Origin of the sequence: Streptococcus infantis (assembly GCF_047464415.1) — a bacterium.
In the GTDB taxonomy this organism is placed as follows: domain Bacteria; phylum Bacillota; class Bacilli; order Lactobacillales; family Streptococcaceae; genus Streptococcus; species Streptococcus infantis_AE.
The window spans coordinates 1-57671 of sequence record NZ_JASHBX010000008.1; the positions used below are offsets into that span (position 1 = coordinate 1).

A 57671-nucleotide genomic window follows, 5' to 3' on the forward strand; every position below is an offset into this window, starting at 1 on the left:
TTGGCTTGAACACCTTTATTGTATCGCGTTTGGAGTTTTTTTGGTATAACCTTCGACGCGCACCCGCATAGCGGGTGGTTTATTTGTCTCGCACCTAACGGAGCGAGACGGACTGAAAGTCACATAACAAAAAAAGCAACGGCGCCGTTGCTTTTTTTCTGTGTTACCCTTGCCTTCAAATATAGAACATTGATACTAAAGAAAGAAAAATAACTCCAAGACCGATAATTAAAAAGGAAGCTAAATGGACACTCGGTAGAAAGGTCATTAACCCTTTCGCAATCGGCATAAAGAGAATCGCTAGTGTAAAAATGGTACTCAATACCCTCCCCAGATAGTCTCCGTCAACCTTGGTCTGTACTTGTGTAAAGAAGTGAATATTAAAAATTGTCATAAATAATTCACAAACTAGGTTTCCTGAAAAAGTGAGAAAATTAGGCAGTGGCAGTCCCATCATGAAAACTCCTACTCCTGTGAGGATCAATAAGAACAAAAGTGTATTCATACTGGATTTAAATTTATTTGCAATCAATGCTCCGATGATTGAGCCAATTGCACCCATGGTTAAGATAGTTGCATAGGCTCCGTCTACACCATAAAGTTTATTTGAAAAAGGGAGCAAAAACTCAAAAGCTGCAAAAAAGAAATTCACACTGGAAGCCACTAACAAGAGAAAGAAAATTTCTTTTTGATGCCAGATATAGTGTAAACCATCTTTGATATCTGCAAAAATATCTTTCCCTGTAAAACTCTTCTGCTCTTGAACCTTTGGTTCTTCTTTGGGAAGTAAAGCGACTAGGGCAAAAGCGATGAAAAAAGTCAAAGCATCTAATAAGAGCGTCAGATGGAGACTAGCAAATTGTAAAACAAGGAAAGAAAGCACCGGAGAACTGACTCCTACAACCTGTAAAACTAACTCCAAGCGAGAGTTATAGGTCACTATCTCGTCCTTTGCTACCACCTCTGTGATAATAGCTTTATTGGCAGGCCGAGAAAAAGCAAAGGCAATGGCCTGGACAATATTAGCAAAGATCAAAGCTCCAATCATCCAGTTATCATTTCTGATAAAAGAAATGACCAGACAGAGAATCCCACAAACCAAGTCTGTTGTCATCAAAATCTTGCGACGGGAAAAACGGTCTGAAATCACGCCTCCAAATGGATTAGCTAGTATAGCTGTCACCAACTCAGAAATCTGATAAATCCCTAGAACGGTTTGCCCAATCGTTCCCATCGATGCCAACCAAACACTATTCCCATAATCATAGAGCATATTTCCTAGTTTGTTAATAGCTCCACGACTAATCAACTGTACTGCATATCGATTCATAAAAACTCCTCTCAAATTTTGAAACTATTGTATCAAAACTTGAAGGAGTTTCTCATTTTTCCCTTATTTGGGAAATTAATTTTTTACAAATTTATCGTAATGTTCCTGATAGTAAGCTACCTGCTCCGGAAGACCTAGCACATCAAAAATATGCATTGCTTCCTGCATTTGTTTACAACCTTCTTCTTTTTGCCCCTTCTGATAAAGAGAGAATCCTTTAAGATAGTGGAAAACATTACGCTCATAGAGTTTGATGCTCTTACCTATGATCTTCACTATATAAGCTTCAAAGTAGCTGGCATTTTCAAAAGCAAGATGTTCTAAACAATGCTGGTAACAATTAAGAGCTAAAATCAAGACCAGTTTTCGATGGCGACCAATTTCTTGATAAAATTCTTCCCTCTCCATCACTTCTCTACCAAGTCGAGAAACATAGTCAACATCATAGAAGCTATAGAGATTACCAAATAGAATCAACTCATACATGGTCCATTCATCCGTTTGGAAAAGATAATCTGCCACCTTATCCAGATCACCTTGCTTCATAGTGAAGCTAGCATCTCTTTGACAAATCAGACCTTGTAACAAAATCCAGTTCAGCTCAAAATAGAGGGGATTTGTTGAACTCTTAGCCTTTTCAAGTTGTTCTTCTTGAAGTTTTTGAAAACCTGCAATATCATTTGAGTAGTAAAGTGGAATAATCTGAGCCATCAAGCCAACATGCTCATGATGTTGAAAATTTCTAGTCTTATCCATAAAATTCTCAATCGTCACATGAATATTATCTAATATTTCAAAGAAACGAGATGCAGTCAGATCCGACTCCCCCAATTCAAAGCGAGATAATTGGGAGGTTGAACAGGCCTCTCCTGCAGCTTCTTTTAGAGAGTAATTTTTACTGATTCGAAATGCACGAAAAACTTTTCCAAGATTTTCCATCTTACACCTGCTCCGATAATTCTTCCCACTCTAGCATTGCTTCTTCTTGACGATGGCTAATTTTATCCAGTTCTGCTTGTAATTGCATGAGTTCATCTGCATCATTGGTGGTATGCATTTGTTCAGAGATAGCTTGGGCTTGAGTTTCCAGTTCTTCGATTTCTGTCTCAAGATTTTCAATTTGTCTCATTAACTTACGAAGTTCTTTTTGACTTTCCTTTTGGGCTTGGTAGTCATTAACTGGAGAAGCCTCTTTTTCTTGGCTAACAGCTGCCGCTTCTTCTGCTTGGCTAGCTGCTAGCTCTGCTTTTTTATCAACATAATAGTCATAATCACCTAGATAAAGAGTTGAGCCATTTTCAGATAATTCTAGAACATGAGTGGCTACACGATTAATAAAGTAACGGTCATGGCTGACAAATAGAAGAGTCCCATCAAAGTCAATCAGGGCATTTTCCAAGACTTCCTTGCTATCGATGTCTAAGTGGTTTGTCGGCTCATCGAGGATCAAGAAGTTATTGTTTTCCATGGAAAGTTTAGCCAGAAGCAAACGCGCTCGTTCACCACCTGACAGCATTCCAACTGATTTCTTAACATCGTCACCAGAAAAAAGGAAGGCACCTAGGCGATTACGGATTTCAACTTCAGGGGTTAATTTAAAATCATTCCAGAGTTCGTCTAAGACCGTATTGCTCGGTGTCAACTTGCTCTGAGTCTGGTCATAGTAACCAACCTCAACATTAGCACCAAAGCGCTTTTCACCCTTGATAAAGGGAATCTGGTCCACAATAGACTTAATAAAGGTTGACTTACCAATGCCGTTTGGACCAACAATGGCAATAGCGTTCATCTTACGAAGATCAAGGCTGATGGGTTCTGATAAGATTTCACCATCATAGCCGATAGCAGCATTTTCAACTGTCAAAACGACATTACCAGATACTCTATCAGAATGGAAGGTCATATTAGCTGATTTCTTGCCAGCTTCAGGCTTGTCCAAGCGCTCCATTTTCTCCAGTTGCTTGCGTCGGGATTGCGCTCGTTTGGTTGTCGATGCTCGAACAAGATTTCGATTGACAAAGTCTTCTAAGGCAGCAATTTCCTTCTGTTGTTTTTCATAGTTCTTAGCTTCAGTTGCGAGTTTTTGCTCCTTCTGCTCCACAAAGCTCGAGTAGTTTCCTACATATCTGTCCAAAGAATGCTTGGTTAAGTCAAGTGTTATGGTTGCAACCTTATCGAGGAAATAACGGTCATGACTGACGATAATGAGGGCACCACTATAATTTACTAAATAGTTTTCTAACCAGGCAATGGTTTCAATATCTAGGTGGTTAGTCGGCTCATCCAAGACCAAGAGATTAGGTTTTTCAAGAAGCATTTTGGCTAGCGCTAGACGAGTATTTTGACCACCAGATAACTCTGCAATTTTCATCTGCCACATAGACTCGTCAAACTTGAAGCCATTTAAGATAGCACGAATATCGGCTTCATAGGTAAATCCTCCAGCCTGACGAAAATTTTCTGATAGGCGATCATAGTCAGACATGAGTTTATCTAGTTCTGCTCCAGTCTTTTCCCCCATCTCCAACTCCATCTGGCGAAGTTGTCTTTCAGTACGACGCAAGTCATCAAATACATGTAGCATTTCATCGTAAATGGTGTTCTCAGACTCAAAACGGCTATCCTGTGCTAGATATGAGAGGGAAATATCTTTTTTCTTATTGATTTCACCAGTGGTTGGCTCCTCTTCTCCAACCAATATCTTGAGCAAAGTAGACTTCCCAGCACCATTTTTCCCAACGAGGGCAATACGGTCTCTTTCATCTACTTGTAGGTTTATATTATCAAAAAGAACCTCTCCTGCAAAAGAACGTTCAATTTTATTAGCTTGTAAAATAATCATACAGTTAGTATAGCATGTTTCGGTAAGCCATTCAAGACTTGTTGTTTAGCTCTATTCATAACTTTTCAGAAACTCACGCTAACGTTTTACTAAAACTTCAAATCGTGGTATAATGTAAGCGATTAGATTATATATTAAAGGAGATTTCCTATGGCTTATCAAGAAAACTACCAAAAATGGCTTGATTTCGCAGAACTTCCAGATTACCTTCGTCAAGATTTGGAAAACATGGACGAGAAAACTAAAGAAGACGCATTCTATACCAATCTTGAATTTGGTACTGCTGGTATGCGTGGACTGATTGGTGCTGGTACTAACCGCATTAATATCTACGTTGTTCGTCAAGCAACCGAAGGTTTGGCTCGTTTGATTGAGTCAAAAGGTGGAAACGAAAAAGAACGTGGTGTAGCCATCGCTTATGATAGCCGTCACTTCTCTCCAGAATTTGCCTTTGAATCTGCAGCAGTTCTTGCTAAACACGGTATTAAATCTTATGTTTTTGAAAGTCTCCGTCCAACACCAGAACTTTCATTTGCTGTTCGTCACCTCAACTGCTTCGCAGGTATCATGATTACTGCTAGCCACAACCCTGCTCCTTTTAATGGTTACAAGGTTTACGGAGAAGACGGTGGTCAAATGCCTCCACACGATGCTGATGCTTTGACAACTTACATCCGTGCTATCGAAAATCCATTTGCTGTTGAAGTTGCTGATGTAGAAGCTGAAAAAGCATCTGGTTTGATTGAAGTTATTGGCGAAGCAGTCGATACCGAATACCTCAAAGAAGTTAAAGATGTGAACATCAACCCAGCTTTGATTGAAGAGTTTGGTAAGGACATGAAGATTGTCTACACTCCTCTTCACGGTACTGGTGAAATGTTGGCTCGTCGTGCTCTTGCTCAAGCAGGATTTGACTCTGTTCAAGTAGTTGAAGCTCAAGCAACTCCAGACCCAGACTTCTCAACTGTTAAATCTCCAAACCCAGAAAACCAAGCAGCCTTTGCTCTTGCAGAAGAACTTGGTCGCCAAGTAGGGGCTGATGTTCTTGTTGCAACTGACCCTGACGCTGACCGTGTCGGTGTTGAAGTCCTTCAAAAAGACGGAAGCTACCTTAACCTTTCAGGTAACCAAATCGGTGCCATCATGGCTAAGTACATCTTGGAAGCTCACAAAAATGCTGGTACACTTCCAGAAAATGCAGCCCTTTGCAAATCTATCGTATCAACTGACTTGGTAACGAAGATTGCTAAAAGCTACGGCGCAACTATGTTCAACGTCTTGACTGGTTTCAAATTTATCGCTGAAAAAATTCAAGAATTCGAAGAAAAACACAATCACACTTACATGATGGGATTTGAAGAAAGCTTCGGTTACTTGATTAAACCATTCGTGCGTGATAAAGACGCTATCCAAGCTGTTCTTGTTGTTGCTGAACTTGCAGCTTACTACCGTTCACGTGGTTTGACTCTTGCAGATGGTATCGAAGAAATCTACAAAGAGTACGGCTACTATGCTGAAAAGACAATCTCTGTTACCCTCTCTGGTGTTGACGGTGCTGAACAAATCAAAGCAATTATGGCTAAATTCCGCAACAATGCACCAAAAGAATGGAATGCAACAACTATCACTGTCGTTGAAGACTTTAAAGCACAAACATCTACTGCCGCTGATGGAACAGTTACAGCTTTAACTACTCCTCCAAGTGATGTATTGAAATACACACTTGCTGATGGATCATGGATTGCAGTTCGCCCTTCAGGTACTGAACCAAAAATCAAGTTCTACATTGCAGTTGTTGGTGAAAGCAACGAAGATTCACAAGCTAAGATTGCTAACATCGAAGCTGAAATCAATGCCTTTGTAAAATAAAAAACTATTTAAAGGTCGGGAAAAATCCTGACCTTTATTTTTGATGATAAAGTAAAAGCTGACTGTAATTTATGTCTTCTTCTATCTCTTTTGACCAGAACTTTAGTTGCTATTTCTTTAAAGATATAGAAATATAGGACTAGAAAATCAGACTTAGTCTACTGCTTTCTGCACCACCATCTATTCGCGTATCAAAACTGAGCAATTTTAGAAACTTTATGGCATACTAGACATATCAATGAAAGCGAGCTAATCTCATGGAACAATTTTTAGAAAACATCAAAGATCTTGAAGTTACAACTGTAGCGCGTGCTCAAGAAGCACTTGACAAGCAAGAAACTGCAACTTTCTTTATCGGACGCAAAACTTGTCCTTACTGCCGTAAATTTGCTGGTACATTGGCTGGTGTAGTAGCTGAAACCAAAGCGCACATCTACTTCATCAATAGCGAAGAACCAAGTCAACTTGAAGCTTTACAAGACTTCCGCTCACGCTATGAAATCCCTACTGTACCAGGATTCGTCCATGTTGCAAATGGACAAATCAATGTCCGTTGCGACTCTTCAATGTCAGCTCAAGAAATCAAAGAATTTGCTGGCTTGTAAAATAGTCTATAAAAAAGAAGGCTTGTGCCTTCTTTTTTATATCTCCGTCAATGGTGTTGCAGTGTCTGGTGAAGTATCGTAAACTTGAAAGTCTACTCCAACTCCAAGATCTGCTTGAGCTAACTGATTAACCATGGTCATGTGGGCCAGCTCTTTGATATTATTTTCCTTGGACAAATGGCCTAGGTAAATCTTCTTGGTACGATTACCTAGTGTGCGAATCATGGCGTCTGCTCCATCCTCGTTTGAGAGGTGACCAAGGTCAGACAGGATGCGTTGTTTGAGTCGCCATGCGTAAGATCCTGCTCGCAGGATTTCCACATCATGATTTGACTCGATTAGATAGCCATCTGCGTTCTCGACAATGCCAGCCATACGGTCACTAACATAGCCCGTATCCGTCAGCATAACAAAGCTCTTATCATCCTTCATAAAACGATAAAACTGGGGCGCCACTGCATCATGACTCACACCGAAACTCTCGATATCGATGTCGCCAAAGGTTTTAGTTTTTCCCATCTCGAAAATATGCTTTTGCGATGAGTCAACCTTACCAAGATACTTACTATTTTCCATAGCCTGCCAAGTTTTCTCATTGGCATAAAGATCCATGCCGTACTTGCGAGCAAGAATCCCCACACCGTGGATATGATCTGAATGCTCATGGGTTATCAAGATAGCATCCAAATCCTCTGGTTTACGATTGATTTCACTCAAAAGGCTTGTAATTTTTTTGCCAGAAAGTCCCGCATCTACTAAAATTTTCTTTTTTGGTGTTTCCAAGTAAAATGAATTTCCACTGGAACCCGATGCTAAAATACTGTATTTAAAACCGATATCACTCATTCTAGTCTTCTAGTTCATCCTCCCAAATCTCTTCTTTCACGGCATCTTTATCGTATGGAAGTACGATGGTAAAAGTAGAGCCCTTGCCATATTCACTCTTGGCCCAGATAAAGCCCTTATGTTGCTTGATGATTTCCTTGGCGATAGCCAATCCTAGTCCTGTTCCACCCTGAGCACGACTTCTTGCCTTGTCAACACGATAAAAACGGTCAAAAATCTTTGGTAGATCTTCTTTAGGAATCCCAAGCCCTTGGTCCGAAATTGATAAAATCATCTGATCATCTGTAGTCTTCATGCTTACAGTGATTTTTCCACCATCTGGTGAATACTTGATAGCATTATTCAGGATATTGTCAATCACCTGGGTCATCTTATCCGTATCAATCTCAATCCAAACAGAGTTAATCGGATAATCTCTCACCAACTCGTACTTCTTCTCCTCATCCTGACTTTTCATCTTATCAAAACGATTGAGAATAAAAGTGATAAAGGCAGTAAAGTTAATCAACTCAACATCCAAGTGACTGGTCTCATTATCAATCCGTGAGAGGTGCAAGAGGTCCGTCACCATCCGCATCATACGGTTGGTTTCATCCAGAGAAACCTTGATAAAATCTGGAGCAACTGGTTCTGTTAGGGCTCCCTCATCCAAGGCCTCAAGGTAGGATTTTACACTGGTCAAAGGTGTACGCAATTCATGACTAACGTTCGAAACGAAAAGCCTTCTCTCACGCTCTTCTTTCTCTTGTTCAGTCGTATCATGTAAGACTGCTACTAGACCAGAGATAAAGCCAGACTCCCTCCGAATCAAGGCAAAGCGCACGCGCAAACTGATATACTCGCCATTAAGATTCTGCGAATAAATCATCAACTCAGGACTTTGGGTAATGAGGTCTCTCAGTTCATACTCTTCTTCAATTTTGAGTAATTCTAGGATATTTTGATTAAGAGCATCATCACTTTCAATGCCTAGTTGTCTCTTGGCCATATCATTGATCATAGTGATCTGGCCACGACGATTGGTCGCAAGTACTCCGTCAGTCATATAGGACAGGATACTATGCAACCTTTTACTCTCTTGTTCGAGATTTTCCTGAGTCAGACGGATTACTTCAGACAAATCATTAAGATTGTTGGTGATATTGGTAATCTCTGAACTTCCCTGCATATCCAAAACCTGAGAATAATCACCAGCAATCAAATCCTTGACCTTCTGATTTAGCTGTTTTAGGCGAATATTATCGCGACGACTTTCCAGTAAGAGAAAAGTAACCAGCATAATAAAGCCAATTAGGATGAGGATAAAGATAAAGTCACTCGTCAAAATTGTTTGTTTAATTACTTCAATCATTATTTCTCATGTAATATCCTACTCCACGACGAGTTAGGATGTATTCAGGTCTACTTGGTGTATCTTCAATCTTCTCACGCAAGCGTCGAATGGTTACGTCTACTGTACGGACATCCCCAAAGTAGTCATACCCCCAAACAGTCTCAAGGAGGTGCTCACGGGTGATCACTTGACCAATATGTGACGCTAGGTGATACAAGAGCTCAAACTCACGGTGAGTCAACTCTAGCTCCTCTCCATATTTCTTAGCGACATAAGCATCTGGGAGAATCTCCAAGTCACCGATTTGCAGACTTTGAAGTTTCGTTTCAGGCTCTTGGTTATCACCAGAAACTAACTCCGTACGGCGAAGTAAGGCTTTAACACGTGCTTGGAGTTCACGATTTGAAAATGGCTTAGTCACATAGTCATCCGCCCCAAGTTCAAGACCAATAACCTTATCAAACTCACTGTCTTTAGCTGAAAGCATGATAATAGGAACACTACTTGTCTTACGAATGGTTTTAGCAACTTCAAGTCCATCAATCTCAGGAAGCATCAAATCCAAGATAATAATATCTGGTTGCTCAGCTTCAAATTGCTCAAGTGCTTCACGACCATTAAAAGCAGTTACAACTTCATAACCCTCCTTGGTCATATTGAATTTAATAATATCTGAGATGGGTTTTTCATCATCTACAATAAGTATTTTTTTCATTTAGTCACCTTTTTCCTTATCTCATTATACCAAAAAAATGTAAAGAAAACACGAAAGACCGATGCTAGTGGCTTCTTTTCAAATAGGCTTGCCAGATTTTTTGCTGGGGTTTGGCTAGAGGATAATTGATTAATTCTTCTGGACTTAACCAAAGGACTTCTCTATCAGCATATTCCTGTGTCTCAGTAACTTGTCCTGCAATTATCTGGATATGCCATTTACGATGGCTAAAAACATGTTTGATCTCTTCAAATCGTAGGTCATGCCAATCAACTTCTAAATCATAGTCTTGTTCAAAACTTTCCTGTGGAGATGGTCCCAGTTCTAGAATTGGTTCAGAAACCTGACTGAAAAGGTCCAAGTCTTGAGTTTGGTCTGAGAATTCATCAACTTCAATCAAGGGAAAATGCCAAAATCCAGCCAAGAGTTTTTCACTCTCATTCTTTTCCAAAAGGAACTGCCCCTGACTATTTTGCACCACAAGAGCCTTTAGATAAATAGGAATTGGCTTTTTCTTGGGCGCCTTGATAGGATAGCGATCCATAGTCCCGTGCAGATAGGCTGCGCTAAATTCCTTAACTGGACTCTCTTGAGGTCTAGGATTGACAGGAGCCTCAATATCTGAACCTAAATCCATCAAAGCCTGATTGAAATCACCTGGACGATCTGGATCAATCAGAACTTCCATCATGGCTTGAAATATTTTACGATTACTAGGATTTCCAATATCATGATTGACTTCAAATAATCGTGCCAAAACACGCATGACATTGCCATCTACTGCAGGCTGGGGAAGATTAAAAGCAATACTAGAAATTGCACCAGCAGTATAAGGACCAATCCCTTTTAAGCTTGAAATGCCTTCATAAGTTGACGGGAACTTGCCTTCAAATTCACTCATAATCTGTTGAGCGGCTGTTTGCATATTGCGAACACGAGAATAATAGCCAAGTCCTTCCCAGGCTTTTAATAAGCGCTCCTCAGGAGCATTTGCTAAGCTTTCTACGGTCGGAAACCAGTCTAAAAAACGTTCATAATAGGGAATGACGGTATCAACTCGAGTCTGCTGCAACATAATTTCAGATACCCAGATATGATAAGGATTCTTACTCCGTCTCCAAGGTAAATCCCGCTTGTTTTCGTCATACCAAGCTAATAATTTTTGACGGAAAGAGAGAATCTTGTCCTCTTCCCACATGGTCACACCATATTTCTCCAAATCTAACATATTTCTAGTATAGCATAACCTTTTAGGATACTCAAAAAATCAAGATAAGGCCAGATAAAACATTCTCTTAAACTCTATTAGAAAATTAGCAATTTAGCCTTTCCAAACCAGCTGATCCTATCATTTTCCCTTCTTTTTTGATATAATAAATTTAATGATTCTTCAAAGGAGGCATCTATGCGTTTTAATCAATTCAGTTACTATCCTGTAAGCCAGCAAGAAGCTTTACAGGAATTATCCAACCTTGGATTCAAGCTTGACCAATCAAATTCTGATAAAGAACTGTTTGAAGCTTTTGTTAGAACTTGTTTTTTCAATTACAAAAATACGGATTATCCCCTCTCAACTTTAGCGGTTGATAAAGAAACTGATCTGCTCACTTTCTTCAATTCTGATCGTGAATTAACTGCAGAAATTTTCTATACTGTTGCCTTTCAGTTGCTTGGTTTCAGTTACTTGACAGACTTTGAAGATTGTCTTGCTTTTCATAAAGAAACGGCATTCCCTATTGTATACGGAGATTTGATTGACAATCTCTATCAACTCCTTAACACGCGCACTAAAAAGGGAAATACCTTGATCGATCAATTGGTTAGCGATGGTCTTATCCCTGAGGACAATGATTACCACTACTTCAATGGCAAGAGCTTGGCAACCTTCTCTGCAAACAATGTTATTCGTGAAGTTGTTTATGTAGAGAGTCGTATTGATTCTGATAATGATGGCCTACCTGACCTCGTCAAAGTCAACATCATCCGTCCGTCTTACCATGGCAAAATTCCAGCTGTTATGACGGCAAGTCCATACCACCAGGGAACTAATGACAAGGCTAGTGATAAGGCCCTCTACAAAATGGAAGGTGAATTAGCAGTCAAAGAACCTCACGAGATTAGCTTAGAAGAACCAAGTATTAGTTTTGTTGAACCAGTTGGCCAAGCAGAACTCGTTCCAGAAGCCGAAGAAAAACTGACTCATATCAATAGCAGTTACACACTTAACGACTACTTCCTTCCAAGAGGATTTGCAAATATCTACGTATCTGGTCTTGGTACAAAGGATTCTCAAGGTCAGATGACTAATGGTGACTACCGACAAGTTGAAGCCTATAAAAATGTCATTGATTGGCTCAATGGCCGTTGTCGTGCCTTTACAGACCATAGTCGTGAACGTCAAGTCAAGGCTAACTGGTCCAACGGTAAGGTAGCAACTACTGGTCTTTCTTATCTAGGAACAATGTCTAATGGTCTTGCTACTACAGGAGTTGATGGTTTAGAGGTCATCATTGCTGAAGCCGGTATTTCTTCTTGGTACAACTATTACCGAGAAAATGGTCTGGTAACAAGCCCTGGTGGCTATCCAGGGGAAGACTTCGATTCATTAGATGAATTAACTTATTCTCGTAATCTCTTAGCTGGTGACTATATTCGTGGAAACGAGGCTCATAAAGATTCTATAGAAGAACTGAAGAAAAATCTAGACCGTAAAACTGGTGATTATAACCAATTTTGGCATGATAGAAACTACCTTCTTAATGCTGAAAAAGTTAAGGCTGAAGTTGTCTTTACCCACGGTTCGCAAGACTGGAATGTAAAACCACTTCACGTCTATCAAATGTTCAATGCTCTTCCAAGTCATATTAATAAACACCTCTTTTACCATAACGGCGCCCATGTTTATATGAACAACTGGCAGTCTATTGATTTCCGTGAATCCATGAATGCCCTTTTGACACAGAAATTATTGGGTCAAAGCACTGACTACCAACTTCCAAGAGTCGTTTGGCAAGACAATACAGCTCCTCAAACATGGATGACATTAGATGATTTCGGAAATCAAACTGACCAAAAAACTTTCACATTAGGTACTGAAGAAGCTGTCATTCAAAACCACTATCAAGGCTCAGACTTTGAACGATTTGGAAAAACTTACCAAACCTTTAACAATGAACTCTATCAAGGGAAAGTCAATCAAGTTACGATTGACCTGCCAGTGACAGAAGAACTTCATCTTAATGGGCGTGTTAAACTAAATCTTCGTCTCAAGTCAAGCACTAATAAAGGACTACTTTCTGTCCAACTTCTCGAACTTGGTCAAAAGAAATATCTTCAACCGTATCCAGGAGTCTTGTCTGCTCGTACTATTGATAATGGCCGTTACCATATGCTAGAAAACCTTTGCGAGCTACCATTTAGCCCAAACGCTCAACGTGTTATCACCAAAGGCTATCTCAATCTTCAAAACCGTTATGATTTATTGAAAATTGAGGAAGTTAAGCCTGATGAATGGATGGAATTTCAATTTGAACTCCAACCAACTATTTACAAACTAAAAGAAGGCGATACAGTACGTCTCGTTCTTTACACAACAGACTTTGAGATTACTGTACGTGACAATACAGACTATCACTTGACTGTCGACCTTGCACAGTCCAATCTTGAGATACCTTTTCAAAGGGAGGTAACTGTAGATGAACAAAGCCGAGCAAAGACACCAGCTCATCCGAGCCCTAATCACTAAACAAAAAATTCATACCCAAACTGAATTACAAGAACTACTGATTGAAAACGGAGTACAAGTCACACAAGCAACACTTTCAAGAGACATCAATCTGATGAATCTTTCTAAGATTCGTGAAGGTGAACACTCTTATTATTCAATCAACACTGGCTCTACATCCAAGTGGGAAAAACGGCTAGAAGTGTATATGGAGGAAGCCCTCTACATGATGCAACCTGTCCAACACCAGGTTGTCATCAAAACCTATCCAGGATTAGCACAGTCCTTCGGATCCATCTTGGATGCCCTAAACTTCCCTGAAATTGTAGCTACTATCTGTGGAAATGATGTCTGTTTGGTTATCTGCGAGGATAAGGAACAAGCTCAATCTTGCTTTGAGCGCCTCAAACAGTTTGCACCACCTCTATTTTTTGATCGCTAACAAAATCCCGTGATGATAATCATCACGGGTTTATTTTATGATTTGTTATTTTCAGCTTGCTTTTTAGTTCTTGCTAGTCTCAAAGCACGATTTGGATTGAGGCGATTAAATAATTCTTCTAACTTCTTCTCATTCCAGACATCTGCTGCAGAAACAAAATTTCCATCAGCATCTCGGAAAGATATCGGTTTATCTCCCATCGCTATCTCCTAGTCTACAAATTCAAACTCAAACTTACCGATACGAACCAAATCTCCATCCTTGGCACCACGGGCGCGGAGAGCTTCATCGACTCCCATACCTCGCAACTGACGTGCAAATTTCATAACAGACTCATCACGATCAAAGTTAGTCATGTTAAAGAGTTTGATGAGTTTTTCACCTGAAAGTACCCATGTTGCATCATCATCACGACTAATTTCAAATGGTTTTTCTTCTTCATCAAAGCCATAATAAACTTCTTCTTCCATTTCTGACTCATCATAAAGAAGGAATTCTGGAGTCTTATCAAGAAGTTCAGCCGTTGCATCCAATAAAGGTGCTAAACCTTGTTTTGTCAAACCTGATATTGGGAAGATGGCTGGTAAATCCTCGAACTCATCATAGTTAGCCGCCATTTTTTTCTTGAATTCTTCAAGATTTTCTTTGCTTTCTGGCATATCCATCTTATTAGCAACAATAATTTGTGGACGCTCCATCAGACGAAGGTTATAAGATTCCAACTCTTTGTTAATAGCTAGATAATCTTCGTAAGGATCACGTCCTTCACTAGCTGACATATCGATGATGTGAAGGATAACGCGAGTACGCTCAATATGGCGAAGGAACTGAGTTCCCAAACCCACACCTTGACTTGCTCCTTCAATCAAACCAGGAAGGTCCGCCACTGCAAAGGACTCACCTGATTGAGTACGGACCATACCAAGGTTAGGAACGATTGTTGTAAAATGGTAGGCACCAATTTTAGGTTTTGCAGAGGTAATTACGCTGAGCAGAGTTGATTTACCAACTGAAGGGAAGCCAACCAAACCAACATCCGCAAGGATTTTAAGTTCTAACTGTAATTCGCGCTCCTGACCAGGTTCTCCATTCTCAGAGATCTCTGGAGCAGGATTTTTGGGTGTCGCAAAACGGATATTCCCACGGCCACCTCGACCACCGTGAGCAACGATAAACTCTTGGCCGTGCTCAATCAAGTCAGTGATAACTTTTCCAGTTTCTGCATCACGCACAGTTGTACCTTGAGGTACTCGGACAATCAAGTCCTCTGCCCCGCGTCCGTGCATTCCTTTGGTCATCCCTTTTTCACCCGATTGGGCTTTGAAATGACGATTGTAACGGAAGTCCATCAAGGTACGTAAACCTTCATCTACAACAAAGACAACGTTACCACCACGACCTCCATCACCTCCCCATGGACCGCCATTAGGGACGTATTTTTCACGGCGAAAGGCAACCATCCCATCGCCACCATTTCCAGCCTTGACCTTGATCTTGGCTGTATCTAAAAACATACTCATATTCTTTTCTCACTCTAAAAAGGGCTGGGAAATCCCAGTCACCAACTATTACAACTTGCTAGAAAATCTAGCATTTTAAAATCTGCTAAATACACCGATAGCTGTAGCAAAGATACCTGCTAAGGTTACAAATAACATGATTAATACGACAAACATCGTTAGTTTTTCAAAGAAAGTTTTTTTACGTTTCCCATTATCACCAAATGCCATTTTTTCTCCTTTACTATAATACTCTAATCTTAATATTCATCAGATACAGGAGCGATTGCCCACAAAATTAAGTAAGCAATAAGTCCAGCACCATAACAGAAAGCTAGAACTCCCCAAATCACACGTACAATTGTAGGGTCAATATCAAAATAATTAGCTAAACCAGCGCATACACCACCGATTTTTTGATCTCTACCACTTCTCATAAATTTCTTTTTCATATTTTTATTTCCTTTCTTTGATTCGATTAATCGTTCAAATATTTTCTTAAATGACTCAACTGTTTTCTAGAAGCTTTCAACATACGTCTTGAACCCTTGACCGGCATGGAAACTGCTTGTTGCGGTATATAAAATACCGTCTTTAAAATACGTTTCGTAACAGGTTCATCTGCAGTCAATTCTTTTTCAAAATTATTTGAAATAATAACATCTAGATAGAATTCATGCACTCTCTTAGCAAAATTCTCAGCTGAAATTTCATACAATTTTTCAGCCAAAAGTTTCTCATCCATCTTTGGAGTTGCAATTAAAGCTTCTAAAATAGCCCCTGCTAGATCTCTCTCTTCATAATAAAGCGTTCCAAACATTTTATGATTGATGAGGTTATCAAGATAGGGATTTCCATGAGCTATTACCGGAGTCTTACTTGCAAGACTTTCAAGATAGGTCAAGCCTTGAGTTTCACTAGTTGAAGCTGAGATAAAGAAGTCAGCCGCCTTATAATAGAGCGCTGTCTCACTTGGTGCAATCATACCAGTAAAGATAACAGAATCTTGAATCTGTAAATCTGATGCTTGCTCCTTGAGATTTTCCAGATAAGGACCATCTCCAGCTACGACTAATTTAACATTTTGCTCTTCTTTTAGAACATCTGGAAATGCAGCCAGAACAGCTTGAATATTCTTCTCGTAAGAGACACGTGAAAGGCTAAGAAGCATCTTTTCATCTTCCTTAATACCTAGTTTAACCCGTAAGTCTGCGATATGTTCTGGTCCAATCTCAGGTCGTTCAAATTTGGCTAGCTCAATCCCTGTAGGAATAACTCGTTTTTCAACTTTGACCTTATAATCTGATAGAAGGTCTCGCACAATTTCACTTGGACAGATCACTCCATCAACATCATGAAGGAAGCCTCTCACAAGATACTTGACCATACCTGGACGAATCAACATCCCTTTAGCGATATAGTGAACATAATCCTCGTACTGGGTATGATAGGTATGTATAACAGGGATTTTCAACTCACGCGCTATCCAAATCCCTAATAAACCAAGAGAAAATTCAGTCTGTGTATGAATAATATCCAGCTTGTATTGTTTTGCTATCTCAAGAGCTTTCGTAAATCCACGATAGGCGAAACGACGATCTTTAAAGGCAAAGAAAGGAACACTAGGGATACGAATAATCTGCCAGTCTTCATAACGATTAACATCCTTGTCTGTTGTTGTAAAGATAAAGACGGCATGTCCTTGCTTTTCAAGTTCTGTTTTTAAGGTTCGAATACTGGTCGCAACACCCGAGACCTGCGGGAAATAAGTATCTGTAAATAATCCAATTCGCATATACTACCTCATTTTTTTCCTAAAGCTGCTTGCTCCCGATAGAATTTTAGCCAGATTTCAAGAAGATGCTCTTCTGAATATTCTCTTGAAATGGCCTTAGCCTTTTCTTTTAATTCTTTTAGTGCTTCTGGATGCTCGCGATATTCCAAGATAGCCTCTTTCATCTCTTCTACATCACTTGTTGGTCTGTAATTCCCTTCAAGAATGACCTTGTAAAGATCTAGATCACGAAGCATAATGGGTGCTTCACAACTCGCAGCTTCTAGAATAGTCATTGGAAAGAGCTCGTTATAACTTGGAAGCAAGAAAAGATCAGCCAAGGCATAGAGTTCTCTCATCCGTTCTGGATCTACAATCCCTGGGAAAATTAGATTTTCAGGAGGATTATCCATAATCTTTTTATAGCGCTCATAACCATCGGTTATTCCCCCAAAAGAGAATCCACCAGCCCAAATAAAAGTGATATCAGGTAATTCCTCAGCTAGAGTGATAAAATCATCGATTCCTTTACGCTTCTGAACCTGACCTGCACCAACTACTACAAACTGATTCTCATCAATTCCCATATCTTTACGAAGTTGTTCAACTTGCTCTATAGGAAGTGGATGCCATTTTTCTTTGTTGACAAAGTTAGGGATATAGGTCACTTTTTCACGTGGAATTCCAGCAGCAACCAAATCCTCAATGAAGGTCGGATTGACCACAACCAGATGCTCCATACGGTCATAAAAAGAAAATACATAGCGTTTGACAATCCCCTTTAAGAAGAATGGAATCTTCAAACTACCTTCCAAGGTATCCGGTAAGAAGTGAACATAGCCAATCTTACGTCCAGAACGTTTTTTCTGAAAGGTCGAGAGGTAATAAGGAAAATCAATCGTATGAAAATGAGTAACGTCCGCTTCGATTGGAAGATTTTCTGTTACGATCAGTTGGTCTTTCGCATCTCGTTTTAAAAGCTGCACCAGTTCACGATAAGCGCCAGACACACCTTGGCCTGCCACTTTTTCACTTGAACTTAGCATGTTGATGCGTAATTTCTCTTTTTCCATAGTAACCATTATACCATTTTCTTCAAATAAAATCAGCAAATAAAAAGAGAGATAGCATAAAAGCTGGGAATTCCTGGCGTCTACACTATTTCTCTTTTCATAATATACTTACTTGATACCTAAAGCGATACGAGCGTAACGACTCATTTTCTCAACTGTCCAAGCTGGATACCATACTAATTTGACTTCAACGTTAGTAACTTCTGGAACATCTGTCATAGCATCATAGATTTGGTCAGTTAAAAGATCTGCCAAGGGACAACCCATGGTTGTCAAGGTCATATCAATTTCAGTCTCACCTGTATCGCCATCAAAACGAATCTCGTAGATCAAGCCTAGATTGACAATATCAATCCCCAATTCTGGGTCAATCACTTCTTCTAGTGCTGTCAAAATACGTGTTTTGATATTTTCAATTTGCTCTTCTGTATAAGCCATCTTCACTCTCCCTCAACTTAATCTTCAATGAAATCACGAAGTGGTTTGCTTCGACTTGGCTGGCGAAGTTTTCTCAAAGCTTTTGCTTCAATCTGACGGATACGCTCACGAGTCACGTTGAAGACTTTACCAACATCTTCCAAGGTACGCATTTTCCCATCATCAAGACCAAAACGGAGACGCAAGACATTTTCTTCACGGTCAGTCAATGTGTCTAACACTTCATCCAACTGTTCACGCAAAACGATACGAGTTGTGTAGTCCACTGGATTTTCAATCACTTCATCCTCGATAAAATCACCAAGGTGGCTGTCGTCCTCTTCACCGATAGGTGTTTCTAGAGAAACTGGCTCTTGGGCAATCTTGAGAATTTCACGGACCTTGTCTGGTGTCATATCCATGCGTTCGGCGATTTGTTCAGGAGTTGGATCTTGTCCCAACTCTTGAAGAAGATTACGTTGTTCACGAACAAGCTTGTTAATGGTTTCCACCATGTGAACTGGGATACGGATGGTACGAGCTTGGTCAGCAATAGCACGTGTGATAGCTTGACGAATCCACCATGTCGCATAAGTTGAGAATTTGAATCCTTTAGAATAGTCAAACTTATCAACGGCCTTCATCAAGCCCATGTTTCCTTCTTGGATCAAGTCAAGGAACTGCATTCCACGTCCGACATAACGTTTAGCGATAGATACGACCAAACGAAGGTTAGCTTCTGCAAGGCGTTGTTTAGCTTCGATATCACCCGCTTCAACAGCAAGAGCCAATTCTTTTTCCTCTTCATTTGTAAGCAGAGGAACAACCCCGATTTCTTTCAAATACATACGGACTGGGTCATTGACCTTAGCTGAGGTTGAACCGATCAAATCTTCATCAGTCAACTCTGGTTCTTCCTCAGTGCTCAAAACACGCGCACTAGGATTCCCTTCATTGTCCGTAATTGAGATACCAGCATCTTGAATGCGTTGCAAAAGATTCTCAATACCTTCCACATCTAAAGTGAAGGGAATTACGAGGGCGTTATTGATTTCATCATCAGTTGCTGTACCAGTTTTTTTATGATTGCGAATAAATTCCGCTACTTGGACGTCAAAGGTTGTTACTTCTTTTTGTTTTGTTGCCATTCTTACTCCATTCTTCTTTTTTGGGCAATTAAGCGTTCTAGCTCTTCTAATGCGGTGTCTGTATCACCGACATGGCTAGCTTCCTGAACTTTCTTTTTAATTTGCAGATTTTCCTGATTCAAAAGAGCTCTTTTTCGAGACTCTTCCACTTCGGCTAACTCGTGAGGGGACATCTCAGGTGGCAAATCTAAGGCTAGGACTTGATACCAAGCACTCTCCACTTCTCTGGTCTGATGAGCCAAATCCTCAGACGAGATACTTCCATTATCAATCAGGAGTCCATACAAGGTCTGAAACTCTGGTGTTTCAAAGATAAAGTCATCTCTTAAGCGATAGTCATTAAGCACCAAGGGATGTTCCATCATTCGATAGAGGATATGAGCCTCCGCTCTCATCACTGCTGTCAGCTGCTTGGAGACAGACATAGTGATAGGACTAGGACTATAGGTCTCCTTGACCTTCTCCTTTCTCTGTCTAACACGACTTTCATTGACAATATGTTCGACTTGCTGATAGTCAAAAGATGGCAAGTGATCCGTCAAAATGTGAATGTAGGAATTCTGAGCTGTGATAGAGGGTTCCTTGGCGATTAAGGGAGCAATTTTCTCTATAAATTCAATCTGAGCTTGTAGATTTTCACTGTTTTCTGGTCTAAAATGATGAATGTAAAACTCAACAGGACTAATGCGTGTATTGGTTAAGAGATAAGCCAAGTCTTGAGGAGAGTTTTTCTGCAAATATTCATCCGGATCCATCGCGTCAGGAATCTGGACTACTTGGACAGGTATATCTTTAAGTTCGTCCAAGGCTTTAGCTGTGGCAGCTTGCCCAGCCTTATCTCCGTCATAGGTGACGATTACTTTTTTGGTAAAGCGTTTCAGATGTTCCACATGTTCACTCGTCAGTGCGGTACCCATAGAAGCAACTGCATTTTCAATACCAGCACGATAAGCCGCGATGACATCCATAAACCCTTCCATCAGGTAGATTTCAGGAGCCTTGCCCGATCCTTTTTTTACCCTCTCCAAATGATATAATTCGTAACTTTTGTTAAAAATTGCCGTCGCTCGACTATTTTTATACTTTCCAGTTTGAGAATCAGTCTCTTGCCATACACGACCAGAAAAGGCAATCACCTTTCCTTGATCATTTGAAAGAGGAAACATAATGCGATTATGAAAGGTATCAAAAAATTGGTTACTCTCAGATAGATAAAACAAACCCGAATCCAGCAAGTCCTTCTCACTATAATCATCTGCTAAACGCTGATATAGATAAGAGCGTTCTGCTGGAGCTAAACCAATCATAAAATGCTTGAGAACATCATCTGTTAAGCCACGTTTATAGAGATAGTTTCTCGCCTCTTCACCCATCTTAGTCGTCATGAGAATGGCATGATAAAAACGAGCGGCTTTCTCATGCATATCGTAGAGATTTTGATGGGGCGACCTAGGCTGTACAGAACCTTGAACAGGCGCTGCCATCTGAATCCCAAGTCTCTCAGCTAATATCCTCACTGCATCCGCAAAGGTTACCTGCTGATACTCCTCAATAAACTTAAAAACATCTCCAGAACGACCACATCCAAAGCAGTGGTAAAATTGCTTATCTTCAACCACGTTAAAGGAAGGGGTCTTTTCACCATGAAAAGGACAGAGCCCTAAAAAGTTCCGTCCGGATTTTTGTAAGGAAATCACTTCTCCTATGATTTCGACAATATTGGTATTGTTTTTGATCTCTTCGATGAGTCTCTTGTCAACCATAGACAATACCTCCATTTTATCACAGTTTACTCTAACTAGTATAGCTTATTTCTGAAAAAAAGTAAACCATTTCATACACTTTACATGAGACTATTTCATAAGTTTCCAGCTATCATGAAAAACTGAATCTTCTGAGCAAATCATTCTAATATTTGAAAGAAAAACAAAAGAAATAAAATCCTATTTCACTTGATCTTCGAGATTATTTTTCAATATTCTGCTAATATACTGACCATCTTTTCTACTAATACAAGCCGTTGCAAAAGTCATAGGTGCTAAATAAACTTCTCCTCTATATGATGGGTCGGTCAATACAGGCATAGAATAATAGGCATTCTTTTTATTTTTAAGATCAATAAACCATTTACCACCTAGATGCTTACGGAAGGTTTCACCGATATAAACAGTCAAATAATCCAACATCTTTTGGTCTGCTATCAAAGCATGGTGGTCATCGTAGTGAGTCAAGATCCAAGCCTCCAAATCATCCAAAGAATGCAAGCTATAGTCTAAATGAAGGCCTTGTTCCTCAGCAAACTCCCTAGTAAAATAGTCCATCTTAAATCCAATTTGAAAAATCCATTCTTGAAAATCTTCTTGTGTGTAAGTCATCTTTTTATCTCCTACTCCTATCAAAGTTTAATATTCTTATACTGATTATACTCTAAAGTAAAACTGACGAAAAGGAAAAAAAGTAATATTTAAAATTCACCAAAAAACTTAGAAGCAAAAGCCTACTTCTAAGTTTTTAAGGATGCTTGATTTAAAAATTATCTACTCAAAAAGTTGATAGTAATCGGAAATTTTCATCTTGGCTTTTTCATCCTTATTCAAATCTTGGATGATTTGTCCATCTTTCATAACAATCAAGCGATTTCCATACTTGAGGGCATCCTCCATATGGTGAGTAATCATCAAAGCTGTTAGATGGTCCTTGTTGATAAAGTCATTTGTCAATTCCATCAAGGCAACACTTGTTTTAGGGTCAAGAGCAGCTGTGTGTTCATCCAGTAAAAGGAGCTCTGGACGTTTCAAGGTTGCCATCAAGAGGCTCAAGGCCTGTCTTTGTCCACCAGACAAAAATTCAATCGGTGTATCCAAGTGTTTTTCTAGACCATTTCCCACCTTCTCAATGGTTGCTTGAAATTCTTCTTTATAGGCTGAGAGTTTTCTTGGAAATAAACCACGTTTTTCTCCACGAAACATAGCAATCAAAAGATTTTCTGCAACGGTCATACGTGGTGCAGTTCCCATCTTAGGATCTTGGAAAACACGCGAGAGGTACTTGGCTCGCTTTTCAGGGCTGAAATGAGTCACATCCTCACCCATGATGCGAATACTACCACTGGTTAAGGGTAAAGTTCCTGCAATGCTATTAAAGAGGGTTGACTTGCCTGCTCCATTTCCACCCAAGATTGTAATGAAGTCATGTTCATAAATATCAAGTGAAACATCGTTTAGAATAATCTTTTCTTCGTCAAAGCCATTTGTCACAATTTTTGTGGCATTTCTTAATTCTACTATTGCTGTCATTTACTTAACTTGACTCCTTTCAAGTATTTATCCTTAAGAGTTGGAATGACTAGACAAGTTGCTAGGATAAGGGCACTGTATAGACGGAGGTAGCTAGTGTTAAAGCCGAGAGCAATGACTCCCCATACCAAAAATTGATAACTGATGGAACCAACTACAATGGTAACCAAGCGTTCTGCAAGGGTAAGACTCTTGAAGAGGACTTCACCGATAATCAAGCTAGCAAGACCAACAACGATAACACCGATACCACGAGAGACATCGGCATAGCCTTCTTGTTGGGCGATAAGGGCACCAGCAAGTGCGATTACACCATTTGACAAGACCAAGCCCATAAGCTCCATACGTCCTGTATTGATACCAAAACTACGAGCCATGTCTGGGTTATCCCCTGTAGCGATATAGGCCTGTCCAAGTTTGGTATCTAGGAAGAAAAGCATGAGAAGGATAACCAAAGTCACAAAGATTAAACCTGTCAGTAATTGATTAACCTCAGATGAGAATGGAAGAACATCTTGGATTTGCTTGGTGTTTAAGAGTCCAAGGTTAGCCCGTCCCATAATCATGAGCATGATAGAATGACAAGAAGTCATGACCAAAATTCCTGATAAAAGGGTGGGAATCTTCCCTTTCGTATAAAGAAGACCCGCTGCTAAACCAGCAAGACAACCCGCTCCTACAGCTGCTAAAGTCGCAAGAAAAGGATTAACCCCTTGGGTAATGAGAGTAACTGCTACTGCTCCTCCAAGTGGGAAGGAACCCTCAGTAGTCATATCTGGAAAGTTCAGGATTCGAAAGGTCATAAAGATTCCTAAACCTAGGATAGCCCAGACCAATCCCTGTGAAATAATAGATATTAGCATGTTTGATTCGTTTCCTTTATTCTAAAAATTGGAGGAGATGTCTCCAACTCCTCCTTTATTCTTATTCGATTACTTGACCAGCTTCTTTGATAACTGATTCAGGAATAGTAATTCCAAGTTCTTGAGCAACTTTCTTGTTGATAACTGATTTACCAGTTGAGAAGACATTAACTGGTGTATCTGCAGGTTTTTCATCCTTCAAGACTTTAGCAATCATTTTACCAGTAGCAACACCAAGATCGTGTTGGTCCACAACAACTGATGCCAAACCTCCTGCTTCTACCATGGCAGTCGCACTTGGGTAGATTGGTTTTTTAGCTGTTTGATTACTTGATACTACAGTTGAGAATGCAGATGCGATTGTGTTATCGATTGGAACCCAGATTGCATCTACTTTACCAGTCATAACGTTCACTGTTGAAGCAATTTCGTTCGTTGAAGGAACTGCGAATGTTTCGACTTTCAAACCAGCTTTTTCAGCGTATGCTTTGAATTCTTCAACTTGTGATTTTGAGTTATCTTCACTACTTGAGTAAAGAGCTCCAACCGTTTTCACATCAGGAGTCAATGTTTTAATCAATTCAACCTGTTGTTCAGCAGGGTTGTGGTCAGACACCCCAGTGATGTTCCCACCTGGTTTTTCCAAGTTTTGTACAAGGTTAGCACCAATTGGATCTGTGATAGCAGCCATGATAACAGGAAGGTCTTTTGTTGCACTTGCAAGACCTTGAGCTGCTGGTGTTGCAATACCGACAACGACATCATTTCCATTTGCCACCAATTGCTTACTCATTGTGGCAACCTTACTTTGGTCACCTTCTGAGTTCATAAAGTCGATTTTGACTTGGTCACCTTTATAGCCTTCTTCAGCAAGTCCATCTTGGATACCTTGGTAGATCAAGTCAAGCGATGGGTGGCTTACAAACTGAAGAACACCAACCTTAGCTGTTTTATTAGCTGTCTCAGTTTTAGTTTCTTGTTTCGTTAAGCTAGAATATACCAAGCTTCCTCCAACTACAAGTGCTAATGCTACGATAATACCGAGTAGACGTTTGTTTTTCATAATTTTCTCCTTATTTCTTCTTATCTTATTATTTTTTTATTCAATCACTTATTCAAGCGACGCCATCGTTTGATTTCCATAATTTTTTCCTCCCCATAGAAAAAGTCCTCACACAAAAAACTTGTGTGAGGACGTCGATGCGCGGTGCCACCTCAATTATAGGAACTAGTCCTATCGCTCTTACTCGCTAAAACGAGTTGCACTGTAAGGTGTGCTCACCGAATTCTTATGATTTCAAATTCTTAATAACATTCAGCCCAATTTTCATCACTTCCACCTATCTGTTTCCACCAACCACAGACTCTCTAAAAAATTTCAATGATTACTTTCTGAATGCTTAAATTATATCATTTTACTAAAACTTGTCAAGGGTTTTCATAAAATATTTTAAATATTAACAAAAATTCCTACGTTTTTTATAAAATCTAACTTGTATCAACCTGAATTACGTAATCCTGTAGCAATTCCGTTGATAGTTGTATGGATCAATCTTTCTTCATCTGAAGATAGCTCACCTCGACGTTGACGCTTAATCAATTCCAACTGAATATAGTTAAGGATATTGAAATAAGGCATGCGGTAGTTGAGACTGTCTTTCAAATAAGTATTTTCTGCCAACAGCTCCTCATGGCCTTCAATAGCCAAGATAACGTCCTTAGTCAACTGCCATTCATCTAAAATGATATAGTAAATTGCTTGTACTTCTTCACTTTCACAAAGTTTAGCGTACTCAAAGGCGATATTCATATTTGATTTGGACAAGACCATATCAACATTAGATAGGAGTGACTGGAAGAATGGCCAATTTTGATACATATCACGAAGAAATTCGATATTTTTAGGATCTTGATCGATAAATTCCTTAAAGCTTGAACCAACTCCATACCAACCTGGGAACATAACACGACTTTGTGACCATGAGAATACCCAAGGAATAGCACGTAGACCACCAATTTCAGTGATTGTTTTACGAGCTGCTGGACGAGAACCAATATTGAAACTTGAAATCGCCTTGATTGGACTAGATTCAAAGAAATAATCATAGAAATGTTCATTTCCAAATACGAGTTCACGGTAGATATCGTAACTACGTTCTACTACTTGATCCATGATTGCTTCATAGCGATTTGACGTATTGGTATCACTCTTCTTCTTGGTAATCATACGGTTGATAGCTGCTGAAACCAACATTTCAAGGTTATAGTAGGCTGCATCCTTGTTTCCGTATTTGTTGCCGATAACTTCCCCTTGCTCTGTCAAACGGATACGATCCTTGATGGACTTGAGTGGTTGAGAAGCAATGGCATCATAAGTAGGGCCACCACCACGGCCAACGGTACCACCACGACCATGGAAGAAGGTTACTTTGACTCCAAATTCATCACCAATAGCAGTCAATTGTTGTTGGGCCTTATAAAGTGTCCAACAAGATGATAGATAACCGCCATCCTTATTACTATCAGAGTAGCCAAGCATGATTTCTTGGTAATTGTTTTTAGAAGCAATCCATTTCTTAGCAAGTGGTAGAGAGAAATACTTTCTCATTGTTTCTTCAGAATGGTCCAAGTCCTCAATTGTTTCAAAGAGAGGAACAATCTGAACACGCGCTTTTTCAGCATCCACAAGACCGACTTCTTTAAGCATGATAGCCAACTCAAGCATATCTGACACGCTGGTTGCATGAGAGATAATCGTTTGACGAATGACATCTTCTCCTAAACGGTCTTTTAATTCACGTGCTGTTTGGAAAATAGCCAGTTCTTTTTCGAGAAGTTCAGACTTCTCAGCATGAGTTGCAGACAAGATTCGAGGATCTTCTAATAATTCATGCAATAGCAAGTCACATTTTTCATCTTCTGATAAATCACTATAGTGGTCATTGATTCCAGCAGATGCCAATAATTCTGCTACACAGGCTTCGTGGACGCTTGAATCTTGACGCATGTCGATGGAAGCCAAGAAGAAACCAAAGACTTCTACAGCTTCTAAAAGTTCTGCAAATTCACCTGTAAGCAAGGACTCTGCCTTGTTTTCAAGTAATGAATCCTTAATAGTATATAGATCTTTTTTGAACTCTTCAACTGTTTCGTAAAATGGTGGACGATCTTCAGCCAGTTCTTGAATAGCTCCTGAAAGTCGATTGCTAATATAATCTGTAATCACTCCTTGTTGATGCCCTTGAGTACCAAGAAGACGTTCAACAGGATGACGTTCATCAGCTGACGAGCCAACAACAGACCATTCTTTTAAATTCAAGAGAGTTTGAATCAATTTGGACTGAATCAAATGAAAGGCACGACGATAGGGTTCTTTCTCACGAAAGACGGATGTATCTCCAGACTGAGCAGCCATTTCTTCAACAGCTTTGCTAGTTTTTGATAAATTCGTTGAAAGAGAGAAGGTACGATAAAGACTAGAAATTTTACTGATGTAATAGTTCAAAATCACTTCACTTTGAATGGTAGCAGAACGCAGAAGTGTCTCAGCAGTTACAAATGGATTTCCATCACGGTCTCCACCAATCCACATTCCCATAGTAATAGGTTTTGCTTGTTTAAGATCAATTCCTTGCTCTTTTGCTAGACGTTTGTACTCTAGCATCAAGTTAGGGACAGCCTGTAGGAAGGAACTATTGTAGTACTCCATAACATTCGTGATTTCGTTGGTTACTTTAAGTTTCTTCTCACGAATCATATCTGTCTGCATGATAATCTCAATGTAGCGACGAAGATCATTATGCCATTTTTCCTTGTTAATGAGTCCCATTCTCACGTCACGATATTTACGTAAAAGGGTATGGATATGAGTGGTCAAATCCAACATACTCTTACGTTGAACCTGAGTTGGATGGGCTGTCAAAACTGGCACCACATTCAAGTGTTCAAGAATCTCGGCAGCATTTTCTTTTTCAGCCACCATTTTAATAGTTGTTGACAATTTACCTAGATAGTCTTGATCAACATTATTTAGATGGTTAATCTCATAAGCCAAGTCAACATCTTCTGAGATGTTAATTAAAAGAGGCAAAATAGAGAAGTATCTAGAAATGTAGACCATCTCATCATTTGAAAGCCCTGTTACTACTTTATCTAGCCCTTGATAGTCAAGTTTTGAAGAAAGTTCCTTCAAGTGCATAATCTTATCAAAGGTTTCAGCAGGAAGCATATTTTTTGTGATATCTTCCAGCATATCTGTCAAGATTTGCACTTCTTCTTGTACAACAGCTTTGTTACTATAATTTTCTAACTTTTGAAGAGACATTTTTTTCTCCTTGTCATATTATGTCTTAGAGTTGCGCTTCTAATTCGCGATAGAGTTTGGCACGTTTTTCACTGGCATCAATATTCAACACAAAAGCGATGGCTACTGATAGCACCAAGAGACTATTTCCTCCTTGCGATAGGAAGGGGAAGGTTACCCCTGTTGAAGGGATCAAGCCTGATATACCGCCAATGTTAACGAATACCTGTATCAGAATCATTCCACCAATACCGATTGCCACCATTGAGTTGAAAGGATCTCTCGCTCGAATACCTACCAAAATGATTCGGAGAATTAAGAAGAATAGGAGAGCCAAAATAAGACTAGCTCCTACAAATCCAAACTCCTCTATCACAATCGAAAAGACAAAGTCTGTATGGGCTTCTGGTAGATAACCTCGTTTTTCAATGGAATTTCCTAAACCAAGACCAAACCAGCCACCATTAACCATTGCATAATAAGAATTGGCTAACTGATGTCCAGATCCTGCTAGGTCATTAAAGGGGTTGAAAAAAGCACTGAAACGCTTGGCAACATAACCAAATACGGGAATTTTAGAGAATTTCTCAACACCGATAAAGCGAATGGCTGTTAAGGAAATCATAGAGACACCAGCTAGTAAGCCAAGAATAGTTGTGAACCATCGATAAGCTATTCCACTGATGGTATACATGAGCAAAGATACTAAAATCAAGATGGTTGCATTTCCAAGGTCAGGGAAGATTGCCAAACTACCAATCATGACCAAGAGGACAAAACGCCAATCATTAAAAGCTCTTGGCAACCACTGATTGAGGGTTAAAACTTGGAAGTCATAAACTGCTATCTCATCTTGTTGTTTTGAAAAACGCTGAGCCAAGTACCAAATGATAATAATCTTTAGATACTCTGCTGGTTGAATCGTGATGGGACCAACCTTGATCCAGCCATATGCTCCATTGATGGGACTACCTATTAACCGTGCCAGAGCTAGGAGTATCAGCTCGACAAACATAACGATAAAGAGCAATCGCTCATTACGAAGAAATCCTAATTTTAATTTATAGATTAAGGCTATTAAGAATAAACTGGCTATCCAGAAAATCCCCTGATTTCGCACTAGATATAATGCACTTTTCCCCTCCTGAATAAGGGTCGCACTAGTTGTCGAATAAACTACTATCAATCCTAAAACGGATAACAGTAAATAAGGAATCAAAATGGAATAATTCAGCAGGTGCCTTTTACTTATTTTCATATGTCACCTATCTTTCGGAAAAATATTTTTATTTTCCCTTATTATTTCTAGTTTTACATGCTATTATACCATTTTTTAGCCTAGAAAAAAACTCTTACAGTATAAACATTCGAATTTTACTCAAAACAGACTCTGGACTAGAATGTCTTGAGTGGCCCCTTGTCCGACCTATCGAGCGTTTTAAGTTACTAGGACTTTTAAAACTATAATGTTGATATTTTATAAACTTAAAAACTACCTTCCAGACAGAGGAAGGTAGTTCATTACTATCTTAGTTTGAGGCGCTACTGCTGCTGTCAGAAGTTGTTTCGCCTTTGATGTATTGTGTAAAGATATTTTGGAAGGCCGGATCTTTAACTTTAATGTTGGCATCTTGCAATTCTTTACTAATAACACCTTGAACAAAGGTTGCATCATTTTGTTTTTGAGTCAAAATGATTGTTTTAAGTTTTTCTTTATAATCATCCAAGTTAGAAGATTTTTCTGATTTCTTCGTCAACTTAACAATGTAGAAACTACTTGTATAAGCTTGAGTTCCTGGAGCAGTGATCACATCTGAAATTCCGTTGACATCAAGCGCAAAAGCTGCTTTCTTAACTACGTCTGGTAATTCTGTTGATGCAGAGTCAAAGGTGATTTCTCCACCATTTTCTTTTGTCTTTTCATCTGTAGAATTGTCTTTTGCAAGTTGTGCAAAGTCAGCTCCAGACTCTTTTGCTTTGGCAAGAACTTCCTTAGCCTTATCTTCACTATCAAGTTTAATAATTTGAGCCGTTACTTCTGGAGTATACTCTTCAAAAGCTTTTTTGTAGTTTTCATCTGTTAATTCAGCTTCAGCAGCTTTCTTAACAGCATACTCAACTAATTTACTTGTACGAATTTGAGCTTTACGGCTTTCTGCAGTCATACCTGAACGAGCTAGAACTGTTTGATAGCTATCACCATATTTCTTTTGTTCTTCTGCAACTGCATCATCTACTTCTTTATCACTAACTTCTGAACCGTATTGTTTTTCAAAAACTTTTTGAATGGTCATGTTAAGCAAGACTTGTTGAGCAGTCGCATTATTTTTGACTTCTTCAAAGAATTGATGCTCAGTGATAACATCGCCTTTCATGCTAATCAAGTCAGTTCCTTCAGAACTGTTTGAACAAGCAGCCAAAGTAGCTACTGACAACAATGTGATGGCTCCTGCCATTAGTTTTTTCTTCATGTTTACTCCTTTTTCTAAAAACGGTCGAAAATTTCTTTAGACCGACTCAATCATTATACCATATTTTAAAGCAGATAACTTAAATAAGACTAAAAATACTAGCTTTTAAATTTTAAATGATTCCAGTTTTTCTTATTCCAAAAAGAACCTGAACAACAGTTCAAGTTCTTGTTTATCGTGTGTTAATTTTTTAGTGACGTCCTTTGTAAGTCAGACCTGCTAAACCAAGACTTGCTAGGAGAAGGCCTACTAGAGAAAGTGAAGAACTTTGTTCACCCGTGTTTGGCAGAGCTGGAGTTTCTTTTTTCGAAGTAGGTTTGTCAGCTTTAGAGTTTGAAGTTTGCCCAACAGGTTTCACAGGAGCTGTTGGAGCAGTATTCGAATTAGTTTGTGGTTTAAGCTCTGGCTTAACTTCTGGTTTTGAAGTATCAGAAGGTTTAGGTGCCTGCTTAACTTCTGGTTTCGGAGTCTCTGATGGTTTAGTTTCCGGCTTAACCTCTGGTTTTGAAGCATCAGAAGGCTTTGGGGCCGGCTTAACTTCTGGTTTTGAAGTATCAGAAGGCTGAGGTTCTGGCTTAACCTCTGGTTTCGGTGTCTCTGAAGGTTTAGGGGCCGGTTTTACTTCTGGTTTTGAAGTATCAGAAGGTTTAGTTTCTGGCTTAACCTCTGGTTTTGAAGCATCAGAAGGCTTTGGGGCCGGTTTTACTTCTGGTTTCGGAGTCTCTGAAGGCTTAGGTTCCGGCTTAACCTCTGGTTTCGGAGTCTCTGAAGGCTTAGGTTCCGGTTTTACTTCTGGTTTTGAAGTATCAGAAGGTTTAGTTTCTGGCTTAACTTCTGGTTTTGGTGTCTCTGAAGGTTTAGGTTCTGGTTTTACTTCTGGTTTTGGTGTCTCTGAAGGTTTGGCATCTGCATTTACCTTCTTATACTCTAGAAACATGTAATTTTCATCCAAAGTACCACCAAAATATGTATTCATTATCCGGTAATCCACTTTATAACCAGGCATCCAGCTATATTTCGAAACTACCTCATAGCCCTCAATATCTTTATAAATATTAATGGTCTCTCCAGGGTTTAAAACTCCGTATTCTCGAGATATCTCCTCTCCCGTATCTGCATCTAAATAATCGATGCGGTATTTGAGGGGCTCCTGCTTTTCTTCTTCTTTTGGCGCTGGTTCTGGTTTTACTTCTGGTTTCGGTGTATCAGATGGTTTAGTTTCCGGTTTTACTTCTGGTTCCGGAGTCGGAGTTGGAGTTGGTTCCTCTACTTTCTTGTATTCTAGGCGCAGATCATTGTATCCATCACTAGAACCATAGAAATACTCGTTAACTATGTCATATGTCATGTCATAGTTTGGCATCCATTCATCCTTTGAGATTATCTCATGTCCATTAAATTTTTTATAGATATTGATAGTCTGCCCGGGATTTATCACGCCCGTCATTTGACCAAGTCTCTCTCTTGTTTCAATATCATAATAAGTGATGCGGTATTTGAGGGGCTCTTGATTTTCGTCAGCTTTTACGATGCTAACTCCAAAAACAGGTACATCAGTCAAAGCTGGAGCAACAACCCCAAGAGCAGCAACAGATAGCAAAGAAATACCAAGTTTGGTTACTTTATTCGTTTTCATCATTTCCTCCTTAGGAATGTAGAATTACTTTTTAGGTGGGCAAATACTACAAAATCCTAATTTTTTTGATTTTAGTATTTCGAAAATACACCTCAAGCGCTTGAGCGACAAGGGTTTTGGTGTATCGCCTAAGGACCGTTAAACGATACACTTAAAAAACAAAAAAATACCAATCTAACATAGGCTCAAAACCTTGTTAAATTCGTATTTTCTGAAATATTCACATTGTTATTTTGAATGTTTCGCCAAACGGTCGTTAATCGAAACATATTTACGCCTTCATTGTAGCATTTTATCTTGTTTTTAGCAAGAATTTTGCGAAACATTTTTACGATTGATGGTCACTTTGTTTCGTTCCAAGACTTTATAGATAGTTGAGGTCGAAATTCGTTCTGCTTTTGCTATTGTTCTGATGCTTGATTTCCCTGCCAAATACTGCTCAATAATTCTCTCTTCCTTATCTCTTGACATTCGCTTGGCACCTAGTTTGACACCATTTTCCTTGGCTTTCCGAAGTCCTTCACGGGTACGAAATCGCAGATTTTCCAGTTCACTTTCTGCCACAAATCCTAAAATGATGCAAAGTAACCTACCGATGAGCGAGTCGGTTTCCAGTTTTTCATGCAAACTGACTAGCTGAATAGCCGAATCATTAAATTGTTCAATCAGCTCTAGTAATCTGAACATGGAGCGAGTCAGGCGATCTAACTTATAGATAGTAAAAGTGACCTTCTTGCCATCCTTTGCAAGGTCACAAGCCATTTTTAAGGCTTTTTCGAGTTCTGGACGTGCATTGTTTGAACCAGATTCACGTTCGATAAAGAGCTGGTCACAGTGCTTGAGAGCCTCCATTTGCACCTCTAAGCCCAAGTCTTGCTTGTGGGTAGAAACACGAGCATAGCCTATATTGATGGTGGTTTGAAACATAAAAATCCTCCTGTTTTTGATACAGAAGGATTATACGATTTTTTAAAGTTATTCCATTTCTGGTAAACTTATATTTTCCACATTTTTTCTCAGCATGAGAATTCCATCTCCAAGTGGAACCAAGCTAGCGGTTAAACCAGGATTCTCTAAGGTTGCATCAAATAGTCTTTGCAAGCCACGATAAATCGTCCGTTGTCCACGTCGGACTTCCATAATATCCCTCGCAATATCTCCTCCTTGGAAAATATCATCCAAGACAACGACTCCACCTACTTCGAGGTGTTTGAGGATTTCTGGTAGAAAGACGATATATTTGGACTTGGCAGAATCCATAAATACAAAATCATAGGTCTCAGTCAACGTTGATAGGACATCTACCGCATCACCTTCTAAGAGAGTGATTTGTTTTCGGCTATCAAATTTAGCAAAATTTTCCTTGGCAAAACCAATCATCTCAGGATTTCGGTCAATAGTGGTGATTTTTGACTTGGGTGAATGCTCTGCCATCAAAAGGGCAGAAAAGCCAATAGCCGTCCCAATCTCTAAAATGTTTTTTGGTTGAATGGTTTCCATAAGGAAACGAAAATAAGCGACGGTTTCATGAGGAATGATAGGAATATTCTCCTTGCGAGCAAAGTTTTCTAGTTCTTTTAGGGAACCCGTCACCTGCTTTTGTCTGTGGCGCATGAACTCGACAATCTCATGCTTGACAACAGGACGTCGCATGTTATGATTGGCATTTTTACTATAAGACTTTACCATCTGCCTTATGCCAATCCTAATTTTTCAACAAGAGCTTCAAACTCATCCAAACGGCGTTCAAAGACTGCAAAGGCATCGTTGAGGTAATCTTCTTTTTCCATATCAACACCAGCTTTACGCATGATATTGAGTGGATAGTCTGACTTGCCTGCTTTGAGGTAGTCGATATAGCGATCACGATCATCTTGGCTACCATGAACAATCTTTTCAGCCAAGGCTGAAGCAGCTGCATAGCCTGTTGAATACTGATATACATAATAGTTATAGTAGAAATGAGGAATTCGAGCCCACTCATACTGGATTTGAGGATTATCTTCCTTACTCAAGCCATAATATTCTTGGTTCAAGTCAGCATAGAGATTGTTTAGGAACTCACTTGTCAAGACTTCACCATTTTGATCGGCTTGGTGGATAGCATGTTCAAATTCTGCAAATTGAGTTTGGCGGAATACTGTTCCACGGAAACCATCCAAGAAATTGTTGAGAATCGCAAAGCGTGTTGCATCATCTTGAACTTCTTGCAATAATTTTTCAGTTAAGATATTTTCATTGGTTGTTGAAGCAATTTCTGCCAAGAAGATTGAGTAATCTCCGTATACATAAGGTTGTGTTTCACGTGTATAGCTAGAATGCATACTGTGACCTGTCTCATGGACAAGGGTAAAGAGATTATCGAGGTTATCTTGCCAGTTAAGGAGCATGAAAGCGTTGGTATCATAAGAACCGCCAGAATATGCACCTGAACGCTTGCCTTGATTTTCATACACATCAATCCAGCGTTCGCTGAAGGCGCGTTTAACTCGGCTCAAGTAATCCTCACCAAGAACTGCCAAAGCTTCTTCTGCCTTCTTCAAGGCCTCCTCATAAGTAAAGCTGTATTCCACTGAAGACAATGGGGTATAAACATCGTACATCTTGAGATCTGGAATACCCAAGATTTTTGAACGTAGTGCAAGATAACGATGCAGGAGTGGCAAATGCTTACGAACAGCAGATACTAGATTGTCATAAACACTTTCTGGCACAAAGTTTGCTGCAAGAGCTGCTTCACGCGCACTCTTATAGTTTCGAACTTTTGCACGGTAGTTTTGTACTTTAACATTGGTCTGCAAGGTTTTAGCGTAAGTGTGCTGGTATTGCTCATAAGTAGCATAGAGAGCTTCATAAGCTCCACGACGAACCTCACGATTCTTAGATTCTACCAAGCGCATATAAACGCCGTGTGATAATTGAACTTCATTTCCATCTTCATCTTTAACAAATGGAAAGACGATATCTGCATTATCTAAAATAGCAAAGGTTTCACTAGCAGCACCGAAGATTTCACCAGCACCTGCAAGCAACTCTTCTTCACGTTGTGAAAGGACATGGTCCTTATTTTGCAATAGTTTATCAAAGAAGTGTTTATAAGCCTGGAGTTTTGGTTCTTCTGCTAAAAAGTTTTGATACTGCTCTTCTGTGATAGCCATAAATTCTGGTTCATAGAAAGAGAAGACCTGATCAAGTTGACTATAAAGAGTCATTGCTTTTGCATAGTATTCTTGATATTTAGCTACTCGTGTATCTTGGTCGTTTTTCATATGTGCATAGACATAGAGTTTTTCAAGACGACGACTCAAGTCCAGATAACGCTCTGTAATGTCAAGAAGACTCTCTGCACTATCCAAGAGATGTCCCTCAAGACTAGCTGCTTGTTTTGTATCTTCCGTTAAAAGGGCGAGTTCTTCTTCCCATTTCTGGTCTGTTTCAAAGATCGTTGATAGATCCCATGTATCTTTTTCATTGATTTCATTTCGTTGTAATACCATAAGTTTCCTCCATCCTTTCTATTCTACCATATTTTTTAAGAAATATTGCTGATAAAAGGCAGGTGGATAGAGCTTTTGTAACTCAGTTTGAGGATTTTTTTGATAATAAATTCGAAAATTACGATAATAATCACTAATATCCTGTTTAATTTGACAAAAAGAATCATGTTCTATCGGCCTTACTTGAGGATACCAGTCCTGATTCTTCAGATTCAAAAGGTTCTCCCCTCTCAAGTAAGCCTTGGCTTGTTGCTTCATCCAATAGGGATTTTGATAGTAGAGTTGTTTTTGAATATACTGACAAATGTTCTTATCTTGTTCGACCGAAAAAGTGCTAAGATTTTGTTGCTGATAAGGAGTCCGTAATATTTCTAGAAGATTTCCTTTGTCATAAGAAAATTCCTTGACTTGATAATGGAGTTTCCCTTTCAAATCTTGATGAAGGAGGTACTTGAGTCTCAAAACCTGTTTTTTATGGTCTAACTCCCAAATATGAAAGCCCATGTTATTACTAAAGTAAAGAAAATCTCTCTGAAGTTGAGTTAGTCGCTCTTTTATCCAGAGCTTTTCTCCTAGTAACCAAAGAACTTGAATCCCGAGACTTCGATAACCATTGCTTCTCTCCCTTAAAAGTTCACAAGAAATGGGACTACACTGAATTTCTAAAGCTATTTTCTTATTGATAAAGATATCTGAGATTTGCTTCAGTTCAGGTATGGGATATTCCATCTCAACTTCATCATTCTTCTTCACCCAATAAAACAGTCTTTTCTTGTTTTCCAGATGCTCTGGTCCTTCATTTTCATGGAAAAAATCACATTTTTTGAGACTTTCATGGGCAAAATGCCTTCTCACATTTTTCCCTTTCCTCATGCGGACACTTGTTCCACAAGCCGGACAATAATAAGCTTGCTTCTTTACTTCATCCTCCAAGGCATTGACTAGGCGCCCGTTTTCATCTCTAGCTAAAAACATAAAACCTCCTTTTCTACTTTATTCGAAATGGATAAGAAAAAGGCTGAGAAATTCAGCCTTTCCATTATATTTTGAGGATAATCCTGTTCATATTTTATGCTTTTTGATCTGTTTTTGTAACATGGGAATCAGATTTGAAATTTGATCTTGTTTAATCACCAACACACCATACTCTTGACAACGATGGTTATATACGGGATTGATTTTTCCAGAGCAAACAATTAATTTCAAACAAGTTTCACCAGCAAAATGATTAGCATATACCTCTAGTTCATTAATAGCTTCCACAGACAAGTCTGTCATTTTACAAGATATAAAAATAATGGAATGACCTTTACGGAGGACAACATCAATTTCATTTTGTACATTATCAACTTCAGGGAAAATACCATTCCAGTCAATTTCTGCCCCTATCATACATTCATCAAAATACTCTGATTCTATCGCTAAAAGATAGAGATATAATTCTAAAATATGACCTTTAGTGCGACAGAGTAATTGTGCCTCGGGGCTGGAAAAAGTGTAACTAATATGTTCGGAACTTTTCTCATCAATATGAATCAAGTTTGCTTCTGTTAGTAGTGGAATCATAGATTCTGGATAAGGGTACCTTTTCCCGTTACTTTCCAAAACTTTTGCTGTTTCAGCGTGAAAATCAGCTGTTTTTGCTAATGCAAAGAATTGAGTGATTTGATACCATTCTTCTGGGTTTAAAATTGCATAGTTTGCTAGTTTTTTAATGGCAGTAATTTGTTTCGGACTGTATTTAGGTTGTTTCGATTTGATGAGTTTACCACCCCTTAAGGCCATCAACTGTTCAATGGTTAGATTAGGAATCACTAACTCTTCCTTCTCCACTTTACCCATTTTCCATTTAAATTGTTTTCCTTGCTCAATATCTATTGCAATAATCGGTAATTGCTTTTCCAAACCATATTGATACAGGAAAATAGCTAATATCGAATCTCCTCCAAAAACATCTAAGGTCACTGAATCATAGTTAGTCAAGAAAAGATTCAAATCATCCGTAATCTTATCTAGACTTATTTGCCTAAAATGCACTTGCTTTACATGGGAAACTTGATCCAACAAAAAATGTTTCAAGGCCAATCTTTCATCTTCTGTAATTTTTTTCAGGGAGAGAAATAAAACCTCATCACAATCACAAATAAAAGTCTGATAAACATTTTTCTCGATAGTGTGATGATCAAAAAGTTCGACTAAAAGACTAGGCATGTCGCCACCTCCCTATTAAAAATTTGCTAGTTGTATGGAAAATTTAAAATTACTTAGAATAAACTTCATAGAAATATGGGTTAAGAGATTGTCTTTAGCATTTTCTACACATCTAGTATAGCATAATTCAGTTGATTGGCCCTCAAGTCTTTATATAAAAAAACGAATAGAAATGGATAGCTATTCGTTTTAAGATTTTTATTTTACTTTTTTAGCCAACATTGTTGCAAAGCGTAGTTGGATACGATTGCCATTTTCGTCACGACGATGTAAATGACCTGGATTTTCATTGTACTTGATCAATTCCCAGTTCTGGTAGTAATTGGCCAATTCCCCTTCTTTAAAGGTGAATGGGAAGTTCACTGAGCAAGGATAATCCTCCGTGTCCATGGCACAAACGATAAGATTGTAACCACCGATAGAGGTTTGTTCCTGCATGTTTTGGATAATAGCAGGAATACGTTCTGCTTGTAAAAACATGAGCACAACCGTTGATACGATAAAATCGTAAGTTTGTCCAATGCTAGCTGAATTAATATCGTAGAGACCTACAGGCATTTCTAAATCTTCTTGCTCTACGATACTTTGCAAAATTTCAAGGGATAGCTCATTTTGGTCCACTGCTGTGACATCGAATCCATGTTGAGCGAGAAAGAGGGCGTTTCTTCCTTGACCACATCCTAGGTCCAGTACCTTACATGGCTTGACCGTCTGCATAGCTTCTAAAACCTCCGAATGAACTGGATTGGTATTGTATTTCTTTGGGAAATAATCCTCTGGTTTACAATAAAATTCCAGATACCATTCTACATCATCTGTGGCAGCTTCGACTCTGTGCCAAGCCTGGGGTTGCGCCATTGGATTATCGGCACCTGCTTCAAAGAGGTGCTCAGCTATAACTTCCCCCTCCTCAGTCAATTCAATAAACTTGAGAGCCCCTTTTAATACGGTAATCTTGCCCCAGGTTCCGACCTTGGTATTGTGTTTTCTTTGAACAGCCTCTGGCATGGTGTCTTTATTCCAGACAGGCATGCGTTTATAGGCAACTAGTTTTTCCATTTACTTCACTCTTTCTATCGGTGGTTAACAGCTTTCATAACACGCGCGATATCGCGATCTTGCTCACGACGTTTGATTGACTCACGTTTATCGTAGTCATGTTTTCCTTTAGCAAGCCCTAAAAGAAGCTTGGCATAGCCATCTTTGATGTAGACTTTAAGTGGAACCAGAGTCATCCCTGTTCCTTTTGTTTCCTGCTCTAACTTCTGGATTTGCTTTTTATGAAGGAGAAGTTTACGACGACGTTCTGGTTCCTGATTCCAGATGTTGCCTTCCTCATAAGGAGCGATATGGACATTGCTCAGCCAAACTTCCCCATTCTTAACCTGAGCAAACCCATCTTTCAGATTGATGCGGGCTGCTCGAACACTCTTGATTTCTGTACCAGTTAGAACCATTCCTGCTTCTAGCGTATCTACGATAGTATAGTCGTGGTGCGCTTTTTTATTTTGCGCGACGACCTTTCCCTCGCCCTTTGCCATGCTTAGCTCCTTTCTTTGCTACTTCCTTATAAAAAGGTTTCTTACTTTTTTTCTTCTTGTCTTTTGAAGAATGCTTACGCTTATCACTTGAGCGACTAGCTTTTCTCTTGTCTTCTCTCTTATCCGAACGACGCCCTCTATCCTTACGACCAGAGTCTTTCAAACCTTTTTCAATGACATCAAATTCACTTGGAATAAAGGAGAAATCGATCTCACCAGTCATCTTATCGGCTCTTTCGACACGAATGCGTATCTGTTGTCCCACACGGAAGGTTGTCCATGATTTCTCTCCACGAAGAGTCAAATCACGTTCATTGAAATGGTAAAACTCAGGAAGATTTGTAATGTGAATCAAGCCTTCAACTGTATTTGGTAATTCAACAAAAAGACCAAACTTGACGATACTTGAAACGACTGCATCATACTCTTCACCCACAAACTCTTCCATGTATTCAGCTTTTTTCATAGCTTCAACTTCACGCTCTGCCTCAATAGCTCTGCGCTCACGATTTGAAGACTGGGTCGCAATCTCTGGAATGACCTGTTCAAAATGTTCCGCTACTTCCTTAGAACGTCCATAGTCACGAATCATTCGGTGAACCAAGAGGTCCGGATAACGGCGAATCGGACTGGTAAAGTGAGTGTAATAGTCCGCTGCTAGGCCATAGTGACCATGATTATGCTCAGAATAACGAGCCTGTTGCATAGAACGCAGAAGCATCATAGAGAGAACATCCGCATAAGGCTCACCTTCAACAGCACTCATGATGTCTTGAAGAGCTTCCTGACTAATCTCACTCGCAGTCCCATAGATTCTCAAGCCAAAACTAGAGGCATAATCAATAAACTTCTGAACTTTTTCAGCTTTAGGTTCCTCATGGATACGATAGATAAAAGGTAAATCAAGCTTGCTGAAATGCTCAGCAACTGTTTCGTTTGCCATCAGCATAAAGGACTCAATCATACGTTCTGCAGTCCCACGATGACGAAGAACAATATCTACTGGTTTCCCTTGTTTGTCAACCAAGATTTTAGCTTCATTGGTATCAAAATTAAGAGCTCCACGCTTAATCCGCATACCTTCAAGAATTTCATGGAGCTTAGCCATGAGTTCAATGCTAGGAACAATTTTCTTATATTCTTTTCTCTTCTCCTCATCACCTGCTAGGATATCATTGACATCGCTATAGGTCATACGGAAACTTGTCTTGATAACTGTCTGCGTAATCGTATAATTACGAACCCGACCATGTTTATCAATTTCCATGATAGCTGATTGGGTCAAACGATCTACTTGAGGATTAAGGGAACAAATACCATTTGAAAGGCGTTCTGGTAGCATTGGAACTACACGGTCTGTCACATAGACAGAGGTCGCACGATTGAGGGCTTCTTTATCAAGAGCAGACCCCTCTGTCACATAGTAAGAGACATCCGCGATATGAACTCCAAGTTCAAAATTTCCATTCTTCAAGGACTTGATGTGAACTGAGTCGTCCAAGTCCTTAGCATCTGCTCCATCTATGGTAAATGTAATTTCATCTCTCAGGTCCAGACGCCCCTCCATGTCCTTTTGGGATGGAGCATCAGGTACACTTTCAGCTTCATTGAGAACTGCCTCCGGAAACTCTGAGACAATATCCATTGATTCCAAGACCTCAAGAACGTCAATTCCTGCATCTGTTGAATGTCCAACCACATCTAGGACACTCGCCACAAAGAAGTCATGTTTCTTACTTGGGTACTTGTCAATAAAGACCTTGAGTACTTCTGTCCCTTCTAGTTTGAGAGATGGCTTTTTCACATAAATCGGTTGACTTATTTTTTGGTTTTTAGAACGGATATAACCTGCATACTTAGGCTTTTCCTCATCGAGAATAATTTGCCCAACAACTGTCGTTAAACTGTGCTCTAGGATGTCGATAATCTTTGCTTCTGCAGCAGTTCCTTTGTTACGGTCAGCAACTTTCTTAATGACAACTTCAACAGTATCACCATCAATGGCGTAGTTAACATCACTTTTCCCAACAAAAAGATCGTCTTCTTCGCCTTCAAGGCTTACAAAACCGAACCCATTTTTATGGGCATGGAAAATTCCTTTTAGGGTAATCTCATGTTTTTTCTTCTGGTCTAGGGTTAAACTACCATCTTCTTCAAAGCGAATCTGGTGCTTACGTTCCATCAAGGAAAGAGTTTTGATTAACTCACGGAAGTCCTTTGAACCATCCTTCCCGAGAGCACTGGCCAAGTCATTAACTGTGACACTCCCCTTCTCTTGTAAATATTCTTTTATTCTATCTTTCATGTTTACTTTCTAGATTTATATTAATTTCTTTTTGGTGTAAAACCTTATTTCTTTTAAAAATAAAAATAGGCAAAGACCTAGTCTCGCCCATTATTTTCTTATCTACTTGATAATACCGTCAATGCTAAGGCAATGGCTAGCCAGAAAAAGACTAAAATTCCTGTCAAACGTTGCATCACAGCTTCAAAACCACGCGCTTTGCTACGTTCAAACAAATCACCTGCACTGGCATCAAATACATTGCTAGATTGGTTTTTAGTTGGTTGCATAAAAATTGCAATCACAATCACAACAGATAATACTAATAGAATGGTTAATAATAGGTTATACATATCAAACTCCTTAAAATCCCTATTATTCTACCATAATTTCTACTTAGATTCAAGATGTAGAGTCACTTTTCTTTCTTTAGGGCAATACTTTAAGACCTCAATCTTGTCTGGATGGGTTTTGGAGTTCTTACTGGTTAGATAATTGATGCTGCCACAAGAGGAGCATTTGAGATTGATTTTTACTCGCACTAGATTTCCTTCACTTTTAATAATGTTCTAAATTGGATAAGGTTAAATAAACAACTGAGAGCTACACAAAGAGCTGTTGCATAAAATACTGAGTGATAGCCAAATTGTCCCGCTACTGCTGATCCTGCTAAGGGACCTATCACTCCTCCTAGATAAAAGAAGACTTGATTAAAGGCAAATACCCTTGAAATGCCAACTTTAGGAGTCATTTTGCTTAGGAGAGCATTGACACCAGGGATCAGAGCTCCTGTTCCCAGACCAAATAGAAAACGATAGAAGCCTAATTGGAATGGGCTAGTCGCATTTGCACATAATAGATATATAAAAACTGAATATACCTGAGCTAGGACAAGTAGTCGATGATTGCCCACTTTATCACCTAATTTACCCATGATACCTGCACTCATCATACTTGAAAATCCCATACTGGATACAATCAAGCCAGAGACAAAAAGAAGGTTCTCTTTCTGTCCCAGATCTCGTACATACAGGGCAAGGATAGGACCGATAGATTGGGCAGCAAATTGAATCACAAAGCTAGTTAGAAATAAATTTATCAGGAGAAAAGGATATTTAACAGAAGTAAAGAGCTCTTTTGTAGGGAGTGCTTTTTCTTTTGGCACTGGTTGAAAGTTTTCTTTGATAAAAAGAATGGTTAAGATAGCAGCTAAGAACAGGAAACCACCAACCAATAAAAAGACATTTCGAATGCCAAAAATTTCGGCAATGAAACCACCGACAAAGGGACCAGTCAAAGTTCCAGCGACAACACCAGTTGATAAAGTCCCTAGAGCGTATCCCGACCTATCTTTGGGGACTTGACTAGCAATTAAAGCTGTCGCATTAGGTACAAATCCTGTAAAAACACCATTAAGAAAGCGTAAGAACAAGAGCCAGAAAACGTTTGGAACAAAGGCCAGACCACCCATAGTAATAGTCATGGCTAGCCCTGCACGAATCATCATGGGTTTTCGACCATACTTGTCTGCTAAGATACCCCAAATTGGTGATACAAAGGCTGCAGAAATGGCTGAGACTGATATAGCTAAACCTGAATAAAAGGCAACTTGATCTCCTTCAATTCCTAACTGTTCGACAAAAATAGGCATGAAAGGAACAACGAGAGAAATGCTGGCTCCTGTTAAAAAGCAACCAAACCAAGCAATACGAAGATTATCCTTCCAGCTAATCTCTTGCATGGGCATCGCCTCCTTCAAGTAAGGTCACTACTTGACTCAAAAGCTGCTCTCGACTGCCGTTATTGTCTAATATATAAGTAGCAAATTTCTTCTTTTCTTCTAAAGGCCACTGTGAAGCTAAACGAGTTTCAGCTGACTCTTTGGATAACTGATCACGGTTCATTAAGCGATCCAGCTGGGTATCTCGGCTTACATAAACTAGCCAAGTTTCATCGAACCATGAAGCATAGTCCTGTTCAAAAAGCAATGGAATATCCATGAAAAACACGTCCTCAGTCTGAGATAACTTGTCTCTCAAAGAGCCCAATTCTTCACGGATGATTTGTCCTTGAGTTTCTTTAGACCATTCTCTATCCTCAGAGTTAGAAAAGATAAGACTGGCTAGTAATGGACGATTCAGTTCCCCATCTTCTAGAAGGACTTTTTCACCGAAATGCTCTACTAAAATCTGAAAAAGTCGTCCACCAGGTTTTTGAAGTTGGTGGACAAGAGCATCCGCATCTACCACTTCAAACCCTTTTTGTCTTAGAAAATTTGTGACGGTGGACTTCCCAGATGCAATACCACCAGTGATTCCGATAATTTTTCTCATCACTTTCTCCTTTGACATTTTGGACAAAAATGGGTTCCACGACCACCGAGTTGAATTTTTTCGATAATGGATCCACAACGTGAACAAGCTTGTCCAGCTTTATCATAGACTTGATGAAAGTCTTGCATGGTCCCATCTTCGCCAAATGCATTGGTATAGGTGCGAATGGTTGAACCGCCTTTCTCAACAGCCTGCCCCAAAACTTCAATGGTTTGATCATGGACTTTTCTAGCCTCTTGGGCGCTTAAACTTTTAGAAGTTCTAGAAGGATGAACTTTCGCTCTCCAGAGAACTTCATCCACGTAGATATTCCCCAATCCAGCAACCAAAGTCTGATCGAGAAGATGTGATTTGATAGGCTTTTTAGATTTCTTCAAGGCACCTCTAAAAATCTCTAAGTCAAAATCTTGTTCAGTAGGTTCTGGTCCAAGCTTTTTAGATACAAAGTAAGCATCTAAGAGTTCAGGAGCAAGCAATTCCATAGTTCCAAACTTGCGTACATCCTCATAAACTAAAGTGCCACCGTCTTCAAACTGGAAGAAAACATGGGCATGCTTACGTTCAGGAACCTGGTCTGGATAGTAAAAATACTTTCCTTCCATCCGTAGATGAGAAATCAAGACCTTATCTGTCAGGAAGAAAAGTAAATACTTGCCACGGCGCCCCATCGATTGAATCTCTTGACCAGGCAATTCTTTCTGAAACTGATCCAAATCTGTCTTAATCATCTTAGGATAACGAATGTCAAGACTAGCAATCTTCTTACCTAGAATCAGTTTTTCCAAGCCTCGACGAACCGTTTCGACTTCAGGTAATTCAGGCATAACTCCTCCTTCTCCAAAAACAAGAAGCAGGCTACTGCCCACCTCTTCTTAATATTCTTTTTCGTTATAGCCAAAGTCAGCCAAATCTAGCTTCTTATCTCGCCAGTTTTTCTTAACCTTGACCCAAGTTTCTAGGAAGACCTTGTCTCCTAGCATGAGCTCAATATCACGACGGGCCATAGTCCCAATTTTCTTGAGCATAGCACCGCCTTTTCCGATGACAATGCCTTTTTGGCTGTCACGTTCGACCATGATAGTTGCTCGGATATGAACCTTGTCTGTCTCCTCATCACGCTTCATCGAATCTACCACAACTGCAACTGAGTGTGGAATTTCTTCACGAGTTAAGTGTAAGACCTTTTCACGAATCATCTCAGAAACCAAGAATCGTTCTGGATGGTCAGTAATTTGATCCGCAGGGAAATATTGGAAACCTTCCTCAAGATTTTCACTCAGAATATCGATTAGATGAGAAACGTTATTTCCCTGAAGGGCTGAAATCGGAACAATTTCCTTAAAGTCCATTTGATTACGGAAGTCATCGATTTGAGCCAAGAGCTGGTCTGGATGAACCTTGTCAATCTTATTGACCACAAGAATAACCGGAATCTTAGCAGCCTTGAGTCGTTCGATAATCATATCGTCGCCCTTACCACGTGGCTCGTCTGCAGGAACCATAAAAAGAACAGTATCTACTTCACGAAGAGTGCTGTAGGCAGATTCCACCATGAAATCTCCGAGTGCTGTCTTAGGCTTGTGAATTCCAGGGGTATCGATAAAGACGATTTGTTCCTTATCAGTGGTGTAAATCCCCATGATTTTATTGCGCGTTGTCTGCGCCTTATCACTCATGATAGCAATCTTTTGCCCCATAACGTGATTCAAAAAAGTTGACTTCCCTACATTTGGACGTCCTAAAATGGCTACAAAGCCTGATTTAAATGTCATAATTTCCTCTTACTGTTTAAAATAATAAATCCCAAATCCGTGGGAGAAAGATGAGTGCACCTGTCAAAGCGGCAAAAAGAGAAACCACAAGCACAGCACCAGCTGCCATGTCTTTAGCTTTTTTTGCCAACATAGAAAAGTGATAGTGACTAGCCAAATCTACTACATTTTCAATAGCTGAATTAATAATCTCAAAAGCTACTACCATGAAAATGCTCAAAAGTAGAAATAACCATTCGATTCGTGACACCTGAAAAACAAAACCTGCAAGGACAACTATTAGAGCCGTCACTGCATGCTTTCTCATGTTACGTTCTTCCTTAATCGCAGTAAAAATCCCTGTAATGGCAAATTCTAAACTGGAGATTAGGTCACGATTTTTCCATTTTCGTTTATTGTCTTGTGAGTCCATAGGCTGTCAAAATTTCTTCTTGTAAACCGAACATCTCCGCTTCTTCCTCGGGAGTGTAGTGATCATAGCCGTTAATGTGTAAAAAGCCGTGCACTGCCAAGAAGCCCATTTCACGTTCAAAACTATGACCGTACTCCTCAGCTTGCTCATGTGCCTTATCAATGGAAATGAAAAGCTCACCGATATAAGCATCAAATTCTGACATCATATCTGCCAAGTCAGGATCATTTTCCAGATCTTCCTTATCAAAGGCAATCTCTAACTCCGGCTTATATTCAAGACTGATGACATCTGTTGGACGATCGGTATCACGAAACTCTAGATTGAGTTCATGGCTTCGTTCGTTGGTCACAAATGTGACCGCCATTTCCTTGTCTTCTTTTCCAATTTTTTTTGCAGCAAATTCTAAAATTTCCTGTGTTTGTTCTAAAATTTCTTTTGAAACTTGTCCAGTTTCATCTACCATTTCAATATACATGTGTTTCTCGATTCTCTTTACTTGGCTTTATTATATCACATTTCTATGATTTTATTCTACCTTTTTGATATAATACTATGGAATACATTCACGAGGAGAGAACCATGTCATTTGATGGATTTTTTTTACACCACATGGTTGAGGAATTGCGAACTGAACTACTAAATGGTCGCATCCAAAAGATAAATCAACCCTTTGACCAAGAATTGGTCCTGCAAATCCGTAGCAATCGTAAAAGTCATCGTTTGCTCCTGTCTGCCCATCCAGTTTTTGGACGCATTCAGTTAACAGAGTCCACCTTTGAAAACCCTGCTCAGCCATCTACTTTTATTATGGTATTGAGAAAGTATCTTCAAGGAGCAGTTATTGAGTCAATCGAGCAAATTGAAAACGATCGTATCGTGGAAATCACGGTTTCCAATAAAAACGAGATTGGGGACCATATCCAGGCCACGCTTATTATCGAGATTATGGGCAAACATAGCAATATTCTCCTTGTAGATAAGTCTAGTCACAAAATTCTTGAAGTTATCAAGCATATCGGTTTCTCTCAAAATAGCTACCGTACCTTATTACCAGGTGCTACTTATATCGCTCCTCCAAGTACAGAAGCTCTCAATCCTTTTATGGTCAAGGACGAAAAACTCTTTGAGATTCTACAAACCCAAGAGTTAACTGCTAAAAACCTTCAAAACCTCTTTCAAGGTTTGGGAAGAGATACAGCAACTGAGTTAGAAAGACAACTGCTTAATGATAAACTAGCCACTTTCCGGAACTTCTTTGGACAAGAAACCAAACCTTGCCTAACAGATAAATCCTTTTCTTGTGTGCCTTTTTCTAGTAAAACAGCGGAGAATTTTGACAGTCTTTCACAATTACTTGATATCTATTATAAGTATAAAGCCGAACGTGACCGTGTGAAACAACAGGCTAGCGAACTCATACGTCGAGTTGAAAATGAACTACAAAAGAATCGTCAAAAACTGAAGAAACAAGAAAAAGAACTTCAAGCTACTGAAAATGCAGAGGAATTTAGACAAAAAGGTGAGTTGCTGACAACCTTCCTTCATCAAGTTCCTAATGACCAAGATCAGGTCATTTTGGAAAACTACTACACCAACCAGCCTATCACGATTGCACTTGATAAGGCATTAACGCCAAACCAAAATGCTCAACGCTACTTCAAACGCTATCAGAAATTAAAAGAAGCTGTTAAATACTTGACTGACCTGATTGAAGAAACCAAGGCAACCATTCTCTATCTAGAAAGTGTCGAAACGGTACTCAATCAAGCCGGACTCGATGAAATTGCTGAAATTCGTGAAGAATTGATCCAAACAGGATTTATCCGTCGAAGACAAAGGGAAAAAATCCAGAAACGACAGAAACCAGAACAATATCTAGCTAGTGATGGAAAAACGATCATCTACGTGGGGCGCAATAACCTACAAAACGAGGAATTGACCTTTAAAATAGCCCGTAAAGAAGAACTCTGGTTCCACGCTAAGGATATCCCTGGAAGTCATGTTGTTATCTCAGGCAATCTCAATCCGACTGATGAGGTTAAAACAGACGCTGCAGAACTTGCAGCCTACTTCTCTAAGGGACGTCTCTCAAACCTCGTTCAGGTGGATATGATTGAAGTTAAAAAACTCAACAAACCAACTGGTGGAAAACCTGGTTTTGTCACCTATACTGGGCAAAAGACCCTCCGTGTCACACCCGACCCTGAAAAGATTCAGTCCATGAAAATCAAATAAAGTCTTGTATACTGGTGGGCTGTTACTGCTATAGACTCAAATAAAAATGGGAGGTGCGTTCAATGCTACGGCATATCAAATCTATTTTAACCATAATATTCGGAGCAGCCATTTATGCCTTCGGACTCACGTATTTCGTTGTGCCCCACCACTTATTCGAGGGTGGAGCAACGGGAATCACCTTGATTACCTATTATCTCTTTAACATCCCTATCTCCGTGATGAACCTCATCATCAATATCCCATTATTCATTCTAGCCTGGAAAATATTTGGTGCGAAGACCCTATACAGTAGCCTGCTTGGTACTATTTCCTTATCCATTTGGTTAGCAATCTTTGAAAAGATTCCTCTCAGCTTTAATCTTGAAGGAGATCTGGTAATCGTTGCTTTAGTTGCGGGTGTTCTTTTGGGACTTGGTCTGGGTATTATCTTCAATGCTGGTGGTACCACTGGAGGAACAGATATCGTCGCTCGAATCCTGAACAAGTACACCAATATCTCCGTAGGGAAATTACTCTTTGCACTAGACTTCCTTATCCTAATGCTCATTTTAATTATCTTCCAAGACCTTCGTCTCGTTACTTATACACTTCTATTTGACTTCATCGTCTCTAGAGTTATTGACTTGATTGGTGAAGGCGGATATGCTGGAAAAGGTTTTATGATTATCACTCAAAAGCCTATGGAAGTGGCAGATAAAATCAATGAAGAGTTAGGTCGAGGTGTCACCTTCATATCTGGACAAGGTTACTACAGTCAAAAAGATTTAAAAATTATCTACTGTATCGTAGCAAGAAATGAAATGATTAAGATGAAAGAATTGATTCATACGATTGATCCTAAAGCCTTTATCACCATCACTGAAGCTCACGAAATTCTTGGAGAAGGCTTCACCTTTGTAAAAGAAGAAACTTCCTAACACATAGACAACAAAAATAGTAACTTCGAATTTGAAGTTACTATTTTTTTGATGATAAAAACGGAAGAAACAAATCTTCCGTTTTACAAATCATTATTTTTCAGCTGTAAGTGCAGCCATTGTGATGTAGTTGTATGGTTTGTTGAAGTGTGGCAAGAAGAATAGGTCTGTCAAGGCCAATTTTTCAATTGTAACATGTTCTTGGATAGCAAGTGAGAACATGTGAATTCCCATAGCAATTCCAGGATCACGTGATACCATTTGAGCACCAAGGATTTCACGGCTATCTTTGTCGAAGACAATCTTGATAGCTACTTCATGGTTGTCATGTTTCATAAATTCTGGTTTTTGAAGATCGTTGAAGCCAGTTTCAGTTGCATTGTAGCCTGCAGCTTTTGCTTTTTCAAGAGTCAAACCAGTTGAAACCATGTGAAGACCGTAGATAGAGATACCGTTTGATCCTTGAACACCGATTCCTTCAAGCTCATGTCCACAAGCATTGTAAGCACCAACGATACCAGTACGTACAGCGTTTGATGCAAGAGCGATGTAGCTAGTGTCTTTACGAGCGTTGTCATAAACAGTTGCACAGTCACCCACAGCGAACACACCTGGAAGTGAAGTTTCTTGTTTCTTGTTAACAAGGAAAGCACCGTTGCGGAAGAGTTCAATCTTACCATCAGCAAGAGCTGTGTTAGGACGGAAACCAACTGCAAGGATAACCATATCAACGTCAAAGCTTTCTTTGTCAGTGATCAAGCGTTCAACTTTACCGTCACCTTCGATAGCTTTAACAGTTTGTCCAAGTGCCAAGCGGATGTTGTGGTCTTCCAAGTTCTTAGCCATCAATTGCGTGAAGTCTTTATCGTAGTAACCGTTTAAGACTGTGTCTACGATATCAACAAGGACAACTTCTTTTCCAAGACGTTCGAATGCTTCAGCAAGCTCAACACCGATGTATCCACCACCGACAACAGCGATACGTTCAAGATGTTTGCTCTTGTCAGCAAGTTTGTTGATCACTTCTTCAGCATTTTGGTACAATTTAACGAATTGAACATTTTCAAGAGTTGCTTTGAATTCGCGGTTACCTTTAACAATTTCAACACCTTCGATTGGTGGCAAGATTGGTGTAGAACCAGTTGCAAAGATCAATTTTTCGTATGATTCTTTGTGTTCTTTTCCGTCAACTTCTGCAGTAACAACTTTGTTGTCATAGTCGATTGAAAGAACTGGTGAGTTCATGTAAACTTTAGCACCCTTTGCTTCCAATTTTTCTTTATCTGAGTAGAAGAGACCTTCTGGACCATCGATTTGCTCACCAATCCATAGAGCCATTCCACATCCTAGGAATGAAATGTTTGAGTTTTGGTCAAAAACAACGATTTCATTTTCACTTCCAAAATTGTCCAACATAGTGTTGATACAAGCTGTTCCAGCGTGGTTAGCACCCACGACTACGATTTTACTCATAAGATAATTCCTACCTTTAATTTTTTTTACCTTTCCAGTATATCATTTTCTGTGAGCGTTTACAAGCTTTTTACTTGTTTTCCCTTATTTTCGAAAATACTAGAAACATGTATTAATTTATTTTCAGTGTTTTCAAATTAAATTTTAAGGAAATATAGTTTTTTTGAGCATATTTCTTGACTTTTTGTAAAAAATAATTTGTGAAAACGCTAACTTTATGATATTCTATTTATATGGAAATGAAATATAAATCTTCAGATTGCTTTCATATCTGGATTTACAACTATTTCCAATTGATTTGAAGGGAGTTGATTTTTTGCCTTTCAGTTCATTATCTGAACGGTTAATGGGAACTACGATTACTATTTCCTTGGTACATGAACAAGCGGATAATCTTCTCCGTCAAGCTTTTAATTTGCTCAAGGAACTTGAATTTCGATTTAATGCGAATAGCACCGAATCGGAATTGATGGAAATTAACTATCAGGCGGGAATTGCCCCAGTTAAGGTCCACCCTGATTTGTTTGAACTGATTTCCTTAGGTTTAGACCATAGTCTAGCCTCTGGAAGCAATCTCAATATCAGCATCGGTCCCTTGGTACAAACCTGGCGTATTGGTTTTTCCGATGCAAAAGTTGCTAGTCCTGAAGAAATTTCTTCGGTTTTACCATTGATAGATCCCCGTTTTATCAAACTTGATTCAATTGCTTCTACTGCTTTCTTAGAAAAGAAAGGAATGAAAATTGATTTAGGTTGTCTAGCAAAGGGCTATAGCGCAGATAAGGTTGCTACTTTTTTAAAAGAAAATGGTGTCACTTCTGCTCTTATCAATCTTGGAGGAAACATCCTCACCATCGGAAACAACCAAGCCAAAAATGGTCAACCCTGGCAAATTGGTATTCAAGACCCTAATCATCCACGTGGTAATCACCTGATGACCTTATCTATTACTGGAAAATCTGTTGTTACATCTGGAATTTATGAACGGCATCTTGAAATTGATGGAAAGGATTATCATCACATTTTCGATAGTGAAACTGGCTATCCTATTGAAACGGATTTGGCTAGTTTAACGATTATATCTGACCGCTCAGTTGATGGTGAGATATGGACCACACGATTGTTTGGCCAACGTAGCGCTTCTATCATGTGGCAAATCGAAAATATCGATGGAATCGAAGCCATCCTTATTGATAAAGATGGACATATCGCTTGTTCATCCGGTATCTAAAGATAAATAATAAATAATGCAAAAAGAGAAAGGAAAGCTCATGCTAAAACTTATTGCTATTGTAGGAACTAACTCTAAACGTTCCACAAACCGCCAACTGCTTCAATATATGCAAAAACACTTTGCTGATAAAGCAGAAATCGAATTGGTAGAAATTAAAGATCTTCCAGTTTTCAACAAACCTGCAGATAAACTTATTCCTGCAGAAGCCTTGGAAATCGCTGCAAAAATCGAAGCAGCTGATGGTGTGATTATCGGTACTCCTGAATATGATCACTCAATTCCTGCCGTTCTTATGAGCGCTCTTGCTTGGATTTCTTATGGAGTATTTCCACTCCTTAACAAACCAGTGATGATCACAGGCGCTTCATACGGTACACTCGGTTCTTCACGTGCTCAATTGCAACTCCGTCAAATCTTGAATGCACCAGAAATTAAAGCAAATGTTCTCCCAGATGAGTTCTTGCTCTCTCATTCTCTTCAATCATTCGATAAGAATGGTGACTTGGTAGATCTTGATGTCATCAAGAAATTGGATGCCATCTTTGATGACTTCCGTATCTTTGTTAAAGTGACTGAAAAATTGCGTAACGCACAAGAACTTCTTCGTAAAGATGCAGAAGAATTTGACTGGGAAAATTTGTAAGATAGGAGATTGAAAGAATGAAATTTGTTGGACTTGTTGGATCAAACTACGACCAATCATATAACCGCAAACTCTTGGAATTCATCCGTCGTAACTTCAAACTGAAATTTGAATTAGAAGTTCTTGAAATCGATGAAGTTCCAATGTTTAACCAAGACGAAAAATGGGACGAAAGCTTCCAATTACGCCTTCTTTACAATAAAATTACTCGTGCTGATGGTGTGATTATTGCTACTCCTGAGCACAACCATACAATTTCTGCTTCACTCAAGTCAGTTCTTGAATGGCTTTCATATGAAGTACATCCATTCGAAAACAAACCAGTGATGATCGTGGGTGCTTCTTACTACGACCAAGGAACTTCTCGTGCTCAAGTTCACCTTCGTAAAATCCTTGACGCACCAGGGGTGAATGCCTACACATTACCAGGTAATGAATTCCTTCTTGGAAAAGCTAAAGAAGCTTTTGATGCTAACGGAAATATTATCAACGAAGGAACTGTTAAATTCCTTGAAACTTGTTTAGATAACTTTGTCAAATACGTAGGAGTCGTTTCTAAATTGAAAAAACCAAAACCAATTGAACCAGAAGACTTGGATTGTGGAAAACCAATCGCTACAACTATTACAGAAGTTGACCCTGATGATCCAAACTGGGTAGAAAAAGTCGCTGAAATCACAGGAGCTGTATCTGGTGATACATACGTTAAACTTGACCATGGTATCCTTACAGTTAACCAAATCGATATGTTCTTGAAAGCTATGCCTTTTGAGTTGACATACGCTGACGATAACAACCAATTCCTCTACTACAACAATGCTCACCAAGATCCTGATACAATGTTTGCAAAACGTGTACCATCTCAATCTGGTAGCCGTATGTCAACCGTTCACGGTTCTCTCCCACCAGCACGTATGAAAAACGTTGAGTGGGTTATTGGAACACTTCGCAATGGTAACCAAGAATACGTACGTACAATCGTTCCTGGTTCACCTGCTGGTGTTATCAACACTCACAACTACCAAGCTATGTACTATCCTGACGGTTCATATGCTGGTATCAATGAAATTGTCTTTAACTTCCAACCATGGCTTGACTGGTACTTGAAAGAAACAGGTCAACGCTTGGTAGGTGGTAGCGGACCTTTTGCTCCTGCTGCTGGAGGCCACGGTGACGCAGATGCTACTTCTGGTGCATCTGACTCAGCTGACGGAGGCCATGGAGATGCGGATGCTACTTCTGGTGCAAGTAACTAATAACTAACAAAAAGGAACCATTTTGGGTTCCTTTTTTTATAATAGAAATCTCGGTTCGCACACACAAACCGAGAATTTTTTTATTTATGAATTTGGATCGTCAAGACTACGACCATGCAAGCCTTTTTCACGTTGTACCTGACGAAGTTTTTCAGGAGTCACATCATTTCCATCTTCATCTACGATTTTGATCCCTTCAATGTGATGACGAACTGAACGACGATATCCTTCGATATATTCCTCACGAAGTTTAGCTTGTTCTACTTTTTCTTCTGCAGTCAAGCCTTCAGTTTTTTTCTTTTTCGCAAGCTCATTAATACGAGCGATTTTTTCTGGTGTCATATTTGAACCTCCAATCTACTTTTTAATTTCTATTTTGTATTAAGAAGATTAAAAGCAGCGACAGTTTTTGCTTTATTCACAAGTTCAGTTAGAATAGCTAGGCGATTATTCTTAACATCAACATCCTCTGCCATAACCATTGTATTGTCAAAGAATGCATCAATAACAGGACTAAGAGCAAATAACTGCGTTAATTTATCACTAGCTGAACCTTTCAATTCTAGATTTTCTACTGCTTGAGCTAGTTCTTTTTCCTGTTCATTTTCAAAGAGACTAGTATCAACTTTGACTGAACCTTCTGCTTTTTCCGCTAGGTTAAAGGCACGAGATAAGGATTCAACAGCTGGTTTGTAGTTACTATTTAGAGATGCTTCTTTCAGTGCTTCTGCTGCTTCAATCATATCAGAAACAACAAAGTTTGAACTTGCTAGAACAGCTTCCTTAATATCTTTTGCAGTAGACCCCATCATCTTATCAACACGAGCTTTGATGAAGTTAAGCACTTCTTCTTGATTATCGTAAGTTAGGCTATCAAATGATAAAGCATAAAGGCTAGCAATCAATTCGTCCATTGGAATATTCCAGCCAAAGTCTTCCAAGATACGGACAATCCCTTGTGTTGCACGACGAAGAGCATAAGGGTCATTTGAACCAGATGGAATCAAGCCAACAGAGAAGAAGGACAAGAGAGTATCCAATTTATCGGCTAGTGCAAGGATAGCTCCGACTTTAGACTCAGGAAGAGCACCATCTGCAGAATCTGGAAGGTAGTGTTCACGAATAGCTTGTGCTACTGCTGCATTCTCACCAGCGAGAAGAGCATATTTCTCACCCATGATTCCTTGAAGCTCATCAAATTCACCAACCATACCAGTCAAGAGGTCAAACTTATAAATGGCTGCAGCACGAGCAAGGTCAACAGTTTCATCAACTGATAAACCTGCTTTTTCTGCCAAAAGGATAGCAATTTGCCCTGTACGAATCATGTGCTCACGAAGTGAACCAATCTTTTCATGGAAGGTTACGTGTGATAATTTAGCTACAAGATCTTCAATCTTGAGTTTTTGGTCTTCACGCCAGAAGAATTCACCATCTTCCAGACGTGCCACCAAGACTTTCTCATTTCCTCGGATGACATTATCCAGATACTCTGCATTTCCGTTACGAACAGAAATAAAGTTTGGTTTTAGATTTCCGTCAAGGTCACGTACTACAAAGTAGCGTTGGTGAGTTTCCATTGAAGTGACCAAGACTTCTTCTGGAACCTCTAGGTACTTAGGATCAAAATTCCCCATAAAGGCAGTTGGGTATTCAACCAAATTCAGAACTTCATTCAAGAGTCCTTCATCAATTTGAACCTGAACACCTTCTGCAGCTTCGATAGCCTTAATTTGCTCACGAATCATATTTTCGCGTTCAATGCTATCTGCAATAACATAAACTTTGCGCAGGTCTTCTTCATAGCTGTCAGCATGCTGAATTTCTACTTCGTGACCAAGGAAACGATGTCCACGGCTAACTCTTCCTGAATGAATATCTAAGAAATCCATATCGAGTGCCACATCATCCAAAAGAACTGTCAAGGTGTGGACTGGACGGATATATTCAAAGGTATTGTTTGCCCAGTGCATACTTACTGGGAAGCTTAAGCTAGCCAATACTTCTGGAATTCCAGCCAAAACTTCCTCAGCTGGTTTTCCAGCTTCATGCTTAGTTACGTAGACATATTCTTCACCTTTAATTTCACGGAATTCGATATCATCTACAGTCAATCCTTTACCACGGACAAACCCTTGCGCTGCTTTAGAGAAATTTCCTTCTGCATCCAAAGCAATTTTTTTAGAAGGTCCTTTAAAATCTTCAGTCAAATCCGTTTGTTGGTCTGCCAATCCAAGTACGCGAACAGCCAAACGACGTGGAGTTGAAAAAGTTTGAATTCCTTCGTATGAAAGGCGGTTATTATCCAAAAAGGCTGCCATTTTTTCACCTAGTTGTTTTTCACTTGGTGTGACAACGTAGGCTGGTAACTCTTCAAGTCCTAGTTCTACTAATAAATTTTTTGCCATGTTTTTTCCTTTACAAAATTTCTTCTTTTTGATAGGCACCTTAGGTACTGGGGACGTTGCTAACTAACTTTGTGAGTCTGTGGGGAAATCTTCTGTCTTCTTGACAAAGTTTTCCAACAGTCTCATCAAAGTGGATTTAGCCAACTGATTTTTGAGCCTAAAGTTTCAAAAATCCCCAGATAGCAGTACGGCGGTGCCCATCCCTTTAGCAAGTCTTCGACTTGCCTCTGGGTGCCATACGGGCTCACTTTGTTCGCCCTTTTTCTATTCTTGTAACTTTTTTATTCTTCCTCTTCTGCTAGGAGTTTGGCGCGTGTGGCTTCGTCAAGAAGTGGGTAACCAAGTTTCTTGCGTTCAGCTACGAATGTTTTAGCTACGACACGGGCTAAGTTACGGATACGAGCGATATAACCAGCACGTTCTGTAACGGATACCGCTCCACGAGCATCAAGCAAGTTGAAGGTATGTGAACATTTCAAAACGTAGTCATAGGCAGGGTGAACAAGACCCAATTCCAAGGCACGTCCTGCTTCTTTTTCAAATTTCTCAAAGTTTTCAAGAAGCATATCTTGATCAGAAACTTCAAAGCTGTATTTTGAATGCTCATATTCTGGTTGAAGGAAGATTTCTCCGTATTTAACACCTGGAGCCCACTCAATATCATAAACTGAGTCTACTTCTTGGATGTAAGAAGCCAAACGTTCCAATCCGTAAGTAACCTCAGCTGTAACAGGACCAGTTGCCAAGCCACCGACTTGTTGGAAGTAAGTGAATTGAGTGATTTCCATACCATCAAGCCACACTTCCCATCCAAGTCCAGCTGAACCAGTTGATGGGTTTTCCCAGTTATCTTCAACGAAACGAATATCGTGTTCCAAAGGATTGATTCCCAATTTTTCCAATGACTCAAGGTAGAGCTCTTGGATGTTTGAAGGTGATGGTTTCATGACCACTTGGAATTGATGGTGTTGGTAAAGACGGTTTGGATTTTCCCCGTAACGACCGTCTGCTGGACGACGTGATGGCTCTACATAAGCCGCATTCCATGGCTCAGGACCAATAGCACGAAGGAAAGTATAAGGGCTCATAGTTCCCGCACCCTTTTCATTATCATAAGCCTGCATGAGCATACAACCCTGATCATTCCAGTATTGTTGCAAAGTAAGGATAATTTCCTGGAAAGTCAATTTTTTAGACATTATTTACTCCTTTATTATAAATTCTTGCGACCTAGAATACAAAAAGAACCGTGTCTTTGCTCCT

The 57671-nt window shown here is 39.5% G+C and carries 53 protein-coding genes; 9 read left to right on the top strand and 44 right to left on the bottom strand.

The genetic code is table 11. The features are described from left to right. Window positions 1–175: 175 nt before the first annotated feature. The 3 genes from QM460_RS05780 to QM460_RS05790 all read right to left on the bottom strand — a co-directional run bounded on the left by QM460_RS05780 (window position 176) and on the right by QM460_RS05790 (window position 4172). Window positions 176–1330, bottom strand: coding sequence for an MFS transporter (locus tag QM460_RS05780; RefSeq protein ID WP_414289511.1), 1155 nt, complete (start codon window positions 1328–1330; stop codon window positions 176–178). A 75-nt stretch (window positions 1331–1405) separates the two neighbouring features. Beyond that, window positions 1406–2269, bottom strand: coding sequence for a MutR family transcriptional regulator (locus tag QM460_RS05785; protein ID WP_414289512.1), 864 nt, complete (start codon window positions 2267–2269; stop codon window positions 1406–1408). Between the two features lies 1 nt (window position 2270). Next, window positions 2271–4172: an ABC-F family ATP-binding cassette domain-containing protein gene (locus tag QM460_RS05790; RefSeq protein WP_414289513.1), complete on the bottom strand. Its 1902-nt coding sequence runs from the start codon at window positions 4170–4172 to the stop codon at window positions 2271–2273. Between the two features lie 150 nt (window positions 4173–4322). Here QM460_RS05790 and QM460_RS05795 point away from each other — a divergent pair, with 150 nt between their 5' ends. Together QM460_RS05795 and QM460_RS05800 are read left to right on the top strand one after the other, a co-directional pair. After that, window positions 4323–6041, top strand: a complete 1719-nt coding sequence (locus tag QM460_RS05795) for a phospho-sugar mutase (RefSeq protein WP_414289514.1) — start codon at window positions 4323–4325, stop codon at window positions 6039–6041. A gap of 257 nt (window positions 6042–6298) precedes the next feature. After that, window positions 6299–6646, top strand: coding sequence for a thiol reductase thioredoxin (locus tag QM460_RS05800; protein ID WP_049508487.1), 348 nt, complete (start codon window positions 6299–6301; stop codon window positions 6644–6646). A gap of 36 nt (window positions 6647–6682) precedes the next feature. On the opposite strand, the gene QM460_RS05805 is transcribed toward QM460_RS05800, so the two are convergent. The 4 genes from QM460_RS05805 to mutY all read right to left on the bottom strand — a co-directional run bounded on the left by QM460_RS05805 (window position 6683) and on the right by mutY (window position 10768). Next, entirely contained in the window at window positions 6683–7492 is an 810-nt protein-coding gene (locus tag QM460_RS05805; RefSeq protein WP_414289515.1) for an MBL fold metallo-hydrolase, read from the bottom strand. Window position 7493: 1 nt separating this feature from the next. Then, window positions 7494–8843 (bottom strand): cell wall metabolism sensor histidine kinase VicK, encoded by a 1350-nt coding sequence (gene vicK / locus QM460_RS05810; RefSeq protein WP_414289516.1) that lies wholly within the window; start codon window positions 8841–8843, stop codon window positions 7494–7496. Continuing rightward, window positions 8836–9540: a response regulator YycF gene (gene yycF, locus QM460_RS05815; protein ID WP_414289517.1), complete on the bottom strand. Its 705-nt coding sequence runs from the start codon at window positions 9538–9540 to the stop codon at window positions 8836–8838. Before yycF ends, vicK begins: the two co-directional genes overlap by 8 nt. Window positions 9541–9604: 64 nt before the next feature. Continuing rightward, entirely contained in the window at window positions 9605–10768 is a 1164-nt protein-coding gene (gene mutY, locus QM460_RS05820) for an A/G-specific adenine glycosylase (protein ID WP_414289518.1), read from the bottom strand. Between the two features lie 177 nt (window positions 10769–10945). Here mutY and QM460_RS05825 point away from each other — a divergent pair, with 177 nt between their 5' ends. Then, a complete protein-coding gene (locus QM460_RS05825) occupies window positions 10946–13285 on the top strand; it encodes a Xaa-Pro dipeptidyl-peptidase (protein ID WP_414289519.1) in 2340 nt (779 codons plus the stop codon). Next, window positions 13236–13706, top strand: coding sequence for an arginine repressor (locus tag QM460_RS05830; RefSeq protein ID WP_001030117.1), 471 nt, complete (start codon window positions 13236–13238; stop codon window positions 13704–13706). Before QM460_RS05825 ends, QM460_RS05830 begins: the two co-directional genes overlap by 50 nt. A 35-nt stretch (window positions 13707–13741) precedes the next feature. On the opposite strand, the gene QM460_RS05835 is transcribed toward QM460_RS05830, so the two are convergent. From QM460_RS05835 to ybeY, 33 genes are all read right to left on the bottom strand, one after another. Continuing rightward, window positions 13742–13906: a hypothetical protein gene (locus tag QM460_RS05835; protein ID WP_049502767.1), complete on the bottom strand. Its 165-nt coding sequence runs from the start codon at window positions 13904–13906 to the stop codon at window positions 13742–13744. A 9-nt stretch (window positions 13907–13915) separates the two neighbouring features. Then, window positions 13916–15226: a GTPase ObgE gene (gene obgE / locus QM460_RS05840; RefSeq protein ID WP_414289520.1), complete on the bottom strand. Its 1311-nt coding sequence runs from the start codon at window positions 15224–15226 to the stop codon at window positions 13916–13918. A gap of 75 nt (window positions 15227–15301) precedes the next feature. After that, entirely contained in the window at window positions 15302–15436 is a 135-nt protein-coding gene (locus QM460_RS05845; RefSeq protein ID WP_000863850.1) for a DUF4044 domain-containing protein, read from the bottom strand. A 29-nt stretch (window positions 15437–15465) separates the two neighbouring features. Next, window positions 15466–15657 carry a PspC domain-containing protein gene (locus QM460_RS05850; RefSeq protein ID WP_052689745.1) on the bottom strand — a complete coding sequence of 64 codons (192 nt, stop codon included), beginning with the start codon at window positions 15655–15657 and terminating at the stop codon, window positions 15466–15468. 26 nt (window positions 15658–15683) lie between these two features. Then, a complete protein-coding gene (locus QM460_RS05855; RefSeq protein ID WP_045763294.1) occupies window positions 15684–17000 on the bottom strand; it encodes a glycosyltransferase family 4 protein in 1317 nt (438 codons plus the stop codon). A gap of 8 nt (window positions 17001–17008) precedes the next feature. Next, complete coding sequence (locus QM460_RS05860; RefSeq protein WP_373094809.1) at window positions 17009–18061, bottom strand: glycosyltransferase family 4 protein; 1053 nt, start codon at window positions 18059–18061, stop codon at window positions 17009–17011. Window positions 18062–18160: 99 nt separating this feature from the next. Then, the gene (locus QM460_RS05865) at window positions 18161–18490 is read right to left on the bottom strand and encodes a metal-sulfur cluster assembly factor (protein ID WP_000331926.1); all 330 of its coding nucleotides are present in this window, start codon (window positions 18488–18490) and stop codon (window positions 18161–18163) included. 17 nt (window positions 18491–18507) lie between these two features. Then, on the bottom strand, window positions 18508–19617 hold the full coding sequence (gene rpoD / locus QM460_RS05870) for an RNA polymerase sigma factor RpoD (protein WP_000201894.1): 1110 nt from the start codon (window positions 19615–19617) through the stop codon (window positions 18508–18510). Between the two features lie 2 nt (window positions 19618–19619). Then, window positions 19620–21380, bottom strand: a complete 1761-nt coding sequence (dnaG, locus tag QM460_RS05875; protein WP_414289521.1) for a DNA primase — start codon at window positions 21378–21380, stop codon at window positions 19620–19622. 180 nt (window positions 21381–21560) lie between these two features. Beyond that, window positions 21561–21992: a hypothetical protein gene (locus QM460_RS05880; protein ID WP_414289522.1), complete on the bottom strand. Its 432-nt coding sequence runs from the start codon at window positions 21990–21992 to the stop codon at window positions 21561–21563. Between the two features lie 162 nt (window positions 21993–22154). Then, window positions 22155–22913, bottom strand: coding sequence for an ABC transporter ATP-binding protein (locus tag QM460_RS05885; protein WP_414289523.1), 759 nt, complete (start codon window positions 22911–22913; stop codon window positions 22155–22157). Further along, on the bottom strand, window positions 22910–23776 hold the full coding sequence (locus QM460_RS05890; protein WP_223140889.1) for an ABC transporter permease: 867 nt from the start codon (window positions 23774–23776) through the stop codon (window positions 22910–22912). Before QM460_RS05890 ends, QM460_RS05885 begins: the two co-directional genes overlap by 4 nt. Window positions 23777–23837: 61 nt before the next feature. Beyond that, window positions 23838–24839 carry a tryptophan ABC transporter substrate-binding protein gene (trpX, locus tag QM460_RS05895; protein WP_414289524.1) on the bottom strand — a complete coding sequence of 334 codons (1002 nt, stop codon included), beginning with the start codon at window positions 24837–24839 and terminating at the stop codon, window positions 23838–23840. 435 nt (window positions 24840–25274) lie between these two features. Then, window positions 25275–28100 (bottom strand): phosphoenolpyruvate carboxylase, encoded by a 2826-nt coding sequence (gene ppc / locus QM460_RS05900; protein WP_414289525.1) that lies wholly within the window; start codon window positions 28098–28100, stop codon window positions 25275–25277. Window positions 28101–28125: 25 nt separating this feature from the next. Further along, complete coding sequence (gene ftsW / locus QM460_RS05905; RefSeq protein ID WP_281334969.1) at window positions 28126–29337, bottom strand: cell division peptidoglycan polymerase FtsW; 1212 nt, start codon at window positions 29335–29337, stop codon at window positions 28126–28128. 271 nt (window positions 29338–29608) lie between these two features. After that, on the bottom strand, window positions 29609–30550 hold the full coding sequence (prsA, locus tag QM460_RS05910) for a peptidylprolyl isomerase PrsA (RefSeq protein WP_414289526.1): 942 nt from the start codon (window positions 30548–30550) through the stop codon (window positions 29609–29611). Between the two features lie 190 nt (window positions 30551–30740). Then, window positions 30741–32186, bottom strand: coding sequence for an LPXTG cell wall anchor domain-containing protein (locus QM460_RS05915; RefSeq protein WP_414289527.1), 1446 nt, complete (start codon window positions 32184–32186; stop codon window positions 30741–30743). Between the two features lie 303 nt (window positions 32187–32489). After that, complete coding sequence (locus tag QM460_RS05920; RefSeq protein WP_414289528.1) at window positions 32490–33113, bottom strand: recombinase family protein; 624 nt, start codon at window positions 33111–33113, stop codon at window positions 32490–32492. Window positions 33114–33161: 48 nt separating this feature from the next. After that, on the bottom strand, window positions 33162–33875 hold the full coding sequence (locus tag QM460_RS05925) for an O-methyltransferase (RefSeq protein ID WP_414289529.1): 714 nt from the start codon (window positions 33873–33875) through the stop codon (window positions 33162–33164). Between the two features lie 5 nt (window positions 33876–33880). Beyond that, window positions 33881–35683, bottom strand: coding sequence for an oligoendopeptidase F (gene pepF, locus QM460_RS05930; RefSeq protein WP_414289530.1), 1803 nt, complete (start codon window positions 35681–35683; stop codon window positions 33881–33883). Between the two features lie 18 nt (window positions 35684–35701). Beyond that, the gene (locus QM460_RS05935) at window positions 35702–36658 is read right to left on the bottom strand and encodes a competence protein CoiA (protein WP_414289531.1); all 957 of its coding nucleotides are present in this window, start codon (window positions 36656–36658) and stop codon (window positions 35702–35704) included. An 87-nt stretch (window positions 36659–36745) separates the two neighbouring features. Then, on the bottom strand, window positions 36746–37894 hold the full coding sequence (locus QM460_RS05940; RefSeq protein ID WP_045763305.1) for a DUF1887 family protein: 1149 nt from the start codon (window positions 37892–37894) through the stop codon (window positions 36746–36748). 198 nt (window positions 37895–38092) lie between these two features. Continuing rightward, entirely contained in the window at window positions 38093–38953 is an 861-nt protein-coding gene (gene tehB, locus QM460_RS05945; RefSeq protein WP_414289532.1) for an SAM-dependent methyltransferase TehB, read from the bottom strand. A 14-nt stretch (window positions 38954–38967) separates the two neighbouring features. Further along, window positions 38968–39435, bottom strand: coding sequence for an SsrA-binding protein SmpB (gene smpB / locus QM460_RS05950; protein WP_001051741.1), 468 nt, complete (start codon window positions 39433–39435; stop codon window positions 38968–38970). Beyond that, window positions 39398–41740: a ribonuclease R gene (rnr, locus tag QM460_RS05955; protein ID WP_414289533.1), complete on the bottom strand. Its 2343-nt coding sequence runs from the start codon at window positions 41738–41740 to the stop codon at window positions 39398–39400. Before rnr ends, smpB begins: the two co-directional genes overlap by 38 nt. A gap of 98 nt (window positions 41741–41838) precedes the next feature. Further along, window positions 41839–42072: a preprotein translocase subunit SecG gene (gene secG / locus QM460_RS05960; RefSeq protein WP_000282514.1), complete on the bottom strand. Its 234-nt coding sequence runs from the start codon at window positions 42070–42072 to the stop codon at window positions 41839–41841. 39 nt (window positions 42073–42111) lie between these two features. Beyond that, a complete protein-coding gene (rpmG, locus tag QM460_RS05965; protein WP_001809104.1) occupies window positions 42112–42261 on the bottom strand; it encodes a 50S ribosomal protein L33 in 150 nt (49 codons plus the stop codon). After that, entirely contained in the window at window positions 42261–43460 is a 1200-nt protein-coding gene (locus QM460_RS05970) for a multidrug efflux MFS transporter (protein ID WP_414289534.1), read from the bottom strand. The genes rpmG and QM460_RS05970 overlap by 1 nt, the downstream gene beginning before the upstream one ends. Further along, on the bottom strand, window positions 43447–44052 hold the full coding sequence (coaE, locus tag QM460_RS05975) for a dephospho-CoA kinase (RefSeq protein ID WP_371559154.1): 606 nt from the start codon (window positions 44050–44052) through the stop codon (window positions 43447–43449). The genes QM460_RS05970 and coaE overlap by 14 nt, the downstream gene beginning before the upstream one ends. Then, window positions 44052–44876, bottom strand: a complete 825-nt coding sequence (gene mutM / locus QM460_RS05980; RefSeq protein WP_414289535.1) for a DNA-formamidopyrimidine glycosylase — start codon at window positions 44874–44876, stop codon at window positions 44052–44054. The genes coaE and mutM overlap by 1 nt, the downstream gene beginning before the upstream one ends. 48 nt (window positions 44877–44924) lie before the next feature. Next, entirely contained in the window at window positions 44925–45824 is a 900-nt protein-coding gene (era, locus tag QM460_RS05985; protein ID WP_336314730.1) for a GTPase Era, read from the bottom strand. Between the two features lie 16 nt (window positions 45825–45840). Further along, window positions 45841–46236: a diacylglycerol kinase family protein gene (locus QM460_RS05990; protein WP_000378151.1), complete on the bottom strand. Its 396-nt coding sequence runs from the start codon at window positions 46234–46236 to the stop codon at window positions 45841–45843. Then, window positions 46217–46714 (bottom strand): rRNA maturation RNase YbeY, encoded by a 498-nt coding sequence (gene ybeY, locus QM460_RS05995; RefSeq protein WP_075229443.1) that lies wholly within the window; start codon window positions 46712–46714, stop codon window positions 46217–46219. The genes QM460_RS05990 and ybeY overlap by 20 nt, the downstream gene beginning before the upstream one ends. A 104-nt stretch (window positions 46715–46818) precedes the next feature. Here ybeY and QM460_RS06000 point away from each other — a divergent pair, with 104 nt between their 5' ends. Then, a complete protein-coding gene (locus QM460_RS06000; RefSeq protein WP_414289536.1) occupies window positions 46819–48474 on the top strand; it encodes an NFACT family protein in 1656 nt (551 codons plus the stop codon). 62 nt (window positions 48475–48536) lie between these two features. After that, the gene (locus QM460_RS06005; protein WP_373115246.1) at window positions 48537–49394 is read left to right on the top strand and encodes a YitT family protein; all 858 of its coding nucleotides are present in this window, start codon (window positions 48537–48539) and stop codon (window positions 49392–49394) included. A gap of 93 nt (window positions 49395–49487) precedes the next feature. Here the strand turns inward: QM460_RS06005 and nox are convergent, their stop codons facing one another. After that, entirely contained in the window at window positions 49488–50867 is a 1380-nt protein-coding gene (nox, locus tag QM460_RS06010) for a H2O-forming NADH oxidase (RefSeq protein ID WP_414273454.1), read from the bottom strand. A gap of 346 nt (window positions 50868–51213) precedes the next feature. Here nox and QM460_RS06015 point away from each other — a divergent pair, with 346 nt between their 5' ends. Genes QM460_RS06015 through QM460_RS06025 form a run of 3 tightly spaced genes read left to right on the top strand, consistent with a single transcriptional unit; the run spans window position 51214 to window position 54000 of the window. Next, window positions 51214–52098, top strand: coding sequence for an FAD:protein FMN transferase (locus tag QM460_RS06015; protein ID WP_414289537.1), 885 nt, complete (start codon window positions 51214–51216; stop codon window positions 52096–52098). A 40-nt stretch (window positions 52099–52138) separates the two neighbouring features. Beyond that, entirely contained in the window at window positions 52139–52744 is a 606-nt protein-coding gene (locus QM460_RS06020; RefSeq protein WP_315639243.1) for an NADPH-dependent FMN reductase, read from the top strand. Between the two features lie 17 nt (window positions 52745–52761). Continuing rightward, entirely contained in the window at window positions 52762–54000 is a 1239-nt protein-coding gene (locus QM460_RS06025; RefSeq protein WP_000673684.1) for an NAD(P)H-dependent oxidoreductase, read from the top strand. Window positions 54001–54084: 84 nt separating this feature from the next. Here the strand turns inward: QM460_RS06025 and QM460_RS06030 are convergent, their stop codons facing one another. The 3 genes from QM460_RS06030 to glyQ form a co-directional block, all read right to left on the bottom strand. Further along, window positions 54085–54342, bottom strand: coding sequence for a DUF896 family protein (locus QM460_RS06030; RefSeq protein WP_000187071.1), 258 nt, complete (start codon window positions 54340–54342; stop codon window positions 54085–54087). 29 nt (window positions 54343–54371) lie between these two features. Continuing rightward, window positions 54372–56408, bottom strand: coding sequence for a glycine--tRNA ligase subunit beta (gene glyS / locus QM460_RS06035; protein ID WP_414289538.1), 2037 nt, complete (start codon window positions 56406–56408; stop codon window positions 54372–54374). Window positions 56409–56689: 281 nt separating this feature from the next. After that, a complete protein-coding gene (glyQ, locus tag QM460_RS06040) occupies window positions 56690–57607 on the bottom strand; it encodes a glycine--tRNA ligase subunit alpha (protein ID WP_000038760.1) in 918 nt (305 codons plus the stop codon). Between the last annotated feature and the right edge of the window lie 64 nt (window positions 57608–57671).

Coding starts and splice junctions, on each gene's coding strand:
- mutM (WP_414289535.1), bottom strand. CDS start 44,876: ATGCCTGAATTACCTGAAGTCGAAACGGTTCGTCGAGGCTTGGAAAAA.
- QM460_RS05855 (WP_045763294.1), bottom strand. CDS start 17,000: ATGCGAATTGGATTATTTACAGATACTTATTTCCCGCAGGTCTCGGGT.
- QM460_RS06025 (WP_000673684.1), top strand. CDS start 52,762: ATGAAATTTGTTGGACTTGTTGGATCAAACTACGACCAATCATATAAC.
- prsA (WP_414289526.1), bottom strand. CDS start 30,550: ATGAAGAAAAAACTAATGGCAGGAGCCATCACATTGTTGTCAGTAGCT.
- vicK (WP_414289516.1), bottom strand. CDS start 8,843: ATGATTGAAGTAATTAAACAAACAATTTTGACGAGTGACTTTATCTTT.
- tehB (WP_414289532.1), bottom strand. CDS start 38,953: ATGGAAAAACTAGTTGCCTATAAACGCATGCCTGTCTGGAATAAAGAC.
- trpX (WP_414289524.1), bottom strand. CDS start 24,839: ATGAAAAACAAACGTCTACTCGGTATTATCGTAGCATTAGCACTTGTA.
- QM460_RS05830 (WP_001030117.1), top strand. CDS start 13,236: ATGAACAAAGCCGAGCAAAGACACCAGCTCATCCGAGCCCTAATCACT.
- QM460_RS05805 (WP_414289515.1), bottom strand. CDS start 7,492: ATGAGTGATATCGGTTTTAAATACAGTATTTTAGCATCGGGTTCCAGT.
- QM460_RS05915 (WP_414289527.1), bottom strand. CDS start 32,186: ATGAAAACGAATAAAGTAACCAAACTTGGTATTTCTTTGCTATCTGTT.
- obgE (WP_414289520.1), bottom strand. CDS start 15,226: ATGAGTATGTTTTTAGATACAGCCAAGATCAAGGTCAAGGCTGGAAAT.
- QM460_RS05920 (WP_414289528.1), bottom strand. CDS start 33,113: ATGTTTCAAACCACCATCAATATAGGCTATGCTCGTGTTTCTACCCAC.
- glyS (WP_414289538.1), bottom strand. CDS start 56,408: ATGGCAAAAAATTTATTAGTAGAACTAGGACTTGAAGAGTTACCAGCC.
- QM460_RS05780 (WP_414289511.1), bottom strand. CDS start 1,330: ATGAATCGATATGCAGTACAGTTGATTAGTCGTGGAGCTATTAACAAA.
- QM460_RS05935 (WP_414289531.1), bottom strand. CDS start 36,658: ATGTTTTTAGCTAGAGATGAAAACGGGCGCCTAGTCAATGCCTTGGAG.
- smpB (WP_001051741.1), bottom strand. CDS start 39,435: ATGGCAAAGGGCGAGGGAAAGGTCGTCGCGCAAAATAAAAAAGCGCAC.
- QM460_RS05795 (WP_414289514.1), top strand. CDS start 4,323: ATGGCTTATCAAGAAAACTACCAAAAATGGCTTGATTTCGCAGAACTT.
- QM460_RS05890 (WP_223140889.1), bottom strand. CDS start 23,776: ATGCTAATATCTATTATTTCACAGGGATTGGTCTGGGCTATCCTAGGT.
- pepF (WP_414289530.1), bottom strand. CDS start 35,683: ATGGTATTACAACGAAATGAAATCAATGAAAAAGATACATGGGATCTA.
- QM460_RS05990 (WP_000378151.1), bottom strand. CDS start 46,236: ATGGACTCACAAGACAATAAACGAAAATGGAAAAATCGTGACCTAATC.
- ppc (WP_414289525.1), bottom strand. CDS start 28,100: ATGTCTCTTCAAAAGTTAGAAAATTATAGTAACAAAGCTGTTGTACAA.
- ftsW (WP_281334969.1), bottom strand. CDS start 29,337: ATGAAAATAAGTAAAAGGCACCTGCTGAATTATTCCATTTTGATTCCT.
- rnr (WP_414289533.1), bottom strand. CDS start 41,740: ATGAAAGATAGAATAAAAGAATATTTACAAGAGAAGGGGAGTGTCACA.
- rpoD (WP_000201894.1), bottom strand. CDS start 19,617: ATGGCAACAAAACAAAAAGAAGTAACAACCTTTGACGTCCAAGTAGCG.
- QM460_RS05785 (WP_414289512.1), bottom strand. CDS start 2,269: ATGGAAAATCTTGGAAAAGTTTTTCGTGCATTTCGAATCAGTAAAAAT.
- ybeY (WP_075229443.1), bottom strand. CDS start 46,714: ATGTATATTGAAATGGTAGATGAAACTGGACAAGTTTCAAAAGAAATT.
- glyQ (WP_000038760.1), bottom strand. CDS start 57,607: ATGTCTAAAAAATTGACTTTCCAGGAAATTATCCTTACTTTGCAACAA.
- yycF (WP_414289517.1), bottom strand. CDS start 9,540: ATGAAAAAAATACTTATTGTAGATGATGAAAAACCCATCTCAGATATT.
- QM460_RS06000 (WP_414289536.1), top strand. CDS start 46,819: ATGTCATTTGATGGATTTTTTTTACACCACATGGTTGAGGAATTGCGA.
- secG (WP_000282514.1), bottom strand. CDS start 42,072: ATGTATAACCTATTATTAACCATTCTATTAGTATTATCTGTTGTGATT.
- QM460_RS05790 (WP_414289513.1), bottom strand. CDS start 4,172: ATGATTATTTTACAAGCTAATAAAATTGAACGTTCTTTTGCAGGAGAG.
- QM460_RS06020 (WP_315639243.1), top strand. CDS start 52,139: ATGCTAAAACTTATTGCTATTGTAGGAACTAACTCTAAACGTTCCACA.
- QM460_RS05880 (WP_414289522.1), bottom strand. CDS start 21,992: ATGACTTACACACAAGAAGATTTTCAAGAATGGATTTTTCAAATTGGA.
- mutY (WP_414289518.1), bottom strand. CDS start 10,768: ATGTTAGATTTGGAGAAATATGGTGTGACCATGTGGGAAGAGGACAAG.
- QM460_RS06015 (WP_414289537.1), top strand. CDS start 51,214: ATGGGAACTACGATTACTATTTCCTTGGTACATGAACAAGCGGATAAT.
- era (WP_336314730.1), bottom strand. CDS start 45,824: ATGACATTTAAATCAGGCTTTGTAGCCATTTTAGGACGTCCAAATGTA.
- dnaG (WP_414289521.1), bottom strand. CDS start 21,380: ATGGTTGACAAGAGACTCATCGAAGAGATCAAAAACAATACCAATATT.
- QM460_RS05940 (WP_045763305.1), bottom strand. CDS start 37,894: ATGCCTAGTCTTTTAGTCGAACTTTTTGATCATCACACTATCGAGAAA.
- QM460_RS05825 (WP_414289519.1), top strand. CDS start 10,946: ATGCGTTTTAATCAATTCAGTTACTATCCTGTAAGCCAGCAAGAAGCT.
- QM460_RS05800 (WP_049508487.1), top strand. CDS start 6,299: ATGGAACAATTTTTAGAAAACATCAAAGATCTTGAAGTTACAACTGTA.
- nox (WP_414273454.1), bottom strand. CDS start 50,867: ATGAGTAAAATCGTAGTCGTGGGTGCTAACCACGCTGGAACAGCTTGT.
- QM460_RS05860 (WP_373094809.1), bottom strand. CDS start 18,061: ATGGTTACTATGGAAAAAGAGAAATTACGCATCAACATGCTAAGTTCA.
- QM460_RS06005 (WP_373115246.1), top strand. CDS start 48,537: ATGCTACGGCATATCAAATCTATTTTAACCATAATATTCGGAGCAGCC.
- coaE (WP_371559154.1), bottom strand. CDS start 44,052: ATGAGAAAAATTATCGGAATCACTGGTGGTATTGCATCTGGGAAGTCC.
- QM460_RS05865 (WP_000331926.1), bottom strand. CDS start 18,490: ATGGCTTATACAGAAGAGCAAATTGAAAATATCAAAACACGTATTTTG.
- QM460_RS06030 (WP_000187071.1), bottom strand. CDS start 54,342: ATGACACCAGAAAAAATCGCTCGTATTAATGAGCTTGCGAAAAAGAAA.
- QM460_RS05885 (WP_414289523.1), bottom strand. CDS start 22,913: ATGACAGCAATAGTAGAATTAAGAAATGCCACAAAAATTGTGACAAAT.
- QM460_RS05925 (WP_414289529.1), bottom strand. CDS start 33,875: ATGGTAAAGTCTTATAGTAAAAATGCCAATCATAACATGCGACGTCCT.
- QM460_RS05845 (WP_000863850.1), bottom strand. CDS start 15,436: ATGGCATTTGGTGATAATGGGAAACGTAAAAAAACTTTCTTTGAAAAA.
- QM460_RS05970 (WP_414289534.1), bottom strand. CDS start 43,460: ATGCAAGAGATTAGCTGGAAGGATAATCTTCGTATTGCTTGGTTTGGT.
- QM460_RS05850 (WP_052689745.1), bottom strand. CDS start 15,657: ATGAAAAAGAAATTTATGAGAAGTGGTAGAGATCAAAAAATCGGTGGT.
- QM460_RS05835 (WP_049502767.1), bottom strand. CDS start 13,906: ATGGGAGATAAACCGATATCTTTCCGAGATGCTGATGGAAATTTTGTT.